57 protein-coding genes and 1 pseudogene (1 of these 58 cut by a window edge) are annotated in these 54,304 nt (G+C 70.9%); 31 read left to right on the forward strand and 27 right to left on the reverse strand.

Features of this window, described 5'->3' with window-relative positions; translation table 11 throughout:
* Window positions 1-489: 489 nt before the first annotated feature.
* The 3 genes from AB0D29_RS33530 to AB0D29_RS33540 all read left to right on the forward strand — a co-directional run bounded on the left by AB0D29_RS33530 (window position 490) and on the right by AB0D29_RS33540 (window position 2,469).
* Window positions 490-1,275 (forward strand): polysaccharide deacetylase family protein, encoded by a 786-nt coding sequence (locus AB0D29_RS33530; protein WP_362859443.1) that lies wholly within the window; start codon window positions 490-492, stop codon window positions 1,273-1,275.
* Window positions 1,276-1,373: 98 nt separating this feature from the next.
* Window positions 1,374-1,703 (forward strand): nuclear transport factor 2 family protein, encoded by a 330-nt coding sequence (locus AB0D29_RS33535; RefSeq protein WP_362859445.1) that lies wholly within the window; start codon window positions 1,374-1,376, stop codon window positions 1,701-1,703.
* 142 nt (window positions 1,704-1,845) lie between these two features.
* Complete coding sequence (locus AB0D29_RS33540) at window positions 1,846-2,469, forward strand: hypothetical protein (RefSeq protein ID WP_362859446.1); 624 nt, start codon at window positions 1,846-1,848, stop codon at window positions 2,467-2,469.
* A gap of 142 nt (window positions 2,470-2,611) precedes the next feature.
* On the opposite strand, the gene AB0D29_RS33545 is transcribed toward AB0D29_RS33540, so the two are convergent.
* The 3 genes from AB0D29_RS33545 to AB0D29_RS33555 form a co-directional block, all read right to left on the reverse strand.
* Window positions 2,612-3,844: an extracellular solute-binding protein gene (locus AB0D29_RS33545; protein ID WP_362859523.1), complete on the reverse strand. Its 1,233-nt coding sequence runs from the start codon at window positions 3,842-3,844 to the stop codon at window positions 2,612-2,614.
* 337 nt (window positions 3,845-4,181) lie between these two features.
* Window positions 4,182-4,799: an SMI1/KNR4 family protein gene (locus AB0D29_RS33550; protein WP_362797510.1), complete on the reverse strand. Its 618-nt coding sequence runs from the start codon at window positions 4,797-4,799 to the stop codon at window positions 4,182-4,184.
* A gap of 59 nt (window positions 4,800-4,858) precedes the next feature.
* The gene (locus AB0D29_RS33555) at window positions 4,859-5,227 is read right to left on the reverse strand and encodes a DUF192 domain-containing protein (RefSeq protein WP_362859448.1); all 369 of its coding nucleotides are present in this window, start codon (window positions 5,225-5,227) and stop codon (window positions 4,859-4,861) included.
* A gap of 164 nt (window positions 5,228-5,391) precedes the next feature.
* Here AB0D29_RS33555 and AB0D29_RS33560 point away from each other — a divergent pair, with 164 nt between their 5' ends.
* Window positions 5,392-6,165, forward strand: coding sequence for an A24 family peptidase (locus AB0D29_RS33560; RefSeq protein ID WP_362859449.1), 774 nt, complete (start codon window positions 5,392-5,394; stop codon window positions 6,163-6,165).
* Window positions 6,166-6,306: 141 nt separating this feature from the next.
* On the opposite strand, the gene mgrA is transcribed toward AB0D29_RS33560, so the two are convergent.
* Window positions 6,307-7,344, reverse strand: coding sequence for an L-glyceraldehyde 3-phosphate reductase (gene mgrA / locus AB0D29_RS33565; protein WP_362859451.1), 1,038 nt, complete (start codon window positions 7,342-7,344; stop codon window positions 6,307-6,309).
* Window positions 7,345-7,471: 127 nt separating this feature from the next.
* On the opposite strand from mgrA, the gene AB0D29_RS33570 reads away from it, so the two are divergent.
* The 6 genes from AB0D29_RS33570 to AB0D29_RS33595 all read left to right on the forward strand — a co-directional run bounded on the left by AB0D29_RS33570 (window position 7,472) and on the right by AB0D29_RS33595 (window position 13,977).
* Window positions 7,472-8,233: an isoprenyl transferase gene (locus tag AB0D29_RS33570; protein WP_030713982.1), complete on the forward strand. Its 762-nt coding sequence runs from the start codon at window positions 7,472-7,474 to the stop codon at window positions 8,231-8,233.
* A gap of 325 nt (window positions 8,234-8,558) precedes the next feature.
* Window positions 8,559-9,875: a PhoH family protein gene (locus tag AB0D29_RS33575; protein WP_362859453.1), complete on the forward strand. Its 1,317-nt coding sequence runs from the start codon at window positions 8,559-8,561 to the stop codon at window positions 9,873-9,875.
* A gap of 435 nt (window positions 9,876-10,310) precedes the next feature.
* On the forward strand, window positions 10,311-11,006 hold the full coding sequence (locus AB0D29_RS33580; protein ID WP_362859455.1) for a transglycosylase SLT domain-containing protein: 696 nt from the start codon (window positions 10,311-10,313) through the stop codon (window positions 11,004-11,006).
* Between the two features lie 106 nt (window positions 11,007-11,112).
* Window positions 11,113-12,492: an AI-2E family transporter gene (locus AB0D29_RS33585; protein ID WP_362859457.1), complete on the forward strand. Its 1,380-nt coding sequence runs from the start codon at window positions 11,113-11,115 to the stop codon at window positions 12,490-12,492.
* Window positions 12,493-12,577: 85 nt separating this feature from the next.
* On the forward strand, window positions 12,578-13,264 hold the full coding sequence (locus AB0D29_RS33590) for a hypothetical protein (RefSeq protein ID WP_362859459.1): 687 nt from the start codon (window positions 12,578-12,580) through the stop codon (window positions 13,262-13,264).
* Window positions 13,265-13,272: 8 nt separating this feature from the next.
* Complete coding sequence (locus AB0D29_RS33595; protein WP_362859460.1) at window positions 13,273-13,977, forward strand: hypothetical protein; 705 nt, start codon at window positions 13,273-13,275, stop codon at window positions 13,975-13,977.
* 58 nt (window positions 13,978-14,035) lie between these two features.
* Here the strand turns inward: AB0D29_RS33595 and AB0D29_RS33600 are convergent, their stop codons facing one another.
* Together AB0D29_RS33600 and AB0D29_RS33605 are read right to left on the reverse strand one after the other, a co-directional pair.
* Window positions 14,036-14,590, reverse strand: a complete 555-nt coding sequence (locus tag AB0D29_RS33600) for an alkyl hydroperoxide reductase (RefSeq protein WP_362859462.1) — start codon at window positions 14,588-14,590, stop codon at window positions 14,036-14,038.
* Between the two features lie 3 nt (window positions 14,591-14,593).
* On the reverse strand, window positions 14,594-15,148 hold the full coding sequence (locus AB0D29_RS33605) for a peroxiredoxin (protein WP_030713953.1): 555 nt from the start codon (window positions 15,146-15,148) through the stop codon (window positions 14,594-14,596).
* Window positions 15,149-15,284: 136 nt separating this feature from the next.
* Here AB0D29_RS33605 and AB0D29_RS33610 point away from each other — a divergent pair, with 136 nt between their 5' ends.
* The gene (locus tag AB0D29_RS33610) at window positions 15,285-16,232 is read left to right on the forward strand and encodes a hydrogen peroxide-inducible genes activator (protein ID WP_362859464.1); all 948 of its coding nucleotides are present in this window, start codon (window positions 15,285-15,287) and stop codon (window positions 16,230-16,232) included.
* A 68-nt stretch (window positions 16,233-16,300) separates the two neighbouring features.
* Here AB0D29_RS33610 and AB0D29_RS33615 read toward each other — a convergent pair whose 3' ends face one another.
* From AB0D29_RS33615 to AB0D29_RS33635, 5 genes are all read right to left on the reverse strand, one after another.
* Complete coding sequence (locus AB0D29_RS33615) at window positions 16,301-18,646, reverse strand: FtsX-like permease family protein (RefSeq protein ID WP_362859466.1); 2,346 nt, start codon at window positions 18,644-18,646, stop codon at window positions 16,301-16,303.
* Complete coding sequence (locus AB0D29_RS33620) at window positions 18,643-19,332, reverse strand: ABC transporter ATP-binding protein (RefSeq protein ID WP_362797484.1); 690 nt, start codon at window positions 19,330-19,332, stop codon at window positions 18,643-18,645. The genes AB0D29_RS33615 and AB0D29_RS33620 overlap by 4 nt, the downstream gene beginning before the upstream one ends.
* Entirely contained in the window at window positions 19,329-19,853 is a 525-nt protein-coding gene (locus tag AB0D29_RS33625; RefSeq protein WP_266380636.1) for a PadR family transcriptional regulator, read from the reverse strand. Before AB0D29_RS33625 ends, AB0D29_RS33620 begins: the two co-directional genes overlap by 4 nt.
* Window positions 19,854-19,949: 96 nt before the next feature.
* Window positions 19,950-20,183, reverse strand: a complete 234-nt coding sequence (locus AB0D29_RS33630; RefSeq protein WP_030713938.1) for a hypothetical protein — start codon at window positions 20,181-20,183, stop codon at window positions 19,950-19,952.
* Complete coding sequence (locus AB0D29_RS33635) at window positions 20,180-21,088, reverse strand: SPFH domain-containing protein (protein ID WP_362859468.1); 909 nt, start codon at window positions 21,086-21,088, stop codon at window positions 20,180-20,182. Before AB0D29_RS33635 ends, AB0D29_RS33630 begins: the two co-directional genes overlap by 4 nt.
* A gap of 232 nt (window positions 21,089-21,320) precedes the next feature.
* Here AB0D29_RS33635 and AB0D29_RS33640 point away from each other — a divergent pair, with 232 nt between their 5' ends.
* Entirely contained in the window at window positions 21,321-23,603 is a 2,283-nt protein-coding gene (locus tag AB0D29_RS33640; RefSeq protein WP_362859470.1) for a transglycosylase domain-containing protein, read from the forward strand.
* A gap of 78 nt (window positions 23,604-23,681) precedes the next feature.
* Here the strand turns inward: AB0D29_RS33640 and AB0D29_RS33645 are convergent, their stop codons facing one another.
* The 3 genes from AB0D29_RS33645 to AB0D29_RS33655 all read right to left on the reverse strand — a co-directional run bounded on the left by AB0D29_RS33645 (window position 23,682) and on the right by AB0D29_RS33655 (window position 28,523).
* A complete protein-coding gene (locus AB0D29_RS33645) occupies window positions 23,682-26,039 on the reverse strand; it encodes a SpoIIE family protein phosphatase (RefSeq protein ID WP_362859472.1) in 2,358 nt (785 codons plus the stop codon).
* 248 nt (window positions 26,040-26,287) lie between these two features.
* A complete protein-coding gene (locus AB0D29_RS33650; protein WP_362859473.1) occupies window positions 26,288-27,007 on the reverse strand; it encodes a DUF402 domain-containing protein in 720 nt (239 codons plus the stop codon).
* 112 nt (window positions 27,008-27,119) lie between these two features.
* Window positions 27,120-28,523 (reverse strand): class II fumarate hydratase, encoded by a 1,404-nt coding sequence (locus tag AB0D29_RS33655; RefSeq protein WP_362859475.1) that lies wholly within the window; start codon window positions 28,521-28,523, stop codon window positions 27,120-27,122.
* A 108-nt stretch (window positions 28,524-28,631) separates the two neighbouring features.
* Here AB0D29_RS33655 and AB0D29_RS33660 point away from each other — a divergent pair, with 108 nt between their 5' ends.
* The 4 genes from AB0D29_RS33660 (at window position 28,632) to AB0D29_RS33675 (ending at window position 32,295) form a co-directional block, all read left to right on the forward strand.
* Entirely contained in the window at window positions 28,632-30,158 is a 1,527-nt protein-coding gene (locus AB0D29_RS33660; RefSeq protein WP_362859477.1) for a ricin-type beta-trefoil lectin domain protein, read from the forward strand.
* 232 nt (window positions 30,159-30,390) lie between these two features.
* Window positions 30,391-30,807 (forward strand): hypothetical protein, encoded by a 417-nt coding sequence (locus tag AB0D29_RS33665; RefSeq protein WP_362859478.1) that lies wholly within the window; start codon window positions 30,391-30,393, stop codon window positions 30,805-30,807.
* A 14-nt stretch (window positions 30,808-30,821) separates the two neighbouring features.
* Window positions 30,822-31,799: a hypothetical protein gene (locus AB0D29_RS33670; protein ID WP_362859480.1), complete on the forward strand. Its 978-nt coding sequence runs from the start codon at window positions 30,822-30,824 to the stop codon at window positions 31,797-31,799.
* 85 nt (window positions 31,800-31,884) lie between these two features.
* Entirely contained in the window at window positions 31,885-32,295 is a 411-nt protein-coding gene (locus tag AB0D29_RS33675; protein WP_362859482.1) for a peptidase M23, read from the forward strand.
* Window positions 32,296-32,353: 58 nt separating this feature from the next.
* Here the strand turns inward: AB0D29_RS33675 and AB0D29_RS33680 are convergent, their stop codons facing one another.
* A complete protein-coding gene (locus AB0D29_RS33680) occupies window positions 32,354-33,127 on the reverse strand; it encodes a glycerophosphodiester phosphodiesterase family protein (protein WP_362859483.1) in 774 nt (257 codons plus the stop codon).
* Window positions 33,128-33,180: 53 nt separating this feature from the next.
* On the opposite strand from AB0D29_RS33680, the gene AB0D29_RS33685 reads away from it, so the two are divergent.
* Window positions 33,181-33,537, forward strand: coding sequence for a hypothetical protein (locus tag AB0D29_RS33685; RefSeq protein ID WP_362859484.1), 357 nt, complete (start codon window positions 33,181-33,183; stop codon window positions 33,535-33,537).
* Here the strand turns inward: AB0D29_RS33685 and AB0D29_RS33690 are convergent, their stop codons facing one another.
* Window positions 33,538-34,161, reverse strand: coding sequence for a hypothetical protein (locus AB0D29_RS33690; protein WP_362859486.1), 624 nt, complete (start codon window positions 34,159-34,161; stop codon window positions 33,538-33,540). It lies immediately after the preceding gene.
* A gap of 138 nt (window positions 34,162-34,299) precedes the next feature.
* The gene (locus tag AB0D29_RS33695) at window positions 34,300-35,964 is read right to left on the reverse strand and encodes a fumarate hydratase (RefSeq protein WP_362859488.1); all 1,665 of its coding nucleotides are present in this window, start codon (window positions 35,962-35,964) and stop codon (window positions 34,300-34,302) included.
* 146 nt (window positions 35,965-36,110) lie between these two features.
* Between AB0D29_RS33695 and AB0D29_RS33700 the strand changes: the two genes are divergently transcribed.
* Both AB0D29_RS33700 and AB0D29_RS33705 read left to right on the forward strand, forming a co-directional pair.
* On the forward strand, window positions 36,111-36,773 hold the full coding sequence (locus AB0D29_RS33700) for a DUF1707 domain-containing protein (RefSeq protein ID WP_362859490.1): 663 nt from the start codon (window positions 36,111-36,113) through the stop codon (window positions 36,771-36,773).
* Window positions 36,774-36,908: 135 nt separating this feature from the next.
* Entirely contained in the window at window positions 36,909-37,277 is a 369-nt protein-coding gene (locus tag AB0D29_RS33705) for a WhiB family transcriptional regulator (RefSeq protein ID WP_351299153.1), read from the forward strand.
* Between the two features lie 99 nt (window positions 37,278-37,376).
* On the opposite strand, the gene glpX is transcribed toward AB0D29_RS33705, so the two are convergent.
* A complete protein-coding gene (glpX, locus tag AB0D29_RS33710; protein WP_030159594.1) occupies window positions 37,377-38,408 on the reverse strand; it encodes a class II fructose-bisphosphatase in 1,032 nt (343 codons plus the stop codon).
* 238 nt (window positions 38,409-38,646) lie between these two features.
* Between glpX and AB0D29_RS33715 the strand changes: the two genes are divergently transcribed.
* Complete coding sequence (locus AB0D29_RS33715) at window positions 38,647-39,165, forward strand: DUF4245 domain-containing protein (protein WP_362859525.1); 519 nt, start codon at window positions 38,647-38,649, stop codon at window positions 39,163-39,165.
* 414 nt (window positions 39,166-39,579) lie between these two features.
* Here AB0D29_RS33715 and AB0D29_RS33720 read toward each other — a convergent pair whose 3' ends face one another.
* The 4 genes and pseudogenes from AB0D29_RS33720 to AB0D29_RS33735 form a co-directional block, all read right to left on the reverse strand.
* Window positions 39,580-40,170: a malonic semialdehyde reductase gene (locus AB0D29_RS33720; RefSeq protein WP_362859491.1), complete on the reverse strand. Its 591-nt coding sequence runs from the start codon at window positions 40,168-40,170 to the stop codon at window positions 39,580-39,582.
* 97 nt (window positions 40,171-40,267) lie between these two features.
* On the reverse strand, window positions 40,268-40,486 hold the full coding sequence (locus AB0D29_RS33725; protein WP_319723379.1) for an exodeoxyribonuclease VII small subunit: 219 nt from the start codon (window positions 40,484-40,486) through the stop codon (window positions 40,268-40,270).
* Between the two features lie 89 nt (window positions 40,487-40,575).
* Window positions 40,576-41,790 (reverse strand): exodeoxyribonuclease VII large subunit, encoded by a 1,215-nt coding sequence (gene xseA, locus AB0D29_RS33730; protein WP_362859493.1) that lies wholly within the window; start codon window positions 41,788-41,790, stop codon window positions 40,576-40,578.
* Window positions 41,791-41,823: 33 nt separating this feature from the next.
* Window positions 41,824-43,112 (reverse strand): annotated as a pseudogene (locus AB0D29_RS33735) (APC family permease).
* Between the two features lie 209 nt (window positions 43,113-43,321).
* On the opposite strand from AB0D29_RS33735, the gene AB0D29_RS33740 reads away from it, so the two are divergent.
* Complete coding sequence (locus tag AB0D29_RS33740) at window positions 43,322-44,314, forward strand: 4-hydroxy-3-methylbut-2-enyl diphosphate reductase (protein WP_327416100.1); 993 nt, start codon at window positions 43,322-43,324, stop codon at window positions 44,312-44,314.
* Between the two features lie 21 nt (window positions 44,315-44,335).
* A complete protein-coding gene (ppgK, locus tag AB0D29_RS33745) occupies window positions 44,336-45,076 on the forward strand; it encodes a polyphosphate--glucose phosphotransferase (RefSeq protein WP_362859495.1) in 741 nt (246 codons plus the stop codon).
* 65 nt (window positions 45,077-45,141) lie between these two features.
* Here ppgK and AB0D29_RS33750 read toward each other — a convergent pair whose 3' ends face one another.
* On the reverse strand, window positions 45,142-45,540 hold the full coding sequence (locus AB0D29_RS33750) for a DUF6542 domain-containing protein (protein WP_362859527.1): 399 nt from the start codon (window positions 45,538-45,540) through the stop codon (window positions 45,142-45,144).
* 255 nt (window positions 45,541-45,795) lie between these two features.
* On the opposite strand from AB0D29_RS33750, the gene ychF reads away from it, so the two are divergent.
* The 3 genes from ychF to AB0D29_RS33765 all read left to right on the forward strand — a co-directional run bounded on the left by ychF (window position 45,796) and on the right by AB0D29_RS33765 (window position 47,615).
* On the forward strand, window positions 45,796-46,884 hold the full coding sequence (gene ychF / locus AB0D29_RS33755) for a redox-regulated ATPase YchF (protein WP_351583980.1): 1,089 nt from the start codon (window positions 45,796-45,798) through the stop codon (window positions 46,882-46,884).
* Window positions 46,885-47,082: 198 nt separating this feature from the next.
* Entirely contained in the window at window positions 47,083-47,364 is a 282-nt protein-coding gene (locus AB0D29_RS33760; RefSeq protein ID WP_266443225.1) for a type II toxin-antitoxin system prevent-host-death family antitoxin, read from the forward strand.
* Window positions 47,361-47,615 (forward strand): Txe/YoeB family addiction module toxin, encoded by a 255-nt coding sequence (locus tag AB0D29_RS33765; protein ID WP_168530032.1) that lies wholly within the window; start codon window positions 47,361-47,363, stop codon window positions 47,613-47,615. The genes AB0D29_RS33760 and AB0D29_RS33765 overlap by 4 nt, the downstream gene beginning before the upstream one ends.
* 50 nt (window positions 47,616-47,665) lie before the next feature.
* Here the strand turns inward: AB0D29_RS33765 and AB0D29_RS33770 are convergent, their stop codons facing one another.
* Window positions 47,666-47,863, reverse strand: coding sequence for a type II toxin-antitoxin system RelE/ParE family toxin (locus AB0D29_RS33770; protein ID WP_362859497.1), 198 nt, complete (start codon window positions 47,861-47,863; stop codon window positions 47,666-47,668).
* A complete protein-coding gene (locus AB0D29_RS33775; RefSeq protein WP_362859499.1) occupies window positions 47,836-48,069 on the reverse strand; it encodes a type II toxin-antitoxin system Phd/YefM family antitoxin in 234 nt (77 codons plus the stop codon). Before AB0D29_RS33775 ends, AB0D29_RS33770 begins: the two co-directional genes overlap by 28 nt.
* Window positions 48,070-48,121: 52 nt before the next feature.
* Here AB0D29_RS33775 and AB0D29_RS33780 point away from each other — a divergent pair, with 52 nt between their 5' ends.
* Window positions 48,122-48,499: a PadR family transcriptional regulator gene (locus AB0D29_RS33780; RefSeq protein ID WP_362859501.1), complete on the forward strand. Its 378-nt coding sequence runs from the start codon at window positions 48,122-48,124 to the stop codon at window positions 48,497-48,499.
* Window positions 48,496-49,077, forward strand: a complete 582-nt coding sequence (locus tag AB0D29_RS33785) for a hypothetical protein (protein WP_362859502.1) — start codon at window positions 48,496-48,498, stop codon at window positions 49,075-49,077. Before AB0D29_RS33780 ends, AB0D29_RS33785 begins: the two co-directional genes overlap by 4 nt.
* A gap of 64 nt (window positions 49,078-49,141) precedes the next feature.
* Here AB0D29_RS33785 and AB0D29_RS33790 read toward each other — a convergent pair whose 3' ends face one another.
* Complete coding sequence (locus AB0D29_RS33790) at window positions 49,142-50,137, reverse strand: SMP-30/gluconolactonase/LRE family protein (RefSeq protein WP_362859504.1); 996 nt, start codon at window positions 50,135-50,137, stop codon at window positions 49,142-49,144.
* A gap of 80 nt (window positions 50,138-50,217) precedes the next feature.
* Here AB0D29_RS33790 and AB0D29_RS33795 point away from each other — a divergent pair, with 80 nt between their 5' ends.
* The 4 genes from AB0D29_RS33795 (at window position 50,218) to AB0D29_RS33810 (ending at window position 54,075) form a co-directional block, all read left to right on the forward strand.
* Window positions 50,218-50,655 (forward strand): MarR family transcriptional regulator, encoded by a 438-nt coding sequence (locus tag AB0D29_RS33795; RefSeq protein WP_362859505.1) that lies wholly within the window; start codon window positions 50,218-50,220, stop codon window positions 50,653-50,655.
* A 168-nt stretch (window positions 50,656-50,823) separates the two neighbouring features.
* A complete protein-coding gene (locus AB0D29_RS33800; RefSeq protein ID WP_362859507.1) occupies window positions 50,824-51,960 on the forward strand; it encodes an alpha/beta hydrolase-fold protein in 1,137 nt (378 codons plus the stop codon).
* Window positions 51,961-52,204: 244 nt separating this feature from the next.
* Window positions 52,205-53,287, forward strand: coding sequence for an alpha/beta hydrolase-fold protein (locus AB0D29_RS33805; RefSeq protein ID WP_362859508.1), 1,083 nt, complete (start codon window positions 52,205-52,207; stop codon window positions 53,285-53,287).
* A complete protein-coding gene (locus AB0D29_RS33810) occupies window positions 53,284-54,075 on the forward strand; it encodes a trypsin-like peptidase domain-containing protein (RefSeq protein ID WP_362859509.1) in 792 nt (263 codons plus the stop codon). Before AB0D29_RS33805 ends, AB0D29_RS33810 begins: the two co-directional genes overlap by 4 nt.
* 105 nt (window positions 54,076-54,180) lie before the next feature.
* Here the strand turns inward: AB0D29_RS33810 and AB0D29_RS33815 are convergent, their stop codons facing one another.
* Window positions 54,181-54,304, reverse strand: the 3' portion of a protein-coding gene (locus tag AB0D29_RS33815) for an EamA family transporter (RefSeq protein ID WP_362859510.1). 815 nt of this gene lie beyond the right edge of the window; only the last 124 of its 939 coding nucleotides appear in the window; its start codon lies beyond the right edge, outside the window — the gene reads right to left on this strand; its stop codon occupies window positions 54,181-54,183.

The following is a 54,304-nucleotide window of genomic DNA, read 5'->3' on the forward strand; positions in this document are numbered from 1 at the left end:
AACGTGTCGGGGGGTCGGAGCGTCTGGGCACCTTGCGTTCGACGCCCTGCGGGGATCACCCCGACACACACCCGACCCCGCCCCAACCGGCCCGGTCCGATCCCAGGCTCTGTGGCCATCCGGCTTCGCCGCACCAAAATCCAGCCTCGCCGGCGTTTGAGGCGCGGGGTCCGGGGCGGAGCCCCGATCTTTGACCCGCACCGTCCAACCCCGCCACACCACCTCTGGCTTCGCCGCACCAAAATCCAGCCTCGCCGGCGTTTGAGGCGCGGGGGCTGGGGCGGAGCCCCAGGAGTAGTGCCGCACCGCGGGCCCTCGGACTCACACTGCCCGTGGGCCCGGCTGGAGTTGGGGATCGGGACTAAAGTCCCATCAGTCACTTTGGTGTCATTACGTGGAATTTAAGGCCCAATTGACTGGAACTCCTCGGTGCTGGTGGACGTCCTGATCCACGGAACGCTCACAAAGCGGATGGGGAGTGGACACTTCATGAGCAAGAAGGGCATTCGGGCCGGTGTGGTCGTCGTCGCCTCGGCCGCCGCCGTCGCGGCGACCGTGTGGGGAGTGGCGACCCTGGTGGAGCCGGGCAAGGCCGCCACGCAGCAGAACGTATCCCGGCCGACGGACCCCGGCGGCGACGCCGGGTCGCGGCCGCAGGCGATACCCGAGGGCATAGCCCACGGGTCGGAGGCCGGGGAGAACGCCGTCAACATCACCATCGACGACGGCCCCGACCCCCGGTGGACCCCGAGGGTGCTGGAGGTCCTCCAACGGCACGACGTCAAGGCGACCTTCTGCATGGTCGGCCCGCAGGCCAAGGCCCACCCCGACCTCGTCAAGAAGGTGGTCGCGGCCGGTCACCGGCTCTGCGACCACACCATGAACCACGACACCGCCATGGACAAGAAGCCCGTCGCCTACCAGGAGCAGCAGATCCTGGACGCACAGAAGCTGATAGAGGAAGCCGCCGGCAGCGGGGCGAAGGTGGAGTACTACCGGGCCCCCGGCGGCGCGTTCACCCCCGACAGCCGGCGCATCGCCGCCGCGCACGGGATGCGGCCGCTCGGCTGGAACGTCGACACGAAGGACTTCGGCAAGCCCGGCACGGCCGCCATCGTCGACGCCGTGAAGCGCGAGATCGGCAACGGCCCGACGGTCCTCTTCCACGACGGCGGCGGCAACCGCGCGCAGACCGTCGACGCCCTCGACCAGGTGCTGGACTGGCTGGCGGAGCAGGGCCGCCCCACCGGTTTCCCGGTCCGCACCGCCCCCTGACACGCCGTCCGCCCGGCGAACGGGTGAGGGTCGGCCGTGCGGAGCCACCCGCGTTGTTCCCTGGTCGCAGCACCCGTACGCACCACCAGGAGGCTCCTGTGGCCATCGCCCCCGGCAAACTGTCCGACCCCTCCGTCGGCGCCCTCGTCGCCGCCGTCAACGCGCACGACAAGGACGCCTTCCTCGCGGTCCTCACCGCCGACGCGACCATGTCCGACGACGGCTCCGACCGTGACCTCCACGAGTGGATCGACCGGGAGATCTTCGACTCCGGCGGTCACATGGACGTCCAGTCCGAGTCCGACGGCGGCCGCACCCTGCTCGTCAACTACCGCAACGACACCTGGGGCGAGATGCGCACCACCTGGCGCTTCGTCATCGCCCCCGGCGGCGGCCGGATCAGCCGCTTCGAGACCGGTCAGGCCTGAGGCCGGGCCTGAGGCCAGGCCCGGGGTCAGGCCCGGGGTCAGGACGGCCGCCGCGTACGTCGACGGCGCCACGGCGCTCCCGTACGGGTGAAAGCGCGCCCGGCGTCGTTCCGGCCCGCCGGAGGGTCCCGTTGGGCCGGGCATGAAGCGCACCCGCATCGCAGCCCTCGTCCTCGCCACCGCCGCGGCGGCCCTCGCCCCCGTCCTCGGCCAGCCGGCCACCGCCGCGGAGGCGCCGTACCTCCAGGACCCGGCAGGCGGCGAGAAGGGCATGAAGTCGATGTGGACCAAGGACGAGATGCACAAGGTGGAGGGGCAGTTCCGGCTCTACCCGGGGGTCCAGTACAAGACGGTCACCCGCCCCGGTCACCCCGACGGGCCGGAGATCGAGCGCCAGGTCGCCGATCCGAAGACGCTGGCGTGGCTGCCCTCGTACGAGTTCGCCTGGTCGGTGTCGGACTCGACGGTGGTGAAGAAGGCGGTGACGGTCAAGGAGGGCACGCACCCGATCGTCGTGCGTGCCGTGCTGCGGACGGCCAAGGGGGTCGAGGTGGCGCAGGTGCGCAAGGAGCTGTCGGGGAAGCCCGCGACCGGGCGCGAGAAGGTCGCGGGCGGCAAGCGGATCGCCTGTGACACCGGCGAGTACGCGGTGGAGTGGTCGGTGACGCGCTCGGGCTACGGGACGCTCACGGGCACGCTGCGCTGGAACTCCAGCTGCGAGCAGTACCGGACGGCGTTCGACCCGAACCACGGACAGCAGCGCTGACGAGTGGGGGCCGGCCGCCCCGCGCACCTTGTGGGTGCTCGGCGGGCGACTGGGCCGCGGCCTTGGATCAAGTGCCGTAGTGGCCATGGTGCCGCACGGGGTGCTCTGCGGCAGGGGGCGAAAGTCCCGTGTCGAGGATCTTTCAGTTCTTCTTCGCGGCTTGGTTCGCCTGGGTGGCGATGTCCTCGAGGACGCCCTTCGGGTCGCCGTTCGGTTCCACGGCGCGGCCGATGTTGCGCTTGATGGTGTCGCTGACCGTCAGCCAGGCCGGGTCGTTCACCGGGTAGAGCTGGGCGCCGCGCAGCGCGTCCAGGAACTGCTGGTCGTTCTTGTCCAGGCCGCCGCCGGCCGGGGTGCGCGACGCGGTGACGGTGGAGGGCAGCAGGTGGTAGCGGTTGGCGAATTCCGTCAGGTTCTTGTCCTGGTAGAGGAAGTCCAGGAACTTGGCGATCTCCTCGCGCTTCCCGTTCTGCTTGAAGGCCATCATCCAGTCGGCCACGCCGACGGCCGGCGGGTTCTCCCCGACGCCGAGGTCGTCCGAGACGGGCATGGCGATGGTGCCGACGCCGATGCCCTTGCCGCGCGCCTCGTGGGCGAGCGACGGGTAGCCGTTGAGCATGCCGACCTCGCCGCGCAGGAAGGCGGCGAAGGCGTCGGCGCGGTTGAGCTTGGAGGGCGCGGTCGGTCCGGTGAGGCCGGGGGCGACCAGCTGCTCCTTGACCCAGCCCCACGTCTTGATGTTCTGGTCGGAGGCCAGGGCGTAGTTGCCGGCGCTGTCGGCGTAGCCGCCGCCGCCGCTCAGCTCCCAGATCATCGCCTCGGCGTGCGCCTCTTCCGGGCCGAGGGGCAGCGCGTACGGGTACGGCACGCCCTTGTCCTTGAGCGCCTTCGCGGCGGCCTTGAGCTCGGACCAGGTCTTCGGGGGCTCCTTGATGCCGGCCTTGGTGAAGAGCGCCTGGTTGTAGAAGAGGAGGCGGCTGCTCGCGACGAAGGGGAGGCCGTAGAGGGTGTTGCCGACGGAGCCGGCGTCGGCGAGCGGCTGGAGGAAATTCGCCTCGGCGGTGACCGAGAGGAGTTCGTCCGCGGGATAGAGCTGGCCCTGGGCCGCGAAGTCCGAGTAAGAGCCCATGAGCGCGACATCCGGCGCCTTGCCGGCCTTGACCATACGGGAGACCTCGCGGTCGATGTCGGCCCACGGAAGGAGCTTGACGTCGACCTTGATTCCGGAGTTGGCCTCGGTGAAATCGGCCGTCATCTTGTCCCAGTAGGGCTTGGAACTGGTGGCCGGGCTGTCTCCGTATTCGGCGGCGACCAGATGCAGCGTACCGCTGTCACCTGCACTGTCTCCGGAGCCACCACATCCGGACAGAGGCATCAACAGGCCGAGCACGACCGTGGTGGCCGTCGTGCCGAAGATTCTTCGTCGCACGGGTGTATTCCCCTGATTTTCTTTTGAATCCCATTGTTACTTATGAGTTGCTCCGGGCTGAGGTGTAACTGGATGTGCCCGTTGGCCGGAATTCTCTCCCGACGAAGGGGTGGTTGATTGCATTGGGGGCGCAGTTGTGGTCAATGCTCCAAGTGCGGCTTTTCCGGCTGGTGTTTTCCGATATGTGATCAACAAATCGGACGCGCGTAGACATGCCGAAAAGCCCGTTTCCGGTCACGGAAACGGGCTGGGGGTGGGCGAGGGCCTTGCGGGGCCCCGTGGCTCAGTCGGCGAACTCGCCGGCGTACGGGTCGGGCTCGCCCGTCTCCGGGTTGCGGCCCTCCTGCCAGCGCCGCTGGGCCTTGCGCCAGTGCACGAAGCTGAGGTGGCCGCCGTCCCAGAAGGTGATGCTGACGGGGCTCACGTCGAACTCGTCGGAGCAGAGCCGGTAGAGGAATTCGGCCATGCCGTACGGATACACCGCGAAGGAGTCGGCGGTGTGCCGCCCGCAGACCAGGACCGGCCACCGGTCCGGGTCGGGGTCGGAGGTGAGCCAGCACAGGATGTCCGAGCCGCCGGTGACCCCCCAGGCGATGATCGCCTCCGGGTCCACGTCGAAGGCGGCGCGGCCGCCCTCCGTCTCCCAGGCCTGCCGGGCGTTCTCGGTCTCCTCGGCCATCTCCGCCGGGTCCCACTGGAGTCCGGGCTTGGGCAGCGGCAGCAGGATGCTCGCCTCGCCGTTGATGGAACCCGCGCCGAAGCGGCCCATGAACGCGATGAAATCGGCCGGGAACCGGGTCCCCCAGACGGCCTCGGCCGCCGGCCAGTCGATGTCCTCGTCGGCGCCGTGCGTCGCCGGCATGATCTGCTCCAGCGCCTTGATCCGCGCGTTCTCCGTCATGCCGCTCCCCTGATGCCCCAGCTCAACCGCCCCAACCTACTGCCGCGAAGGGGTGCCGCCTAGCCGGGCGTGAGACGCCCCGGTACGTCCACCTTGACGGCGGTCCCGGGGTGCAGCCCCCAGCCGGCCATGGCTCCGGCCGCCGCCTCCAGGACGTGCCGGGAGCGCGGGCGGGGCAGCCCGAGGCGGCCCGGGGGCATGGTGACCACGGCGAGTACGCGCAGGTTCCGGTCGAGGTAGGCCACGTCGATCGCGAACCGCATCCGGAAGGTGTGCACGCTCGCGGCGGGGGTCAGCAGCAGCGCGCCCTCGATCCCGTCCCGGCCGAGCAGCCCCTTCGTGCGGGCCCCGTAGGAGGCGGCGACCTCCAGGGGGATGCGGGCTGCGTCGATGTGCAGGGTGCCGGTGCCGTCCTGCCAGTTCGCCATGCGGGCCAGCCTAGGGGGCGGGGTGCCGCTGCGCGGAGCTGCTCCCCGCCCCGCCCTTTCACCGTTTCTCCCCCAGCTACCGCTGGGAGGTGCCCCCAGGTCCTGCCCGGACCCGGTCCTCAAACGCCGGACGGGCTGAAATGCACGCCCCTAGGCTGGCCGGCATGGGTGCCGTCCTGATCGTCCTCGCCGCCGGCTACGGCGCCACCGCCGGATCGCTGCTGCCGCGTGCCGCGTACCGGCTCTCCGTCGAGTCGGGGGAGCCCTGGCGTGACCGCTGCCCGGAGCGGCACCGGGTGCGCGGCTGGCTCGGCCCCGCCCGCTGCCGGGTTGCCGCGGGGGTCGTCGCGCGGCGCTCGGACACCCCGCCGCCCGCGGCCACGGCCCCGCACGCCTACGGGAGGCGCGCCGCCCCCCTCGCCGCCCTCGTCGGGGCGCTCTGCGCCGTGCTCGGGGCGGCCGTCGGGGCGCGGCCCGAGGTCCTGGTCTACGTGGGGCTCGCCCCGGTGGTCGTGCTGCTCGCCCTCGTGGACCGCGCCGTGCACCGGCTGCCCGACGTACTGACCCTGCCGCTCGCGGCCGGGGCGGCGGCCCTGCTCGGTCTGGCCGCCCTCCTGCCCGGCGCCGCGGGCGACTGGCGGCTCGCGCTGCTCGGCGGCGGTGCGCTCGGAGCCGCGTACCTGGTGCTCCATCTGATCAACCCCGCCGGGATGGGCTTCGGCGACGTCAAGCTGGCGCTCTCGCTGGGCGTCGCTCTTGGGTGGTACGGGTGGGGGGTATGGGCGGCGGGGGCCTTCCTGGGGCTCCTCTACGGGGCCCTGTACGGCCTCACGCTGCTGCTGCGCGGCTCCGGGACCCGCGAGCAGGGCTTCGCCTTCGGCCCCTTCATGGCGGCCGGAGCACTCACCGGAGTGCTGCTGGGTGGTTTCGGAGCGTAATCGTGGCGCGCCAATGCACGCAGCATGCTTTACGAAGGGTTATGGTGGAACCCCCCCTCGGGCCGGTCCGTATCCCCCCCACGGACCGGCCCGTTTTTCGTTTCACCGCCCTTCAACCGGCCGGTGAGACGAATGCGCAGGTCAGCCGCGCTGGGCCCAGATGTTGGTGCCGGGGGTGGACACCGCGAAGGAGTCGATCTCCTTCAACTCGGCCTCGGAGAGCGGCGCGGACGCCAATGCGGCCACGTTCTCCTCCAGCTGCTTCACGCTGGAAGCACCGATCAGAGCCGACGTCATCCGCTCGTCGCGCAGCACCCACTTGAGCGCCAGCTGGGCCAGGGACTGGCCGCGGCGGGCCGCGATCTCGTTCAGGCCGACGAGCCGGCGCAGCACCTCGTCCGACAGCAGGTCCGGGTTGAGGGACTTGCCCTGCGCGGCGCGCGAGTCCGCCGGGATGCCCTTCAGGTACTTGGCCGTCAGCATCCCCTGTGCGAGCGGCGCGAAGGAGATGCAGCCCATGCCGGCGTCCTCCAGGGTGTCCAGCAGCCCGTCCTCCTCCGTCCAGCGGTTGATCATGGAGTACGAGGGCTGGTGGATCAGCGGGCGCACGCCCATGCCCTGCAGGATGCGCACGGCCTCGGCCGTCTGCTCCGCCGTGTACGAGGAGACGCCCACGTACAGCGCCTTGCCCTGCTGGACCGCGGACGCGAGGGCGCCCATGGTCTCCTCCAGCGGGGTCTGCGGGTCGAAGCGGTGCGAGTAGAAGATGTCGACGTAGTCCACGCCCATCCGCTTCAGCGACGCGTCGAGCGAGCTGAGCAGGTACTTCCGGCTGCCCCACTCGCCGTACGGCCCCTCGTGCATGAAGTAGCCGGCCTTGGTGGAGAGGATCAGCTGGTCGCGGTAGGACGCGAAGTCCTGCGCGAAGATCTTCCCGAAGTTGAGCTCGGCCGAGCCGGGCGGCGGTCCGTAGTTGTTCGCCAGGTCGAAGTGGGTGACGCCGAGGTCGAAGGCACGGCGCAGGATCGCCCGCTGGGACTCCAGGGACCTGTCGTCGCCGAAGTTGTGCCAGAGGCCGAGGGAGATCGTGGGGAGCTTGAGGCCGCTGTGGCCGGTGCGCCGGTACTCCATGGAGTCGTAGCGCGAGGGCTCTGCCCGATAGGGATTGGTATCAGTCACGTTGTCCTCCCTATCACGGACTTGTGACAGACCGAGTTGGGTACCCCATCCCACCGCGCAGTAATGTGGCCGCCTCGGGGGAGACCGCAAATGGCACGGGGGCATTGCACGGAGGGGCTGGAAGATCGTGAAGCTGCGCGACCTGGTGTACAGGCTCTACGCACGCCGGGTGGAAGGCCGCCTCGACCATGACGCGGCGCCCAAGCACATCGGCGTCATCCTGGACGGGAACCGTCGCTGGGCGAAGGCGTCCGGAGGTACGACGGAACAGGGCCACCAGGCCGGAGCCGACAAGATCTCCGAGATGCTCGGCTGGTGCACCGAGACGGACGTCGAGGTCGTCACCCTGTGGATGCTGTCCACGGACAACCTGGACCGGCCCGAGGTCGAGCTCCGACCGCTGCTCAACATCATCGAGAACACCGTCCGGGGCCTCGCCGCGGACGGCCGCTGGCGCGTCCACCACGTCGGCAACCTCGACATCCTGCCCGCCGGGACCCAGAGCGTCCTGAAGGAGGCCGAGGAGGCCACCCACGGCGTCGACGGGATACTCGTCAACGTCGCCGTCGGCTACGGCGGCCGACAGGAGATCGCCGACGCGGTGCGCTCGCTGCTCCTGGAGCACGCGCAGAAGGGCACCTCGTTCGAGGAGCTCGCCGAGATCCTCGACATCGACCACATCGCCGAGCACCTCTACACGCGCGGCCAGCCGGACCCGGACCTCGTGATCCGCACCAGCGGCGAACAGCGGCTGTCCGGATTCATGCTGTGGCAGAGCGCGCACTCCGAGTACTACTTCTGCGAAGTCTTCTGGCCGGCCTTCCGCAAGGTCGACTTCCTGCGGGCCCTGCGCGACTACGCGGCCCGCCACCGGCGCTACGGCACCTGATCGCGCGCGGGGCCCGGCAGGTCCCCCGCAGGTCCCCTCGGCCCCTCCCCTCGAACCCTTCACCAGGGATTCACCGAGCGTCCGTCATATGCCATGGCATGGCCTGGCCTGATCGGGGAATATCCCTTTCAGGTCGATGCCCGATCCACGGGTGTCGAGTCTCAGCGGACGGCATGGGGTCGTCCGCCCGGGAGGCCCTTTGCACCAGGACGCACGTGCGATGCGCACGGACGGAGTGGGAGGGCCGGAAATCGGCCCCGGCATGGGTGCCGATGACCGGTCCGGTCTTCATGGCCCGACCTCTTCCGAGGGGGTACGTCCTTCCGTGGTGACCAGCACGAAGCGCCGCCTGCCCGACAGGCGGACCTATGTCCTCGACACCAGCGTCCTGCTGGCAGACCCCAACGCGATCTCCCGCTTCGACGAGCACGAGGTCGTGCTCCCGATCGTGGTGATCACCGAGCTGGAGGCAAAGAGGCACCATCCCGAACTCGGCTACTTCGCGCGCCAGGCCCTGCGCCTGCTCGACGACTTCCGGGTTCGCAACGGTCGCCTCGACGCCCCCATCCCGCTGGGCGATCTGGGCGGCACCCTGCGCGTCGAGCTCAACCACTCCGACCCGGGTGTCCTGCCCGCCGGCTTCCGACTGGGGGACAACGACTCGAGGATCCTCGCCGTCGCCCGCAATCTGCAGGCCGAGGGCTACGACGTGACGGTGGTCTCGAAGGATCTTCCCCTGCGCATCAAAGCCTCCTCCGTGGGGCTGATCGCGGAGGAGTACCGGGCGGAGCTCGCGATCACCGATGCCGGCTGGACGGGCATGAGCGAGGTCGCCCTCTCCGGTGAGCAGGTGGACCTCCTCTACTCGGAGGAGCGCCTCTACGTGCCCGAGGCAGCCGAGCTGCCCGTGCACACCGGACTGGTCCTGCAGTCCGAGCGCGGCAAGGCGCTCGGCCGGGTCACCGCGGACGGCAACGTGAAGCTCGTACGGGGCGACCGCGAGGCCTTCGGGCTGCACGGCCGCAGCGCCGAGCAGCGCATCGCGCTGGACCTCCTCCTCGACCCCGAGATCGGGATCATCTCGATGGGCGGCCGGGCCGGCACCGGAAAGTCCGCGCTGGCGCTGTGCGCCGGCCTGGAGGCGGTGCTGGAGCGGAGGCAGCATCAGAAGGTGATGGTCTTCCGGCCGCTGTACGCGGTGGGCGGCCAGGACCTCGGCTACCTGCCCGGGGACGCCGCCGAGAAGATGAGCCCCTGGGCGCAGGCGGTCTTCGACACCCTCTCGGCGGTCGCCGGGCGGGAGGTCATCGAGGAGGTGCTGAACCGCGGGATGCTGGAGGTCCTGCCGCTCACCCACATCCGCGGCCGTTCGCTGCACGACGCCTTCGTGATCGTGGACGAGGCGCAGTCGCTGGAGCGGAACGTCCTGCTGACCGTTCTGTCCCGAATCGGCGCGAATTCACGGGTCGTTCTGACCCACGACGTGGCCCAGCGGGACAACCTGCGGGTCGGCCGGTACGACGGAGTCGTCGCCGTGGTCGAGAAGTTGAAGGGACATCCGCTCTTCGCGCACATCACGCTCACGCGGTCCGAGCGCTCTCCGATCGCCGCACTGGTCACCGAGATGCTCGAAACCCTCTGACCCCGACGGCCCCTTCCGGGAGGTCGAAACGGTCAAAAACCTCATAGCGGGAAGGTGAGTTGGCGCCGCCCGGCAAAGGCCCGAGAGCCTAGCCGGGCGGCGTCGTGCTGCACAGCCCTTTGGCGAAACAGACGGCGACATGCCAGGTGTGACCTTTCCCACGCAACGGAGAATTGCCTTGCGGTGTCGCGTTCCGGCAGAGTCTGGTTTCCGTCAGGCCCCGCATACGGCACTTCTGTATCTCCCGTGAGGTACGCGCAGCACCACAACTCCACAGTCGAATGCCGTATGCCGCCCGGAGTTTCACGGAGCAGCCCCCGCGAGGGAGTTGTCCACGGGCCCGCGCCTCCAGTGACCGTAGAACCACGGAGGCCAGAGTCGAGGGGCACTTTTGCGCCCGCGCGGTCACTGCGGACGCTGCTGGAAGGACACCGTGTGAGCCGGATCTCGGTCCGGGGGTTCGCCGTGGCTTCGGCCACCGCGGTCACCACCGTCGGCGCAGTCGTGGGCGTTGCCACTGGCGACCCCACGAACGATCTCGAGACGACCGCTTCCGGCGCGACTCTCCTTGCCGACATCCCGGTCGGCGACCAGGCGGAGGTCCAGAGCGCGTCCCTGACGCAGCAGGCCGACACCATCGCTCACGCCGCCGACGCCGATGCCAAGCGCTCGGCCGAGGAGAGCGCCCGCCTCCAGGCCGCCGAGGACGCCAAGGCCAAGAAGGCCGAAGCGCAGAAGGCGGCGGACGAGAAGGCGAAGAAGGAGCGCGAGGCGAAGGAAGAGGTCGCGAGCCGCTCCGCCGCCCGTGACGCCGGCGACTTCGCCCCCCAGAGCTCCTACACGGTCGCTCAGGTCAAGGCCATCGCCCAGCAGATGGTCCCGGCCGGCCAGTTCCAGTGCTTCTCGAACATCATCAACCAGGAATCCACCTGGAACTACAAGGCCGTGAACTCGTCCTCGGGCGCCTACGGTCTGGTCCAGGCGCTGCCCGGTTCGAAGATGGCCTCGGCCGGCGCGGACTGGCGCACCAACCCCGCCACGCAGATCAAGTGGGGCCTGAACTACATGAACGTCCGCTACGGCAGCCCCTGCGCCGCGTGGACCTACCACCAGGCCAACGGCTGGTACTAGAGCACGCTCAACCGCCCGGAGCCCCGCACCGTCCTACGGTGCGGGGCTCCTCGCGTGTACGGTCTTCGAGGCGTGCCCGAACACGGGGGCGGGGGAAGGAAGCGACATGGCGAAGCGGGAAGGCTGGCTCGGCCGGCTCGGGAACAGGCTGAACCGGATGGAGGCGCGGCTCAACGAGCGGCGCGCCGAGGTCGAGGCCGAGACCGGTGGGGACCTACGGGATCCCGCCGCGGGCGCGCCCGCGCCGAAGGCTGCCGAGCCGCCCGCCGCAGCGCCCGTACCGAGCGTTGCCGCTCCGCCGGCCCCCGCACCGCACCCGGCCGCGCCGGCCGTTCCCGAGCGCCCCGACCCGGCGAGCGTCGTCCCGTGGGGGATGCGCGTCGCCGCCGAGGCCAGCTGGCGGCTGCTGCTGCTCGCCGGGATGCTCTGGGTGCTGATGAAGGTGATCAGCGAAGTCCGCCTGGTCGTCCTCGCCTTCGCCGCCGCCATGCTCGTCACCGCGATGCTCCAGCCCTTCGTCGTGCGGCTGCGCAGGCTGGGCCTGCCGCGGGGGCTGGCCACGGCCGTCACGGCGATCCTCGGCTTCGTGGTCATCGGGCTCGTCGGCTGGTTCGTGGTCTGGCAGGTCATGGAGAACCTCGACGACCTGTCCGACCGGGTCCGCGACGGCATCAACGAGCTCAAGCTCTGGGCACTGGACAGTCCGTTCCACGTGACCGAGAAGCAGATCAACGACATCGCGAAGAACCTCAGCGAGACCATCGGCACGAACACCGAGCAGATCACCTCCGCCGGCCTGCAGGGCGTGACGGTCCTCGTCGAGGTCCTCACGGGCATACTGCTGGCGATGTTCTCGACGCTCTTCCTGCTCTACGACGGCAAGCGCATCTGGAACTGGGCCCTGGGCCTCGTCCCGAACGCCGCCCGGGCCGGTGTCGCCGGGGCCGGTCCGCGGGCCTGGCGCACGCTGACCGCGTACGTGCGCGGCACGGTCATCGTCGCCCTCATCGACGCCATCTTCATCGGCCTCGGCATCTACTTCCTGGACGTGCCGATGGCGGTGCCGCTGGCCGTCTTCATCTTCCTCTTCGCCTTCATCCCGCTGGTCGGCGCGGTGGTCTCGGGTGCCCTCGCGGTGGTCGTGGCGCTCGTGACCCAGGGCGTGTGGACCGCCCTGATGGTGCTGCTGGTGGTGCTGGCGGTGCAGCAGATCGAGGGGCACGTGCTGCAGCCCTTCATCCTCGGCCGTGCGGTACGGGTGCACCCGCTCGCGGTGGTGCTGTCGGTGGCCGCCGGCGGCATGGTCGCCGGCATCGGCGGTGCGGTGGTCGCGGTTCCCCTGGTGGCGGTCACCAACACGGTGGTGGGATACCTGAGGGCGTACTCGCGCGAGCAGCGCCACCACGGAGCCGGCATGGTCGGTCCGGCCCCGCACGGCTCGACGGCCCTGGGCGTCGTACCCGACAACGAGGACCTCAGGTCCTAGCCCAGTCCGCTCGCACACTGCGATGATCAAGGACGGGCGCATGCCGATGCGGCGCTCGGGACTTGGCACTGCGGGGGGGACGGACATGATCACCGATCCGGAGCTGGACGGGGAATGGGACACGGCGGAGCGGGCGGAGCCGGCCGAGCCGCTCGCGCCGCGCGAGCGGGCGGCGGCCGCCGCCGCGCGGCCGTGGCTGTGGGCGCTGGGCGGGGTGGTGGTGGCGTCGGCGGTGTGGGCCGGCGGGCTGTACGCCCTCGGGGACCGGCTGGCGGCGCCCACGGTCGCGTACCGGGCGACGAAGAACCTGTGCGCGGACTTCAAGGCCCAGTCGCTGAGCGGCATCACCGGAGACCTGCGCAAGAGACCGGTGAACAAGGAGGTCAGCCACCCGGCCGTGGACGCGGCGGCGTGCGTCATGAACAACGTCCCCGACTCTCCCGGGGACTTCTACGTGTACGTGAACACCGAGCTGCACAAGAAGGCCGACCCCGCGACGGAGTTCGACGTACCGTCGGTCGACGACCTCGCCAACGTCGGCGACCTGCGGACGGAAGAGGTGCCGGACCTCGGTGAGCGTGCCGTGATGACGTCGTGGGCCGGTGAGCAGGGGCTGAACCTCAAGGTGCTGGACGGCGGTGCGGTGTTCAACCTCCGCGTGTTCGCGACCACCTTCTCGGAGAAGGGCGGCCGGCCCGCCACGGACTCCAACGCGGTCCAGGCGGCCATGGTCCAGGACGTGCGCGAGCTCATGGCGGCGCTGAGGAAATAGGGGGCGGGATGATCACCGAGCCCGAGCTGGACGGGGCGTGGGAGTCGGGGCGGCCGGCCGAGGTCGCGCAGGACACGGTGGTGCGCGAGGCGCGGGGGCCGCGCCGGCCGTGGTGGTGGGTGGCGGCGACGGTCGTGGCCACTTCCGCGCTGTGGGCGGGCGGACTGTACGCCTACGGGGACCGGCTGAACGAGCCGGAGATCCGCTACCGGGTCACGGAGAACCTGTGCGACCAGTTCAAGGCGCCGGCCCTGGCCGGGGCGCTGGGCGCTTTCGCGGACTCAGACCCGGAGCAGGGCGGCCGGCATCCGGCCATGGACTGGGCGTCCTGCAGTCGCAACGGTGACCGTTCGGCCGCCGTCGGGGGGTTCTTCGTGTCCGCCGTGGTCGAGCTGCACAAGAAGACCGATCCGACGCCCGAGTTCGAGCTCGGCTCCCGTTACGACCGGAGCGGTCCCGACGGCACCGGCCAGTGGGAGTCGCTCGCCGGTCTGGGGGAACAGGCGCTCGTCAGTACCCCCGGCGGCGGCGAGGGGGTCCGGCTGAGGGTCCGCGACGGCGGCGCGGTGTTCCTGTTCGAGGTGATGTTCTTCGACCGGTTCGAAGGCGGCCCCGATCCGGAGGCGACGCTCTCCGCGCGGCCCGAACGGGAGCCCCTGGTGGCCGCTGCGGTCGAGGACGCGCGGGCGCTGATGGCGGCGCTGAAGAAGTGAACGCGCAGGGCCCCCGCGGCCGGAGACGGCTGCGGGGGCCCTGACGGTCGTACGGGTGCTACTCGGCGGCGAGGGCGGCCTCGAGGTCGAGTGCGGCCTCGGCGTCGAGGGTGACCGCGACGGCCTGGATCACCGAGGCGATCTTGAAGGCCTCCTGGATCGTCTCGCGGTCGACGCCGGCCTTGCGCAGGACCTGCTCGTGCGAGTCCAGGCACTGGCCGCAGCCGTTGATCGCGGAGACGGCGAGCGACCACAGCTCGAAGTCGACCTTCTCCACGCCCGGGTTGCCGATGACGTTCATCCGCAGGCCCGCGCGCAGCGTGCCGTACTCCGGGTCGGAGAGCAGGTGCCGCGTGCGGTAGAAGACGTTGTTCATCGCCATGATCGCGGCGGCGGACTTGGCGGCGGTGTACGCCTCCGGCGAGAGGTTCGCCTTCGCCTCGGGCTCCAGCTCACGCAGGACGCGCGGGGAGCGGGCGGCGATCGCGCAGGACAGGACGGTGCCCCACAGCTGCTGCTGCGGGAGGTCGCTGTTGCCGATGACCGAACCGAGGTTCAGCTTCAGGTCCTTGGCGAAGTCCGGTACGGCCGACTTCAGGGAGTCCAGGGACATCCGTCACTCACCGGCCAGCAGCGCGCCGGCGTCGATGGTGGCCTCGCCCTTGTTCCAGTTGCAGGGGCACAGCTCGTCGGTCTGCAGGGCGTCGAGGACCCGCAGGACCTCCTTGGGGTTACGGCCCACGGAACCGGCGGTCACCATCGAGAACTGGATCTCGTTGTTCGGGTCCACGATGAAGACGGCGCGCATCGGGAGGCCGTCCTCGCCGAGGATGCCCAGCTCGGCCGACAGCTCGCGCTTGATGTCGGACATCATCGGGAAGGGCAGGTCACGCAGGTCGGCGTGGTCCTTGCGCCAGGCGTGGTGCACGTACTCGGAGTCCAGCGAGAAGCCGAGGACCTGGGCGTCGCGGTCGGCGAACTCGTCGTTCAGCTTGCCGAAGGCGGCGATCTCGGTCGGGCACACGAAGGTGAAGTCCAGCGGCCAGGCGAAGACGACCTTCCACTTGCCCTCGTAGGTCTTGTGGTCGATCTGCGCGAACTCGGCTCCGGCCTCGAGCGAGACGCAGGCGGTCAGGTCGAAGGCGGGGAACTTGTCACCAACAGTGAGCACGCGCTCTCCTTGAGAAATGGAAAATAGCCCCTTTTGGGGGTTTTCCGCTGGGGTTGGACGTATCTCACATGCTGACACACCTGCATTGATTGCGGAAATAGCTAGTCTTGTGGCGGGTGATCGGAGGTACCTATCAGTGGCCGTGGGTAACAGGGGGGCGAAGCAGCCGACCCTCGCACAGTTGCGCGCCTTCGCGGCGGTCGCCGAACACCTGCATTTCCGGGACGCCGCCGCGGCCATCGGGATGAGCCAGCCGGCGCTCTCCGGAGCCGTCTCCGCGCTGGAGGAGGCCCTCGGCGTGCAGCTGCTGGAGCGCACCACCCGCAAGGTGCTGCTCTCCCCGGCCGGCGAACGGATCGCGGCCCGGGCGCAGCTGGTGCTCGACGCGATGGGCGGGCTGCTGGAGGAGGCCGAGGCGGTACGGGCCCCCTTCACCGGGATCCTGCGGTTCGGGGTGATCCCCACCGTGGCCCCGTACCTGCTGCCGACCGTGCTCGGGCTCTTCCACCGGCGCTACCCCCGGATGGACCTCCAGGTGCACGAGGAGCAGACCGCCACCCTGCTGGAGGGGCTGGCCACCGGACGGCTGGACCTGCTCCTGCTGGCGGTGCCGCTCGGGGTCCCCGGGGTCACCGAACTGCCCGTTTTCGACGAGGACTTCGTGCTGCTCGCCCCCAGGGAGCACGCACTGGCCGGGCGCCGGGACATCCCGCTGGAGGAACTGCGGGGACTGCAGCTGCTGTTGCTCGACGAAGGGCACTGCCTGCGCGACCAGGCCCTCGACATCTGCAGGGAGGCGGGGCGCACCACCGGGGCGGACGTCACGACGACCGCCGCGGGGCTCTCCACCCTCGTCCAGCTGGTCGCCGGCGGGCTGGGGGTGACGCTGTTGCCGCGCACCGCGCTGCGGCTGGAGACCGCCCGCAACGAGTACCTGTCCACCGGGTACTTCGCCGAGCCCGCCCCCTCGCGGCGGATCGCGCTGGCCATGCGCACCGGGACGGCCCGCCAGGAGGAGTTCCGGGCGATCGCCGCCGCACTGCGCGAAGCCGTACGCCCGCTCCCGGTGTGGGCCACCGACTAGAGGTTCGGCGGGGGCCGCGGGGAACGGGCGTACGGGTCAGGGGCGTACGGGTCGGGGGCGCGCGGCGGTCACTCCGTGCGCAGGCCGTCCGGGCGCATCAGCCGCAGCAGCGGCGGCAGGCTGAGCAGGGTCACCACGACCACCACACCCGCGCCGGCCGCCGTCATCCCGAGCACCGACGGCCAGTCGATCCGGACGGGCGTGGCGGCCATGCTCATCAGGACGGCGCCCAGCCCCACGCCCGCCCCGGCCGCCAGCACCAGGCCCAGCACGATCGGCACGGCCGTCTGCCACAGCACCGACAGGCTCAGCGTGGAGCGCTTGGTGCCGAAGGCGACCAGGGAGGAGAGCAGCCGCCGGCGCTCGCGCAGCTGCTCCAGCTGGGAGACGAGCAGGCTTCCGCCGATCAGCACCAGCACGGCGATGGCGCCGAAGAACAGCCCCGTGCGGATCGAGGAGTAGCCGGCGGCCTGCTTTGTATCCCGTAGCGTCATCGCCGTGACGAACGGGTCCGTCTTGAAGACGGCGTTGCGCGCCCGGTCCAGGGCGTCCGGACCGGACTCGTCGACCTGGACGAAGATCCGCGCGTCCGGGAACGAGCCGATCTCCTTCGGCGCGGCCGACGGGGTCACCAGCAGGCCGGTGCGCAGCTGCCCGGTGGGGTCCTCGCGGCTGGGGACCGTACGGGCGCCCGCGGGGACCTGCCACTTCGCCGGGGTCCCGGGTTCGGACCCGGCCCCGTACCCCCGGACGTTGCCGACGAACAGCTCGTCACCGGGCTTCGCCGTGCCCCCGTAGAGGTCCTCCGAGGGGGAGCCGGTCAGGACGAAGGAGTCGCCCTCCTCGCAGGAGTCGAGCGTGGCGACCTCGCCGAGCGCGTCGCAGGTGCCGATGGTCACCTGGACCGTCTCCTCCGCGGGCACCTGGTGGGCGGCCTGCGTGGAGGTCAGGGGTACGGCGCGGGTGACGCCCGGCACGGCGGAGATCCGCTGCGCGAGGTCGTCCATGCGCGTCTCCGCGTCGCGGGTCAGCATGACCGCGACGGCGGCCCTGCCGGGATCCTGGCCGGTCGACTTGGTGTAGTCGCCCTCCACGCCCGCGAAGAGCATCTGGAGGGCGATGGCGCCCGCGACGGCCACGGCGATGCCGTTGACGAGGCGGGCGGCGGCGCCACTGTTGACCTGGAGCCGGCGCACGGCCAGCTGCCAGGAGACCGGGCCGGCGGACATCTTCGCGACGAAACGTTCCAGCAGCCAGGGGAGCAGCACGGTGATCCCGACCAGCAGGAGCACCACGCCTCCGGAGACCTGCCACTGGTTGAACCGGCCGTGGTCGTTGCCGCGGCCGCCCATCGGCACCAGCAGTCCGAGCCCGACGAGCGGGAGCAGCAGCCGCCACCAGATGCGGCGCCGGGAGGGTTTGGCCGTACGGACGACGCCCAGCGGCTCGATGACCACACCGCGCAGCGCGAACAGGGTCACGGCCACCGCCGCGGCGGGCACCGCGAGGGCGACCAGGACGGCGAGCCAGGGCGCCGGGTCGAGGTCGGCGGGGAAGACGCTGCGCTGCTGGAGGCTGATGCTGCCGACCAGGGAACGGCCGACGGCGAAGAAGCCGGTGCCCAGCACCAGTCCGACCAGAGAGCCGGCCAGCGCCTCGCCGGCCGCGATCCGGCGCACCATCCTGCTGTCGGCGCCGACCAGCCGCAGCGCGGCGAGCCGCCGGTCGCGCCGCTCCCCGCCGAAGCGGACGGCGGTGGCGATGAACACGGCGACGGGCATCAGCAGGGCGACGAACGTCAGCACGACCATCAGCATGAGCACGGGGTCGAGGCCCTCGCGCTCCGCGTCGTAGCCGAAGCCGGTGACGCGCTGGACGCGGTAGTCCTCGGCGCCGTTCTTCTGGAGGGTGTCGCTGCCCAGGTAGAAGAGGAGTTCGCCGGGGCCGACCAGCCCCGGGTCGCCGACGATCTCACTGACCCGCGCGTCGAGCCGCTCGCGCAGCAGGGCGCCGTCGGAGGACTTCAGCAACGCGTCGAGGGCGGGGGAGAGGGCCATCTCGCCCGGGCCGGGGATCCGCTTCAGGCCGGGCGGCAGCGGGGCGTCCGGGCCCTCGGCCCGGAGCATGTGCCCCTCGATGTCCTTGTGGTGGTACGTCTGGCCGATGCGGGTGATCAGCAGGGTGCCGGGCCCGGGGGCGTCGGCCCGCTGGGAGTTCAGCGTCGACCGTGCGTCGCCGCGTTCGTACCGCGCGGCGAGGGCGCCGGGGATCGCGGTGCTGATCAGCAGCAGGGCGACGCCGAGACCGACGCCGACACCGGTGAGCAGGGTGCGGATCCATCCCTCGCGGCCGCCGCCGAAGGCGAAGCGGGTGCCCATGCCGAGATCGCGGGCCCAGACCCGCAGCCGGCTCATACGATCCGCTCCATGTCGCGGGACTTCCCGTCGCGCACGACGATCTCACGGTCGGAGTACGCGGCCACGCGGGTCTCGTGCGTGACCAGCACGACGGCGGCGTTCGCGGACCGGGCGGCCTCCGTGAGCAGCTGCATGACGAGTTCGCCGTTGAGGGAGTCGAGGGCTCCGGTGGGCTCGTCGGCGAAGATCACCCGGGGGCGGGTGACCAGGGCGCGGGCGACGGCCACGCGCTGCCCCTGGCCGCCGGATATCTCGCCGGGCCGCTTGGCCCCGAGGTCCTCGACCTGGAGCTGCTCCATCCAGTGCAGGGCGGTGCGTTCGGCCTCCTTGCGCTTGACGCCGGTCAGGCGCAGCGGGAGGGCGACGTTCTCCACGCAGGTCAACTCCGGTACGAGCTGGCCGAACTGGAAGACGAAGCCGAACTCGGTGCGGCGCAGCTCGCTGCGCTCGGCGTCGCTCATGGAGGTCAGCTCGCGGCCGGCGTAGGTGATGGAGCCGGAGTCGGGAGGGACGATGCCCGCGAGGCAGTGCAGCAGCGTCGACTTGCCGGAGCCCGAGGGGCCCATGACGGCGACGACCTCGCCGGGGTGGATGGAGAACTCGGCGCCGTCGAGGGCCTTGGTGGTTCCGAACGCCTTGCGCAGGTCCGTCGCGGCGAGGAGGGAACCGGCCGGGGTCATCATCGGCGGACCTCCCGCGCGAGCTGGTCCAGGCGGGCCGCCGTGAGCTCCAGCCACCGCAGGTCCGCCTCCAGGTGGAAGAGGGCGTGGTCGCAGACGAGCTGGTCGGCTATGTCGCCCTTGCGCTTGCGCTGGGTGAGGATGCGCATGAGGCGCAGGTGCTCGGCGCGCTGGGTGTCCAGCAGCTCGTCGGCGCGGCGGCCGGTGAGCAGGGCCAGGACGACCTTGGTGTAGAGGGTCGAGTGGAGGTACGGCTCGGGCTTCTCGGGTTGGGAGAGCCAGGCCTCGACGTCGGTGATGCCGGCGTCGGTGATGGCGTACCGCTTGCGTTCGGGACCGCCGCCGCTCTCCACGCCGTCGACCTCGACGAGGCCGTTCTTCAGGAGGCGGGACATGGTCGAGTAGACCTGCCCGTAGGCGAGGGGACGATCGTGGCCGAACTTCTCGTCGAAGGTGCGCTTGAGGTCGTAGCCGTGGCGCGGGCCGGCCTCGAGGAGGCCCAGGAGCGTGTGACCGATGGACATGCCCGCGACTCTACACCGTGTGTATACGCGCAGTGTATAGAGGGCGGAGAAGCGGGGGCCGGACCGCGCGGAGCACGGTCCGACCCCCGGACGTGGTCAGTCCGTGGACTTCGGGGGGCGCCCGCGGCGGGGGATGGGGCCGGGGCTGGACGGGAGGCGGCCGGCCTCGGCGAGCGCGCGGCGGAGCAGGAACTCGATCTGCGCGTTCGCGCTGCGCAGCTCCTCGCCGGCCCAGCGCGCCAGCGCCTCGTACACCTGCGGATCGAGCCGCAGCAGCACCTGCTTGCGTGCCTGCCGGCCCGCCGGGCTCTGCTCGCCGCCGGGGGTCACTGGTAGAGGGTTCCCGCGTTGACCACCGGCTGGACCGCGCGGTCGCCGCAGAGGACGACCATCAGGTTCGAGACCATGGCGGCCTTGCGCTCCGGGTCCAGGTCCACGATGTCCTCCTCCGCCAGGCGGGTCAGGGCGAGCTCGACCATGCCCACCGCGCCCTCCACGATCTGCTTGCGGGCCGCCACGACGGCGCCCGCCTGCTGGCGCTGGAGCATCGCGGAGGCGATCTCCGGAGCGTACGCGAGATGCGTGAAGCGGGACTCGATGATGTGCACGCCGGCCGCCTCGACCCGGGCGTGCAGTTCGACCGCCAGCTTCTCGGTGATCTCCTCGGCGTTCCCGCGCAGCGACAGACCGCCCTCGTCGTGCGCGTCGTAGGGGTACTCGATCGCGATGTGCCGGACCGCCGCCTCGGTCTGGGTCTCGACGAACTCCGTGAAGTCGTCGACCTCGAAGGTGGCCCGCGCGGTGTCCTCGACCCGCCACACGACGACCGCCGCCAGCTCGATCGGGTTGCCGTAGGCGTCGTTGACCTTCAGGACGGCCGTCTCGTGGTTGCGCACCCGGGTGGAGATCACCTTGCGCGAGGTGAACGGGTTGACCCAGCGCAGTCCGTCGGTGCGGATCGTGCCCCGGTAGCGGCCGAACAGCTGCACGACCCGGGCCTCGCCCGGCGCCACCGTGTTCAGGCCGCTCATCGCTATCACGGAGCCGAGGATCGTGAGCACGCCGCCGGCGATGAGCGCCGCCTTGGCAGCGGCGGCCGTCGCCACCGCGCCCGCCGCGATGAGGCCGCCGCCCGCCAACAGGCCTGCCAGACCGAGGAGTAGGGCCAGACCGCCGCCCACGCTGCGCGCGGTGAACTCCCGTGCCCCGTCCGGTGTGGCGATTTGGTTCGTCATCTTTTGCCCCGTTTCTCTGGTCGCGGCCGCTCGGACCGTCTAGCAAAGTGATATCACTTTTTTGCGTTGCGGCAACCCTTCGGCTTAGGTGAGCGTCGGTTCCAGTGATGTGGGTGCTGATTCTCACGTCCGAATTGACCGGTATTGGTCACGGTTGACCATCCTTTGTCACAGCCTGCGGTGTTAGCTTTCTGAGCTGACGTCGGGGGGGTAATCGAGCGGAGCGGGAGCGATGGGCCGAGCAGAAGTGCGTAAGGCGCAGCAGCGCGGTGCGGGGCGTGCGCCGAGCAGACGCGCCAACGGCGCGAAGGGCAAGGGCGGCGCCGGCAAACGCAGCGGCATACGTCGCTTCTTCACGTGGAAGAAGATCCTCGGGACGTTCCTCGGCGGGATCCTCCTCCTCATGGCCGCGGCGATCATCCTGTACTTCTCGGTGGACGAACCCACCGACCCCAACAAGCAGGCCACGCTCCAGAGCAACACCTACCGGTACTCCGACGGCTCGATCATGGCCCGCACCGGTGACACGAACCGCGAGATCGTCCCGATCGACAAGATCCCCGAGGACGTCCGCACCGCCTTCATCGCCATCGAGAACAAGTCGTTCTACAGCGACCGCGGCATCGACGTGATGGGTGTGGCCCGGGGCCTGTTCAACACGGCCACCGGCAAGGGCAAGGCCGGTGGCTCGACGATCACCCAGCAGTACGTCAAGAACTACTACCTGACGCAGGACCAGTCGGCGACCCGCAAGCTCCGCGAGCTGGTGATCTCCCTCAAGGTCGACCAGCGCATGGAGAAGGACGACGTTCTCGTCGGCTACCTGAACACGAACTTCTACGGCCGCAACGCGTACGGGATCCAGGCCGCGGCCCAGGCCTTCTACGGGGTCGACGTCGACAAGCTCACCCTGGAGCAGGGCGCCTACCTCGCCGCCGTCATCCAGGCCCCCAGCCAGTACGACCTGGCGACGGCCGGCCCGAACGGCACGCGACTGGTCAACATCCGCTTCAACGCCGTCCTCGACAACATGGTCGAGATGGGCAAGCTGGACCCGGTCAAGCGCAAGACCATGACCCTCCCGCCGCCGATCAAGCCCAAGCCCCGCCCGGGCATGGACGGCCAGAAGGGCTACCTGGTCCAGGCCGCCAACGACGAGCTGAACAAGCAGAACATCACCGACGCCCAGATCGCGGCAGGCGGCTGGAGCATCACGCTCAACGTCGACAAGGCGAAGCAGGCGGCGCTGGAGAAGGCCGTCGAAGACGAGCTGGAGTCGAAGCTCGACCGCAAGGACACCAAGGGCCGCCCCCAGGACCAGAGCGTCCAGGCCGGCGCGACCTCCGTGGACGCGAAGACCGGTGCGATCGTCGCCATGTACGGCGGCCAGGGCCTGACGGAGAAGTCCGAGAGCAACGCCCTGCGCAAGGACTACCAGCCGGGCTCGACCTTCAAGCCGATCGTGCTCGCCTCCGCCCTGGAGAACGGGTCGAAGACCCAGGACGGCAAGCCGATCACGCCGAACTCGCTCTACGACGGCACCAGCAAGCGGCAGGTCCTCGGCAGCAAGATCCCGTTCAACCCGCAGAACCAGGACAACCTGAACTACGGCACCCCCCTGATGACGGTCCAGGAGGCGACCGACCACTCGGTGAACTCCGTCTACGCGCAGATGATCGTGGACGTGAAGCCGCAGAACGCGAAGAAGACGGCCCTCGCCCTCGGCATGGTCGACCGCGAGGGCTGGCCCGAGGACAGGCCGGCCATGGCGCTCGGCACGATGACCGCGAGCACCGTGGAGATGGCCGGCGTCTACGCCGGCTTCGACAACCACGGCAAGAAGGTCACGCCGACGATCGTCAAGAGCGCCGAGCACAAGGAGCGCGAGTTCACGCCCCAGCAGGCCATCGGCAGCCAGGCCATCAGCCGCAAGACCGCCGACACCGTCACCAAGGTGCTCCAGGGCGTGGTCAACAACGAGGGGGGCTCGGGCAACAAGGTCAGGAGCAGCGCCTACGAGGCGGCCGGCAAGACGGGTACCAGTGAGTCGAACTTCTCCGCCTGGTTCACCGGGTACACGCCGGAGCTGGTCACCGTCGTCGCGATGTTCGGCGAGGAACCGGGCAGCCACACCCAGGTCACCCTGACCGGCACCGCCGGCCTGGGACGCGCGGGCGGCTCCAGCTTCCCCGCCTCGATCTGGAAGGCGTACACGCTCGCCGCGCTCAAGGGCGTGGACACCGGCGAGTTCGACGTGTCGGACGCGGACATGGGCCCCAAGCAGGTGCCGTCCCGCAGCGCCTCGCCGACGCCCACGACGAGCCCGTCCTCCAGCCCGCCGGCCTCCCCCAGCAGCCCGGCGCAGTCCCCGACGACGCCGGTGACGCCCACGACGCAGCCCACGCCGACGAAGACCGGCCCGACACCGACGACGACGCCCACGACGACGCCGACCAAGACCGGCGGCCCCAAGCCGCCGGACCCGCCGCTGTTCGGCGGGAACGAGGGACGCTGACACGCCGCCGCCCCGCAGCCTTCAGGCTGCGGGGCGGCGGTTTTTCGTCGGGCGGGGAGGCGGTGGTTCGCCGACCCTTCAGTGCCGGTCGGTCGGCCCCGGCAACGGGAGCTCGAACCAGACCACCTTTCCGCTGCTCAGGCGGGTCGCACCCCAGCGGCGGGCCATCCGGTTGACCAGGAACAGGCCGCGGCCGCCCTCGTCGGTGTCCCGCGCCCGGCGCTGGCGGGGCAGCTGCGGGGAGTCGTCGCCGACCTCGCAGCGCAGGACGTCCGTACGCAGCAGGCGCAGGGTCACGGGCCGCTCCGCGTACCGGACGGCGTTCGTGACCACCTCGCTCACCAGCAGCTCCAGCGAGTCGCTCAGCTCCTCCAGGCCCCAACGGGTCAGGGCGCGGCGGGCGAACCGCCGGGCCCGGCCCGGTGCGGTCTCCTCCGGGTCCAGGAACCAGTACGCGACGTCACTGGGCGCGATCCCGTCGAACCGGGCCGCGAGCAGCGCGATGTCGTCGTCCCGGTCACCCGGGCCGAGCATGTCCAGCACGTCGTCGCACAGGGCCTCCAGCGGCGGCGGGTGGTCCAGGCCGGTCAGCTGGGCGGTGGTGGCGAGGCGCTCGCGCAGCTGCTCGATGCCGGTCCACACGTCCCGCAGGCGCGACTCCACCAGACCGTCCGTGTAGAGCAGCAGGGTGGCCCCTGCGGGCGCGTCCAGCTCCACGGCCTCGAAGTCCACGCCGCCGACGCCGATGGGCGCGCCGGGCGGTACGCGCAGCACCTCGGCGCGGCCGCCCAGGTGCAGCAGCACCGGCGGCGGGTGGCCGGCGTTGGCGATGGTGATCCGGTGCGCGACCGGGTCGTAGACCGCGTACAGGCAGGTGGCCATGCGGTCGGAGCCCAGGCGCTGCGCCTGCTCGTCCAGGTGGTGCAGGACCTCGGCGGGCGGCAGGTCCAGCTGCGCCAGGGTCTGCGCCGTGGTGCGGAGCTGGCCCATGATCGCGGCGGAGGTCATGGAGTGGCCCATGACGTCGCCGACGACGAGCGCGACCCGGCTGCCGGGCAGCGGTATGGCGTCGTACCAGTCGCCGCCCACCCGGGCCGTCTCGGCGGCGGGCAGGTAGCGGGAGGCCAGCCGTACCCCGGTGGGCTGCGGGAGGCTGTCGGGCAGCATGGTGCGCTGCAACTCGTCGGCGATGTACGCCTCACGGCCGTACAGGACGGCCTTGTCGATGCCGAGCGCCGTGTGGGTGGCCAGTTGGGCGGCGACCAGGAGGTCGTTCTGCTCGAAGGCGGGACGCTCCGGGCTGCGCAGGAAGACGGCGGCGCCGATCACCCGGCGGCGGCCGCGCAGCGGCGCGAGGACGGCCCGGTTGCCGCGCGGCAGCGGATGGTCCACGCCGAGCAGCTCGGGCAGCGCGGCCCGGGCGGCGGCGGAGGACCCGAAGACGGGCCGTACGCCGCGCAGCACCTCGGCGAGCGCGCCGCCGGGCCGGATCTCGCACAGCTCTGCCGCGGGCAGGTCACCCTGCGGTCCGACCAGCGGCAGCTGGCTGAAGTCGAGCTCGCCGGTGGCCCCCGCGGCCCCGGCGAGGTCCATCCCCGCGCCGATGGTGCTGCTGATGTCCGTCAGGTCGTCGATCGGCCGGAGCCGGTCGGTGCGCCGGAGCCTTAAAACGACCGGGCCGACGGGCCGCTCGTCACCGACGGGCAGCGGATCGCGCAGGTAGACGAGGATGGCGTCGGAGAAGGTGGGCACGGTGGCCCGGCACAGGCCGAGCACGATCTCGTCGAGGTCGATGCCGCGGGCGATCCGCCGGGTGGCGGCGCCGACGAAGCGCAGCCGGTCCCCTTCGCGGCGCGCGGCGGTGGCCTCTCCGGTGCCTGCGCCCGGTATGCCGCTCCCGCCGCCGTGGCGCTCGCCCCCGGCGCGGTAGCCGCTGTTCTGCCCGGCGCTCCCGTCCCCACCGGGCGCGGCGTCGGCTCCCGGCGAGGCCGGCTGCCGGGCGCTCTCGCCGCCCGCGGCGGCGGGGTCGAGGCCGTCGCCGCGCGGGCGGGGCGGCTCGGAGGGCTCGCCGAGCCCGGTGGCGCCCGCGGCGTTGCGGGCGGCCGCACCGTCCCGCAGCCGGACGCCGTCCTGGCCCTGGCCCTGGACCGGGTCCGAGGCGGCCGGGCCGCCGGACTCGCCCGGCGCGGGAGCCTTGCGCCGGGGCCGGGGGAGTCCTGCGGCCCCGCCCGCCGCCGAGCGGGCCGAGCGCGCGTCGGAAGCCGCCGCGGCCGCGCCGCCGCCCGGCTCCGCGGCATGGCCGGCGCCGGCGCTCGGCGCATGCGTGCGTACGGCCTCGGCGGCGGCGATGGGCGCCTTGCCGTGGCCGGCCTCGTCCGTTCCTCCGCCGGAGGCGACGGGCTGCGGGCCCTCCTGGGAGGTGGGGTACTCCGTCACGCGTGGAATTCCGTCCGTTTGCGCTCGATGTGCGCTGCACTCAACTCGGTCAGTCGCGGTATACCCGCTCAGCGGCCCGGGCACCATCGCCCCGAGGTTCCTCTTTGCCTCTCGCCCCGCGCCGACCTCCCGTCAGCTTCCGCGTGCGGTACGACACTTGTGGATGCGCGGTCCGAACGCACCGGCCCGCGCGCGCGACCTCGCGGAGCACGATCCTACGTTTGAACCCCGGGGGCGCATCAAGGGTCTCATGAGGTCATATGCGCCGGGGTGCGGTCCCAGTCCTCCGGAAGGGCCGGAATCCTCCAGGCGGGATCCGGCCTCCAGTCCTGCCAGCCGGCGGAGAACGGAGCCCCCCATTCCTTGATCACCCCGACCGCCGCGCGCCCGGCCCGGCGGACCCGCAGCGCCTGCTCCCGGTCCATCAGGCCGGACCGCTGCGCCTGGGCGAACTCGTCCTCGTCCAGCCACTTCCAGCTGCGGTCCGGGTAGACGGCGATGTCGAGGAAGTGGTCCACGGAATCCACCCCTCCGGCCCACCGCGACCGCGGCTCCTCCAGGTTCACGTACCAGTTCTTGAACCGCCAGCCGTGCCCCCAGAACAGCCACACCGACCACGGGTCGCCGGGCCGGGCCAGCTTCAGCACCCCGCCGCCGAACCAGCGCGACCGTACGGTCGTCCGCGGGGCGGTGTAGCGGGTGGCGAGCGGTTCCTCGTGGACGGGGGTGCCGTCGGCCAGCACCGGCTTGACGCACTCGGTGCCCGGGGCCATCCAGACGGCCAGCAGCTCGTCGGTGTCCTGAACCACCGTCACCGGGCGGCAGATGTGCACCGAACCCTTCAGGCCCGGGGCGTGGTCGCGGTAGCGCCAGAGGATCTGTTCCCCGGGCGCCCAGCGCGTGCCCCGCGCGGGATCCTGCGGCGCTTCCCGCGCCGAACCGCTCCCCGGCTTGAAGGTACCTGTCATGCGCAGATCTTAGGGTGGAGGCCCGCGCCCCCGCTGCGGTGCAGGTCACTGGGGGGTTGGCGGACGGGAATCGACCGGATCCGGTCCCCGCCCGGGGGCCGGATCCGGCCTCTCACGGATGCGTCATGCGCAGCACGTCCAGGGCCTCGTCGAGCTGCTCCAGGGTGAGGTCGCCGCGCTCCACGTAGCCGGACTCCAGGACGACCTCCCGGATCGTCTTGCGCTCGGCGAGGGACCTCTTGGCCACCTTGGCGGCCTCCTCGTAGCCGATGTAGCGGTTGAGCGGGGTCACCACGGAGGGCGAGGACTCGGCGTATTCCCTGGCCCGCGCCTCGTTGGCGGTGATCCCGTCGACCGTACGGTCGGCCAGCAGGCGGCTCGCGCTGCCGAGCAGCCGGATCGACTCGAGGAGGTTCCTGGCCATCACCGGGAGCATCACGTTGAGCTCGAAGTTGCCCGCCGCGCCCGCCACCGCGACGGTGGCGTCGTTCCCCATGACCTGTGCGGCGACCATCAGGACGGCCTCCGGGACCACCGGATTGACCTTCCCGGGCATGATCGAGGAGCCCGGCTGGAGGTCGGGCAGATTGATTTCGGCCAAACCGGTGCGCGGCCCGGAGGCCATCCAGCGCAGGTCGTTGGAGATCTTGGTGAGCGAGACGGCGACCGTACGGAGCATCCCGGAGGTCTCGACCAGCGCGTCCCGCGCCCCCTGGGCCTCGAAGTGGTCGCGGGCCTCGGTCAGCGGCAGCCCGGTTGCGGCGGCCACCTCGGCGATCACGGCGGCGGAGAACCCGGGCGGGGTGTTGATGCCGGTGCCCACCGCGGTGCCGCCCAGCGGCAGCTCGGCCAGGCGGGGGAGGCAGGCGCGCAGCCGCTCGACGCCGTAGCGGATCTGGGCCGCGTACCCGCCGAACTCCTGGCCCAGGGTGACCGGGGTGGCGTCCATCAGGTGGGTCCGGCCGGCCTTGACCACCTGCGCGAACTCGGCCGCCTTGCGCTCCAGCGCGGCGGCGAGGTGCTCCAGGGCGGGGATCAGCTCGCCGGTGACGGCGGCGGTGGCGGCGATGTGGATGGACGACGGGAAGACGTCGTTGGAGCTCTGCGAGGCGTTGACGTGGTCGTTGGGGTGCACCTCGCGGCCGAGGCGCTCGGTGGCGAGCGTGGCGATCACCTCGTTGGTGTTCATGTTGGACGAGGTCCCGGAGCCCGTCTGGAAGACGTCCACGGGGAAGTGGTCGTCCCAACGGCCGTCCGCGACCTCGGCGGCGGCGGACCGGATCGCGTCGGCGACGTCCTGGTCCACCACGCCGAGCTTCGCGTTCACCGCGGCGGCGGCGGCCTTGATGCGCGCGAGCGCCTCGATGTGGGCGCGTTCCAGCCGCTGCCCGGACACGGGGAAGTTCTCCACCGCGCGCTGGGTCTGGGCGCGCCACTTGGCGTGCCGGGGCACCCGTACGTCGCCCATGGAGTCGTGCTCGATCCGGAACGCATCGGCCTGCTGATCTTCGGTCATTTTCCTGGCCTCCTCAAAAACTTGAGCAATTGTCTTGTTCGAAGTGTTCCCAACTCCCCTACTGACCAGTAAATACCGTGGGTAACACTGACATCCGGGGAGGCGTTCATGGCACGTGCACGTACGAAACCCATGCTCAGATCTACCTTCGCCGCCGTCGCGGCGATCGCGGCCGCCCTGGGGGGCGTCACCGCCGTCACCCCCATGGCCCAGGCGGCGACCGCCGCCGGGGCCGTCACCCCCCTCTCGCCCGAGCTGGAGGCCATCCGCGCCGCGGAGGCCACAAGGATCTACGGCGACGCCGCCATCCGCCCGCTGAACGAGCGCAAGACCGGCCTGATCTCACTGGGCGACAGCGAGATCTCGGGCGAGGGCGTGGGCAACTACGACCCCGCGACCAACACGCCGAACAACCAGTGCCACCGTTCGCCCGACTCGGCGATCCACCGCACCGGCATCCCGGCCGACCTCACCTTCAACGTCGCCTGCTCCGGCGGCTACACCGGCAACATCAGGATCGGCGGCAGCAAGCAGTACGCCGACGAACTGGTGCAGAGCGACAGCCTGGCCATCAAGGCCCGCAACACGAAGATCAAGATGGTCCTGCTGGTCGCCGGCGCCAACGACGACCTGCAGTTCGGCCCGGTCATGACCGACTGCGTGACCCGCTGGGTGCTCAGCCAGGGCACCTGCGAGCCCAAGTACGGCCCCGGCTGGCAGGCGCGCGTCGACGGCCTCAAGCCCAAGGTGGAGAGCACGGTCGCGGACCTCAAGACGGTCATGCGCGACGCCGGTTACGCCGACTCCGACTACAAGCTCGTCGTGATGGGCTACCCCAGCCCCATCGGCCCCGACTTCAACGACAACCCGAACTTCCCCGGCAAGCTGCCCGGCGGCTGCGCCGGCTACGACTCCGACGCCACCTGGGGCCGCAACTACGCGGTGCCCACCTTCGAGAAGGGCATGCGCGCGGCGGCCCTCGCCTCCGGCGCCACCTACCTCGACAACTCGCGGCTCTTCCACGGGCACGAGGTGTGCATGGAGGACACCTGGGCCCGCGGCCTCTACCTGGACCTCGGGGACCACTTCCCGTGGGACGAGAACACCGCCCGCCAGTCCTTCCACCCCAACTACCGGGGCCACGGCGCCTTCGCGTCCTGTCTGACCCAGCTCTACAACTCGGGCCTGCGCGAGGCCTCCTGCGCCGACCCCGCGAGCACCGGGACGCCCGTCCTGCAGGCCGGGGCCTGGGACGACAAGTTCAAGCCCCTGAAGAACGAGGCGACCGGAAACTGCCTCGACTCCTTCGGCGGCTCCAGCGCCAACGAGACGAAGATCGTGGGCTGGGACTGCCACGGCGGCCGCAACCAGGGCTGGTGGTACGACGCCACCCGCAAGTCCGTCCACATCGAGCTGACCCAGGACCGCTGCCTCGACGCCCCCGGCGCCCACTACGGCTCCGGCACCGGCCTCATCATCTGGAACTGCCACGGCGGCGCGAACCAGCAGTTCGTCCGCGACGGCGCCACCCTGCGCCCCGCCGCCGCCCAGGGCATGTGCCTGACGGTGGCCGCCGCGCACGAGCCGCTGCGCCTGCAGACCTGCAACGGATCTGCGAACCAGCGCTTCGCATAAACCGCCCCGCTTCACCCGATCCCCCCACGCCCGGCCGGCGCACCCCGGCCGGGTGTATTTATGCGCGGCTTTAGCGTCGGCTTATGCGTGACTTTAGCCATGGCTGAAAACCGGCTCGTCGGCAACTTATCGGGGTGCCCGATCCTGCATTCCGTGCATACGATCCCGTGGTTGTTGCGCTTTCGGGGATCGGCCGTCCCCGAGGAGCGCCATTCAAGGGGGGATTGTTTTCATGAAGACGAAGTCCATGCGTGCCGCCGTCGCGGCGCTCGCGGCATCCGGAGCGCTGGTTCTCGCGCTGCCGTCCGCAGCCCAGGCGTCGCCCACCACCCGGTGCTATCCGGACATGGCCTGCCTGTACTACAACTCGAACCAGGCGGGCGCTCTGGCGCAGATGTACCACATCGAGAACTACCCGGCGTACATGTTCACGGGGACGTTCAACCGCGGCACCGGAAACGGGGACACGGAGCAGCTCAAGAACAATGCCGCCTCGGCGGACAGCCGCTACACGAACCAGGCGGTTCGCGTTCATTTCAACAGCTGGTACAAGGGCCCCTACGACGTGGTCGAGCCCCAGACGAGGCGGAATCTCAGCGCGACGTACAACAACAACGCGTCCTGGAACTACCACCCGAACGGCGTCTGAGAACCATGGGAAACATGAGCGAAATGAACAAGAAGCGCACCCGTATTTCCCTCCTCGCGATGGCCGTGGCTTCCGGAACCGTGCTGGCGGGCTACGCCGCCTCCGCCGGTACGGACGCCGGCGCCACCGCCGGTGCCGACGCGACGGCGATCGCCGGTTCCGCCAAGGTCCGCACCCTGCCCATCGAGCAGTACCTGCCGACGCCGGCCGAGTTCGCGAAGTTGAGCCAGGCCGGCGGGCAGCTCCAGCAGAAGTGCATGCAGGGCCTCGGCTTCGCCTCCTTCCAGGCGCCCGAGCAGGCCCCGGCCGACCCGCGCGAGACCTTCACCGACCTTCGCTACGGCACCGTGGACGCCGCCCAGGCCGCCCGCTCCGGCTACAAGCCCGAGTTCGCGAACTCCGCGCGCACCGCCAAGGCGGGCGGCGCGTCCGCGGCCGCAGCCGACGGCCCGGCCCCGTCCGGGGCGGTCGAGCCCGTGCTGAGCGACGCGGAGTGGCTCGCGATGACCGGCACCACGAAGGACGTCGGCGACACCGCCAAGGCCAAGCAGGCGGCGCCGAGCCAGGTCCAGGGCAAGGACCTCCCGCCGGGCGGCTGCATCGCCGAGTCCGCGCGCACCCTGACCGGCGGCGGCGAGAAGCTGTACGCGGACCTCGCCCAGGACATCAACGGCCAGTCCTACAAGGAGTCCCTCAAGGACCCCCGCGTCACCAAGGTCTTCGCCTCCTGGTCCGCCTGCATGAAGGGCAAGGGGTACTCCTACAAGGACCCGATGCAGGCCAACGACGACCCGAAGTTCGCCGTGCCGACGGTCTCCGCCGAGGAGATCGCCGTCGCCAGCGCGGACGTGGCCTGCAAGAACAAGACGAAGCTGGTCGACGTCTGGCACGCGGCCGAGGCGGAGATCCAGCAGAAGATGATCGACGCCAAGGCGAACGAGATGGGCCCGATCAAGAAGGCGAAGCAGACCGCCCTGGCCAACGTCCGGTAGGAGGCCGCCCGCCGACACCCGCGCCGACCCCGCCCGGCTCCGCCACCCGGAGCCGGGCACCCACCATCCAAGGGGGATCACTTCCATGAAGTCCATGCGTGCCGCCGTCGCGGCGGTCGCGGCCTCCGGAGCCCTGGTCGTGGCACTGCCGTCCGCGGCGGAGGCGGCGCCCACGCAGCGCTGTTACCCGGGCCTCGCCTGCGTCTACTTCAACTCCAACCAGGCCGGCGCCGTCGCCACGATGAACCACATCGACGGCATGCCGTCCTGGGACTTCGCCGGCGTGTTCAGCCCGGGCACCGGCAACGGGGAGGGCAAGCAGGTCAAGAACAACGCGGCCTCGGCGGACAGCCGGTACGCCACCCAGGCCGTCCGGGTCCACTTCAACAGCTGGTACAAGGGCCCCTACGACGTGGTCACCGCCCAGTCGAAGCGGAACCTCTCCGCGACGTACAACAACAACGCGTCCTGGAACTACCACCCCAACCCGAGCTGAGCGGGACGAGGGGATCCGGCCCGGCTCCGCACCACGGAGCCGGGCCGCCGGACAGGGCCTAGAGCGCGTCCAGCTGTGCGCGCACCTCGCGCGGCCGGTTGGTGATCAGCGTGTCCACGCCGAGCCGCAGGCACAGCTCCACGTCCTCGGGCTCGTCCACGGTCCACACCCGCACCGCCAGCCCCTTGGCCTTCAGCCGGGCCACCAGCCCCGGATCCCGGCGTACGAGGTCGATGCCCGGGCCCGCGTGCGTCGCGTACGGGGGCCGCACCGGGCGCAGCCGCCGCTCGATCAGGTAGACCGCGGGCAGGCCGGGCGCGAGCCGGTGCATCCGGGTCAGCGCGTTGCGGGAGAAGCTCATCACCTCGACCAGCCCGGCGGACCCGTCGGCCAGCCCGTACTCCCGGAGCATCCGCACCAGCTCGGCCTCCAGCCGACCGCCCGCGCGGGTCGGGTGCTTGGTCTCGACGGCCAGCCCGACGGGCCGCGGCGCGGCCAGCGCCTCCCGGAGCAGGTCCTCGAAGAGCAGCACCCGGGCCCCGCGGTGCTCCTCGCCCTTCCACCCGCCGAAGTCGAGGGCGCACAGCTCCTCGTGCGTCATCTCGGAGACGACCCCCCGCCCGTCGGAGGTCCGCTCGACGCGCCGGTCGTGCACGCACACCAGCCGCTGGTCCGCGGTGAGCCGCACATCGCACTCCAGCGCGTCGGCCCCGTCGGCGATGGCCTGCCGGTACGCGGCGAGGGTGTGCTCGGGGTGCTCGTGGGAGGCCCCGCGATGGGCGACCACGCGGACGGCGCGGTCGGTGGCGGGGAGCATGGACTGCCGGTTCATGGAACAGACGTTATCCGGATGCGTGGAACGCCCCGGTACCGCATCCTGCCCGGATGGCCGAACAGCAGATGTACCTGACCTTGCACTGCGAGCCGTGCGAGGACTGCGTCCAGGAGGACTGGCAGCTCATCCGTGACGGCGAGCTGCGCTGGGAGGGGTACGAGCACTGTCCGCGGTACGAGGTCTACGCCTGCGACGACGGCCGGGGCGTACCGCCGCCGCGGGTCAGGGAGCGCATCGTGGCCCGCGAGGGCACGGTCCACCTGCCGGTCGGCGGCCCTGACGGGGTGCCGCTCGCACTGCTGCGCCGGGTGTACGGGCTGAGCATCGCCGAGGTGGCCGCCGCGCGGAAGACGGGGTACCGGGCCACCCCCGTTGAGGCCCGGTACCTGTCGGGTCCGACGCCGTGACTACGGCTTCGGTTGCGGGGACAGCGGGGCGGGAGTGACCTTGAAGCCGCCCTTGGTGACCTCCGTGAAGGGGGCCGGGGCCATGCAGGTGCCCACGCGGGGCTCGGACACCGAGCCGTCGGGCTGGACGTCGACGTTGGCGATGCCCCACGAGAAGCCCACCCGGTCGGGACCGCCGCGTTCGCCGTCCTGGACGCTGATGCCGATCCGCTTGCCGTCCCAGCCGACGTTCGAGGTCTTGACCACGGCGGTGAGGGTGGCGGTCTTGCCGCCCGTGACCAGGCAGTCCACCTCCGCCTCGGCCGTCGCGGTGATGCCGGACTCCGTGTAGTGGTGGGAGATGGTCACGCGGCCCCGTGCGTCCGTCGGCAGGCCCTTCTCGCCTCCCGGGGCCGGGAACGGCCTGGTCCACGGGGTCGACTCGGCGTCCACCGTGAAGCGGATGTCGTCCTTGGCGGAGTAGGGGAAGAAGATCGCGCCGCCCCCGTGCACGGAGGCGGGCTTCGGCGCGGCCGGCGCGGCCGGCGCGGCCGGCGCGGCCGGCGCGGGGCCCGCCGCGACCAGGGTGGCCACGAGTGCGGCGGCGGTTCCGGCGAGGATGAGGGCGCGCTTACGGTTCTTCATGGCGAACTCCCGTGTTCCAAGGGCTGTTTGGGTACGGGAACAGCCTCGCCGGGAGCCCGCGGGCCTGCCATCTGCCGATGGGCGGACATGACCGAGGGCCTCTCCCCCGAACGGGGGAGAGGCCCTCGGACCGTCGCGCTACAGACCCGGTCCGCGCACCGGGATGTGGGTGAACGTCGGCTCCGGGGCCGGGTTCTGGAAGAAGTCGTTGCCCTTGTCGTCGACCACGATGAAGGCCGGGAAGTCCTCCACCTCGATCTTCCAGACCGCCTCCATGCCGAGCTCCTCGTACTCCAGGACCTCGACCTTCTTGATGCAGTCCTGGGCCAGCCGCGCCGCCGGGCCGCCGATCGAGCCCAGGTAGAAGCCGCCGTGCGCACCGCACGCGTCCGTCACCTGCTGGGAGCGGTTGCCCTTGGCCAGCATGACCTTGGAGCCGCCCGCCGCCTGGAACTGCTCCACGTAGGAGTCCATGCGGCCGGCCGTGGTCGGGCCGAAGGAGCCGGAGGCGTAGCCCTCGGGGGTCTTCGCGGGACCGGCGTAGTAGACCGGGTGGTCCTTCAGGTACTGCGGCATCGGGGCGCCCGAGTCCAGCAGCTCCTTGATCTTGGCGTGCGCGATGTCGCGCGCCACGACCAGCGGGCCGGTCAGCGACAGCCGGGTCTTGACCGGGTGCTTGGTCAGCGTCGCCAGGATGTCGTCCATCGGCTGGTTCAGGTCGATGGAGACCACGTCCGCGGACTCGGCCAGGTGCGCGTCGGTCGTGTCCGGCAGGAAGCGCGCCGGGTCCGTCTCCAGCTGCTCCAGGAAGACGCCCTCGGCGGTGATCTTCGCGGTGGCCTGACGGTCGGCCGAGCAGGACACGGCGATCGCGACGGGCAGCGAGGCGCCGTGGCGCGGGAGGCGGACCACGCGGACGTCGTGGCAGAAGTACTTGCCGCCGAACTGCGCGCCGATGCCGATCTTCTGGGTGAGCTCGAAGACCTTCTCCTCCAGGCCGAGGTCACGGAAGCCGTGGCCCGTGGCGGAGCCCTCGGTGGGCAGCTCGTCCAGGTAGTGCGCCGAGGCGTACTTCGCGGTCTTCAGCGCGTGCTCGGCGGAGGTGCCGCCGACCACGATCGCCAGGTGGTAGGGCGGGCAGGCCGCCGTACCGAGCGAGCGGATCTTCTCCTCCAGGAACTTCATCATGGAGGCCTCGTTGAGGACCGCCTTGGTCTCCTGGTAGAGGAAGGACTTGTTGGCCGAGCCGCCGCCCTTGGCCATGAAGAGGAACTTGTACGCGCCGCCGTCGGTCGCGTACAGCTCGATCTGCGCGGGCAGGTTCGAGCCGGTGTTCTTCTCCTCCCACATGGTGAGCGGGGCCATCTGCGAGTAGCGCAGGTTCAGGCGGGTGTACGCGTCGTAGATGCCGCGCGACAGCGCCGCCTCGTCGCCGCCTTCGGTCAGCACGTTCTGGCCGCGCTTGCCCATCACGATCGCCGTGCCCGTGTCCTGGCACATCGGCAGGACGCCGGCCGCCGCGATGTTCGCGTTCTTCAGCAGGTCCAGGGCCACGAACTTGTCGTTCGAGGAGGCCTCGGGGTCGTCGATGATCCGGCGCAGCTGTGCGAGGTGCGCGGGACGCAGGAAGTGCTGGATGTCGTGGATTGCCTCTTCGGCGAGCTTGCGCAGCGCCTCGGGCTCGACCTTGAGGAACGTACGGCCGTCCGCCTCGAAGGTGGACACGCCCTCGGCGGTCACCAGCCGGTACGGGGTGGTGTCCTCGCCCAGGGGCAGCAGGTCGGTGTACGCGAACTCCGGCATTGGGGGCATTCCTCACTCGGCAGACAGCGCTGGCGACCAATTGGCAGCGCAGTCCTCCAGCGTAGAACCTCCCGCCGGGGGAGTGTCTGTGAGGTAAGGCTCACTCGGTAGTATCGCGATCTATCGTGTCTCGCTATGCTGGGCCCGTGGACCTGGAAAAGCACCCCGCCGCCCCCGCAGCCGCAGCCCCTGCCGCCGAGCTGCGCGCCTCCGACGCCGACCGGGACCGGATCGCGCAGATCCTCGGCGATGCCCTCGCCGAAGGCCGGCTGACCTCCGACGAGCACTCCGAGCGCCTGGACTCCCTGTACGCCTTCAAGACGGTCGGCGAGCTGGAAGCCCTCGTACGGGATCTGCCCGCGCCCGGCGGCTCCCATGCCCCGTTCGGGCAGGCGGGCTCCACGCCGCCGGCCGGGCCCGCCGACACGATCGTCGCCGTGTGCAGCAGCTCCGCCCGCAAGGGCCGCTGGCGGCCGGGCGCGCACACCCGCGCGGTCTCGGTAATGGGCGACATCACCCTCGACCTCACCGAAGCCGTCTTCGAGCAGCAGGTCACCGAGATCAACGTGACGTGCGTCCTCGGCAACGTCGAGGTCCTGGTCCCGGAGAACGTCACCCTGCGCGGCTACGGCAGCGGGGTCCTCGGCAACTTCGAGGTGCGCGGCGAGGGCCGCGGGGAGAGCGACCCGCAGGCGCCGGTGGTGATCGTCCGGGGCTTCGCCCTGCTCGGCAACATCGAGGCACGGCCCAAACCGGGGGCCCGCCTGGTCGATCTGGCCCGCAAACTCCGCCGGCGCCTGGACGGCTGAAAGCCGCTCACGGCCGAGGGTCGCGTTTCGGACGAACCCCCGGCGCCCGGTGGCACGCGGTGCATAGGGGCGCGTGCAGCGGGTAGGGACAGGTGCATCGTCTCTCGCTCGCGTACCCGTCGTCAGGAGTAGACCGTGCCGCATCCGCCGCATCAGTCCCTGAAGGTTGCCGCCGTGCCGAACCCGCGGGTGCCGGCGAGGGCTGAGGACGGCCCATGGCACGCGGAGGCGGTGTGCCGCCGGGACGAGGCGGGACTGTTCTTCGCGCCATCCAAGGAGCCCACGGCCGCGCGGCTCTCCCGCGAGGAGGCCGCCAAGCGCGTCTGTGCCCGCTGCCCGGTCATGGTCGCCTGCCGTGAGCACGCACTCCTGCAGCCCGAGCCGTACGGGGTCTGGGGCGGGCTCACCGCCGCCGAGCGCCGGGTGGTCCTGGCCCGCATGCGCCGCAGGTCGGCCGAGCTGCGCCAGGCCCCGGCCGCCGGACCCGTCGCGGCCGCGGGCTAGCCGCGGGCCAGGCCGTCCCGTAGGAGCCGGCACGGCGAGAGGGGCGGTCACCGCCGCACACGGTGACCGCCCCTCTCGCTGTGGACGCGCGCTGCCGTCCTACTGCGCGCGGTCGAAGTCGATCGCGCTGTACGCGCGCAGCTTCGACAGGCGGTGCGTGGAGTCGATCTGCCGGATCGTGCCCGACTTCGAGCGCATGACCAGCGAGGACGTCGTCGCGGTCTCCGAGCGGTAGTGGACGCCGCGCAGCAGCTCGCCGTCCGTGATGCCGGTGGCGACGAAGAAGACGTTGTCGCCGGACACCAGGTCGTTCGTGTGCAGGACGCGGTCCAGGTCGTGGCCCGCGTCGATCGCCTTCTGGCGCTCGGCCTCGTCCTTCGGCCACAGCTTGCCCTGGATCGTGCCGCCGAGGCACTTTATGGCGCAGGCCGAGATGATGCCCTCGGGGGTGCCGCCGATGCCGAGCAGCAGGTCCACGCCGGTGCCCTCGCGCACCGCCATGACCGAGCCCGCGACGTCACCGTCGGAGATGAACTTGATGCGCGCGCCGGTCTCGCGGATCTCCTTGACGATGCCCTCGTGGCGGGGGCGGTCCAGGATGATCACGGTGACGTCCTCGACGGCCATGTTCTTGGCCTTCGCGACGCGGCGGATGTTCACCGAGACGGGCGCGTTGATGTCGACGAAGTCGGCGGCCTCGGGGCCGGTGACCAGCTTCTCCATGTAGAAGACCGCGGACGGGTCGAACATGGTGCCGCGGTCGGCGGCGGCGAGCACCGCGATGGCGTTCGGCATGCCCTTGGCGTTCAGGGTGGTGCCGTCGATCGGGTCCACGGCGATGTCGACCTCGGCACCGGTGCCGTCGCCGACGCGCTCGCCGTTGAAGAGCATCGGGGCTTCGTCCTTCTCGCCCTCGCCGATGACGACCACGCCGTTCATCGAGACGGTGGAGATCAGCGTCCGCATCGCGTTGACCGCGGCGCCGTCGGCGCCGAGCTTGTCGCCGCGCCCGACCCAACGGCCCGCGGCCATTGCGGCGGCCTCGGTGACCCGGACGAGTTCCAGGGCGAGGTTACGGTCGGGGGCCTCCGGAGAGACTTCGAGCTGGGGCGGCAGGTTGTGCTCGGTCATCGGAGCGCACCTTTCTGTACGGCGACGGCCGGGAAGTGAGGGTGCTGGAACTCTATCGGTACGTCGACATATTGAGCAGGGCGGGTCACGTATGAGCGGAATATCGGTCAGGCGTTTGGCCTGAGCGGACATCTTGCGGTTCCCCGGTGCAATCTCAAGCGTCCGTCGCCCGGCGCGCCCGCGCTACCCCGGCGGTGATCGCCGCCCCGCGATGCGGGACGATGGTGCCGTGGCAGGTATGAAAGGCAAGCAGACGGTCTGGGACATGGTCCGGTCGCTGAGCGTGATCGGCATCGTCGTCGCCGGGATCTACCTCTTCGTCCCCCATGACGACGAGGCCGATCCGACGCACGCGGTCGACTACCGGGTGGAGACGATCACGGCCCGGCGCGCGGCCCCGTATCCGGTGGCGGCCCCCGTGGGGCTCCCGGAGCAGTGGCGGGCGACGTCGGTGACGTACGAGCGCAAGAACTCCAATGCCTGGCACCTGGGCTTCCTCGACCCGGAGCAGCAGTACGTGGCGGTGGAGCAGTCCTCGGACACCTCGCCCAAGTACCTCGCCAGGGTCACCCAGGGGGCGACGACCACCGGCCAGACCCAGCAGGTCGGCGACGCGGCCTGGGAACGCTGGGACGGCGAGAAGTACGACGCCCTCGTCCGCCGGGAGCAGGGCCATGTCACGGTGGTGACCGGAACGGCCTCCTTCGAACAGCTCGGCGCGATGGCGGCGACCTTGGAGTTCAAGCAGGGCGCGTGAGGCTGCGCCGCTTGGGCGGGGTGCGGTGGGCGCCGGTTGACTGCGCCGCTTGGGCGTGCGGCGGGGGCCGGTTGGGACGGGGCCGGGCGCGCGCCGGGGTGTCTCCTCGGACGTCGAACGTGTCGGGAGGTCGGAGAGCTCGGTGGCAGTGCGTTCGACGCCCTGCGGGGATCACCCCGACACACACCCGACCCCGTCCCAACCGGCCAACTCCAGCCCCGCCGGCGTTTGAGGCGCGGGGTCCGGGGCGGAGCCCCGATTTTTGAGCCGCGCCACCTCCGGCTTCGCCGCACCACGTTCAGTCCCTCCGGCGTTTGGGGAGCGGGGTGTGGGGCGAGCCCCGGTTGGATGTGCGAGAAGGGCCGTGCCCCCGGGATTCCGGGGGCGCGGCCCTTCTCGTGTGCTGGGGCTTGCTCAGATCGTGGTGACGACCTCGTCGAACGCCAGGCGCGGCGAACGCGGGAACGCGGCGTCCTCGCCCGGCTTGCCGATGTTGACCACCATCAGCGGGGTGTGGTCGCCGTCCAGGAACTCCTTCTGGATGCCACCGAAGTCGGCGCCGGTCATCGGGCCCGCGGCCAGACCGGCGGCGCGGACGCCGACGATGAAGTACGCGGCCTGCAGGGCGGCGTTCAGCAGCGCGGACTGCTCGCGCGCCGGGCGCTCGGCGAAGAAGAGGTCCTTGGCCTGCGGGAAGTGCGGCAGCAGCTGCGGGAGCTCCTCGTGGAACTCGTTGTCCGCGGAGAGGATCGCGACCAGCGGCGCGGTGGCGGTCTTCGCCGCGTTGCCCTCGGCCATGTGCTTCACGAGGCGCTCGCGGGCCTCGGGGGAGCGGACCAGCGTGATGCGCAGCGGCGTCTGGTTGAACGCGGTGGGGCCGAACTTCACCAGGTCGTAGATCGCCTGGACCTGCTCCTCGGTGACCGGCTCGTCCGAGAACGAGTTGGCCGTGCGGGCCTCGCGGAACAGCAGGTCCTGCGCGGCGGAGTCAAGAACGAGAGACATCGGAAAGCCTTCTTCCATACGGAGGTGAAGCGATGTCCCAGACACTACGGCCGAAGTAGATGAACTTTCAACTAAATGCCCCTGGTGGTGACCGGGATCACTCCTCCTCGGCCGGCTCGCGCGCCGCCAGCGCCGAGTCCAGCCGGGCCCGGGCGCCCTCCAGCCAGTGCCGGCAGACCTTCGCCAGCTCCTCGCCGCGCTCCCAGAGCGCCAGCGAGTCCTCCAGCGAGGTCCCGCCCGCCTCCAGCTTGCGGACGACCTCGATGAGCTCGTCGCGGGCCTGCTCGTATCCCAGCGCCGTCTCGGCCTCTGCCATTCCCTTTTCCACCCTATGTGTGTAGTGCAATCAGTTCGTTGCGGCCGTGTGTCGTGTTTTCCGGTGCCGCCGCCCGCCGCATCCGCCCGCTACTCCGGCGGGGCGACCCGTACCGAGAAGGTGCCCTCCGCCACCCGCGCGCGCAGCACCTCGTCCGCCGCGAGCTCCTGCGGCGAGCGCACGACATGGCCGTCGGCCCGCTGCAGTACGGCGTACCCGCGCTCCAGCGTCGCGGCCGGGGACAGTGCCACCACCCGGGCAAGGGTGTGGGCGAGCTCCGAGTCGGCCCGGTCCAGCAGGTGCCCGAGCGTGCGCCGGCCGCGTGCCAGCAGCGCGTCCAGCTCGTCCTCCCGGAGCTCCACCATCCGCTGCGGGTGGACGAAGACCGGCCGGGCGAGGGCGTGCGCGAGCCCCCGCTCCTCCCGGTCGAGCAGCCCGGTCACCGCGCGCAGCCCCCGGCCCTGCAGCTGGCGTACGCGCTCCAGCTCCTCGCCCACGTCCGGGACCACCTTCTTCGCCGCGTCCGTGGGCGTGGAGGCCCGTACGTCCGCGACCAGGTCCAGCAGCGGCGAGTCCGGCTCGTGGCCGATCGCCGAGACCACCGGCGTGCGGGCCGCCGCGACCGTGCGCACGACCTCCTCGTCGGAGAAGGGCAGCAGGTCCTCCACGCTGCCGCCGCCGCGCGCCACGATGATCACGTCGACCTCGTCCAGGGCGTCGAGCTCCTTGACCGCCTGGACCACCTGCGGCACCGCGTGCACGCCCTGGACGGCCACGTTCCGCACCTCGAACCGGACCGCCGGCCAGCGGCGGCGGGCGTTCTCCAGTACGTCGCGCTCGGCGGCCGAGGCCCGCCCGACCACCAGCCCGATCAGCTGCGGCAGGAACGGCAGCGGCTTCTTGCGCTCCAGCGCGAAGAGCCCCTCGGAGGCCAGCGACCGCTTGAGCCGCTCCAGCCGGGCGAGGAGCTCCCCGATGCCGACGGGCCGTATCTCCGTGGCCCGCAGGGACAGCTGCCCGCGCGGGGCGTACCACTCGGGCTTGGCCAGCAGGACGACCCGCGCACCCTCCGAGACCACGTCCGCGACCTCGTCGAAGACCTGGCGGAAGCAGGTCACGCTGACCGAGATGTCGTGCGAGGGGTCGCGCAGCGTCAGGAAGACCACCCCCGCTCCCGGCCGCCGCGAGAGCTGCGTGATCTGCCCCTCCACCCACACCTGACCGAGCCGCTCGATCCAGCCCCCGATGAGCCGCGACACCTGGCCTACCGGCAGCGGCGCCTCGGCCGACGTATTCAGACCCATGCACGCAGGCTAACGGGCTCCGCTGACAGCGTCTCAGGCTCCGGGTCGGGTGTCGGGTCCCGGCGCCGCGGAATCCGCGGATCCGCCGCGCCGGCCGTGCTGGGCGAGGAGCACGCCCAGGCCCACCGCCAGCCACACCGCGCCCACCACCTGCGCCGTCCAGGAAGCCTCCACGATCACCGCGACGGTCACCACCGCGCCGAGCACCGGCATCACCAGGTGCTTCCACCAGACCGGCGGGCCCTCCCGCCGCTTCACCACGAACCACCCCACCACCGACGCGTGCAGCAGGGTGAAGGCCACCAGCGCCCCGACGTCCACGACGGACACCAGGTGGTCCAGCCCGTCGTCGCGCCGGGCCGCCCACACGGCGGCGACCATCGTGACGGTGGCCGCCACCAGCAGGGCGAGCCGCGGGGTGCCGTCCGAGGTCCGCGCGAGCACCCGGGGCAGCCGCCGTTCCCGGGCCATCGCGAACACCAGCCGCCCGGCCGCCGCCTGCCCCGCCAGCGCCGCGAAGGCCGCCCCGATCGCCTTGCTGGCCGCCACCAGGTCGTGCAGCCAGGTGCCGACCGAGGACTCCACCGCGTTGTAGAAGGCCGGGCCCTGCTGTCCCGGATCGGCCGCGAGCTCCGCCGCGGACACGGGCATGAGCAGCGCCGCCAGATAGCTCTGCGCGACGAACAGCAGCCCGGCCAGCGCCAGGCAGAAGAGCACCGCCCGCGCCACGCGCTCCGAGCCCCCCGTCACCTCCTCGGCGAAGGAGGCGATGGCGTCGAAGCCGAGGTAGGACAGGACCGCCACCGACACCGCGCCCAGCACCGCGGCCGTGCTGAAGCCGAGCGAGCCGTCACCGGTCAGCGGGGACAGCCAGCCGCGCCGGGCCCCGCCCTGGGCCAGTACGGTCACCGCGGCGACCAGGAAGACGAGCAGGACGAGGATTTCCAGGGCCAGCACGGCGAAGCCCACGCGCGCGGCCGCCCGTACGCCCCACAGGTTGAGCAGGGTGGTCACCACGACGGCCAGGGCCGTCCACACCCACCGGGAGACCTCCGGCACCAGCGCGTTCATCGCGATCGGTACGCGACCGCCGGGATCAGCAGGTAGTCGAGCATCGCCATCCACCCGGCGATCAGCCCCGCCCCCTCGCCCAGGCCCTTGCGGGCGTAGGTGAAGACCGAGCCGGCCTGCGGGGCCACCCGCACCATCTGGGCGTACGAGAAGGCCGTGAAGGCCATCGCGACGGTCGCGGCGAGGTAGACGAGGGCGACGGCGCCGTGCGACTTGGCGTCCAGGGTGCCGAAGACCCCGACGGGGGCCATCGGGGCGATGAAGAGCAGCCCGTAGACGACCAGGTCCCGGAAGCCGAGGCTCCGCCGCAGCGGCCCGCCGGGGGCCCGCTCCGGTACCGGCGGCGCCGTACTGGGATCCGTACCCGACACCATCGGCCCTCCGGGGGATGCTGTGAACGCGCTTGCGATCAAGTGTGGGGCGGACGGGGGACGAACGGCCTGCTGGGGACCCCCGTACGATGGAGGGCATGACTGCTGCCGCTTCCCGCCGTGTCCTGCTCGCCGCCCCGCGCGGCTACTGCGCGGGCGTCGACCGAGCCGTGATCGCTGTCGAGAAGGCTCTCGAGCAGTACGGCGCGCCGGTCTACGTCCGCCACGAGATCGTGCACAACAAGTACGTCGTCCAGACGCTGGAGAAGAAGGGCGCCATCTTCGTCGAGCGGACGGAGGAGGTGCCCGAGGGCTCCATCGTGATGTTCTCCGCGCACGGCGTGGCCCCGGTGGTGCACGAGGAGGCGGCGCGCGGCAAGCTCGCGACGATCGACGCCACCTGCCCGCTGGTCACCAAGGTGCACAAGGAAGCCATCCGGTACGCGAACGAGGACTTCGACATCCTCCTCATCGGCCACGAGGGCCACGAGGAGGTCATCGGCACCTCCGGCGAGGCCCCGGACCACATCACGATCGTCGACGGTCCGGACGACGTCGCCAACGTCGAGGTGCGGGACGAGTCGAAGGTCGTCTGGCTCTCGCAGACCACCCTCTCGGTCGACGAGACGATGGAGACGGTCGACGCGCTGAAGACCAAGTTCCCGCTGCTCGTCTCGCCGCCCAGCGACGACATCTGCTACGCCACCTCGAACCGGCAGGCCGCCGTCAAGGTGATGGGTGCCGACTCCGACCTGGTCATCGTGGTCGGCTCGAAGAACTCCTCGAACTCCATCCGGCTGGTCGAGGTCGCGCTCGACGCGGGCGCGGGCGCCGCGTACCTCGTCGACTTCGCGAGCGAGATCGACGAGGCCTGGCTGGAGGGCGTCACCACCGTCGGCCTCACCTCGGGCGCCTCGGTGCCGGAGGTCCTGGTCGAGGAGGTCCTGGAGTGGCTGGCGGCGCGCGGTTACGCGGACGTGGAGATCGTCAAGACCGCCGAGGAGTCGATCGTCTTCTCGCTGCCCAAGGAACTGCGCCGCGACCTGCGTGCCGAGGCCGCCGAACTGGTCGCCGACAAGTAACTCCTTTCGTACGGTATGTCCATGCAGATCTTCGGCGTGGACATCGGCGGATCCGGGATCAAGGGCGCTCCCGTGGACCTGGACCGTGGCGACCTGGCGCAAGAGCGCCACAAAGTACTGACACCGCAGCCGGCCACCCCCGACGGGGTGGCCGGCTGCGTCGTCGAGGTGGTGCGCCACTTCGACTGGGACGGCCCGGTGGGGGTCACCTTCCCGGGGGTGGTCACGGGCGGTCTCATCCGCACGGCGGCCAACATGGACAAGGCGTGGGTCGGTGTCGAGGCGGCGGACCTGCTCTCGCGACGCCTGGACGGCAGGCCCGTCACGGTCCTCAACGACGCGGACGCGGCGGGGATCGCGGAGATGGCGTACGGGGCCGGGAAGGGGCGGGACGGCACGGTCATCCTGCTCACGCTGGGCACGGGCATCGGGAGCGCCTTGTTCCGGGACGGGCGGCTGGTGCCGAACACGGAGCTCGGCCACCTGGAGCTGAAGGGCCACGACGCGGAGACGCGGGCGTCGGTGAAGGCCAAGGAGGACCACGAGCTCACCTGGGAGCGCTGGGCGCACCGGGTGCAGAGGTACCTGGAGCACGTGGAGATGCTCTTCTCCCCCGACCTGTTCATCATCGGCGGCGGCGTCAGCCGCAAGCCGGAGAAGTTCCTTCCGCTGATCGAGGACGTCCGGGCCGAGATCGTGCCGGCGAAGCTGCAGAACAATGCGGGGATCGTGGGCGCGGCGATGGCGGCGAAGGGCCGGTAGCCGGACCTGGTCGGATCTGGTCGGACCTGGTCGGATCTGGCCGGGCTGGATCGGGCTGGATCGGGCTAGGAGGTGGAGGCGGTCCGGCGGGGGAGCCGCCTCTTCCCGATCAGCACGGCCTTGCGCACGACGACGATCAGCGCGGCGACCAGCGTGCCCGCGTACAGCCAGCCGGCGTGCAGGGACAGGGCGGACACCAGCCCCATCAGCTGCCCGCCGAGGCCGCCGGAGCCGCCGGAGATGGGCCACACCCCGGCGGCGAAAGCGATGGGGGCGCTGATCGGCGCGGTGATCAGGTCGGCGGGCCGCACCCAGAGCGCGGCGGCGGCCGCGACGGGCACGAAGAGCAGCCCGTAGACGAAGAGCGAGGAGCCGAAGAGCAGCCAGCAGATCCCGGCGACGAGCACCATGGCGGCGCACGCGAACAGCCCGCCGCCGAGCCCGGTCAGCCGGGGCCGGGGCATCCGCCGTACGGCCGCGGGTCGCGGGTCGCCGCCCTGGGCGGGCACGCCCGTCGGCGGCCGCCGGCGCTGGGCCGGGGGTCGCTGCGGGTGAGGGGCCGGTCGCGTCCTGTATTGCTCCACCCCACCAAATTAGGCGGGGAGGGCGCCGGATCGGCTCCCGGACACGCGTACATCCACCGCCACTCATCGGAAAGTAAACTGTCCGGTGGCCCACCTCCGGGCCGCCGCCCCCTCCAGCTACGGGAAGTCGCCAACGTGTCGCTCACGATCGGAATCGTCGGCCTGCCGAATGTCGGCAAGTCGACCCTGTTCAACGCCCTGACCAAGAACGACGTGCTGGCGGCCAACTACCCGTTCGCCACGATCGAGCCGAACGTCGGCGTCGTCGGCGTCCCGGACCAGCGCCTCGGCGTCCTGGCCGGCATCTTCGGCTCGCAGCGGATCCTCCCGGCGACGGTCGACTTCGTCGACATCGCGGGCATCGTCCGCGGCGCCTCGGAGGGCGAGGGCCTGGGCAACAAGTTCCTCGCGAACATCCGCGAGTCGGACGCCATCTGCCAGGTCATCCGCGCCTTCAAGGACGAGAACGTCGTCCACGTCGACGGCAAGGTCTCGCCGAAGGACGACATCGAGACGATCAACACCGAGCTGATCCTCGCCGACCTCCAGTCCATCGAGAAGGCGGTGCCGCGCCTGACGAAGGAGTCCCGCCTCCAGAAGGAGAAGGTCGCGGTCCTGGCCGCCGTCGAGAAGGCCCAGAAGATCCTGGAGGAGGGCCACACCCTCTTCTCCCGCGGCATCACCAAGGGCACGGAGCAGGGCGACCTCCTCCACGAGCTCCACCTCCTCACCACGAAGCCCTTCCTCTACGTCTTCAACGTGGACGAGGACGAGCTGACGGACGACGCGTTCAAGGCGGAGCAGTCCGCGCTGGTCGCCCCGGCGGAGGCGATCTTCCTGAACGCCAAGCTGGAGGCGGACCTGGTCGAGCTGGACGACGAGGAAGCCCTCGAACTCCTCCAGTCGGTCGGCCAGGACGAGCCCGGCATGGCCACCCTCGGCCGCGTCGGCTTCGCCACCCTGGGCCTGCAGACCTACCTGACGGCCGGCCCGAAGGAAACCCGCGCCTGGACCATCAAGCAGGGCGCCACCGCCCCCGAGGCCGCCGGCGTGATCCACACGGACTTCCAGCGCGGCTTCATCAAGGCCGAGGTCATCTCCTTCGCGGACCTGGTCGCCTGCGGCTCGGTCGCCGAAGCCCGCTCCAAGGGCAAGGCCCGCATGGAGGGCAAGGACTACGTCATGCAGGACGGCGACGTGGTCGAATTCCGCTTCAACGTCTGAGCGGATGAAGTAACACCACGTCACTGACGCGGCAAACACGCAGGTCAGAAGGGGCCCACCTCTCCGGAGGTGGGCCCCTGGCCTTTCCCCGTGCTGGATGGGTGCTGGATCAGCTGAGCGACCATCAGTCGTTTCCCCTCTCGGATGACACCAAGAGTGGTACGTTATTGAGTACCACTTGATGGGAGGGGTGACGTCATGTCCATAACCGCGAGTGAAGCCCGCAAGGAACTGTTTCCGTTGATCAAAAAGGTCAACGAGAACCATGAGGCCATCGAGATCGTCTCCAAGCACGGCAACGCGGTGCTTGTCTCGGCCGAGGACTACGCGGCGCTGCGCGAGGGCTCCTACCTGCTGCGCTCGCCGGCGAACGCGCGGCGGCTGCTCAAGGCGTACGAGAACGCCCTGTCGCACATCAACGTGTCGGAGCGTGAGCTGATCGATCCCGAGGCACCGGACGCAGGTGCGGGTGCCGCGTGAGGCTCGTCTTCGAGGATCAGGGCTGGGAGGACTACACGTCCTGGCTCAAGAACGACCGCAAGATGCTCGCCCGGATCAACAAGCTCATCGAGGACGTCAGGCGTGACCCGTTTTCGGGGATCGGCAAGCCCGAGCCTTTGAAGTACCACCTGCCTGGCGCGTGGTCGCGGCGGATCGACGACGAGCACCGCCTCGTCTACCTGGTGACCGACAAGGAGATCGTCATTCTCGCGGCCCGGTACCACTACTGACCGACCGTGTTGGACGGGTGCTGGAGATTCTGACGCGGGGTCAGTGGCAATCAGGTCTCGTCAACGGTGGACCGGCGCCCCACGTGAACGACCCAGACCACCAGCGCCCCGTTGTCGATCGTGTAGACGACGCGGTAGTCGCCGACGCGCAGGCGGCGCCGTTCGGGCTGGGACACGAGTGCGGTGGTGTTGAAGCCGAGGGGGTCGGTCTCCAGCTCGGTCAGCTTGGCCAGGATGCGCAGCGCCATGGCGCGGGGTTGGCCATGCGCTCGTCGATGATCCGGTTGATCTCGCGCTCTTCCCACTCCTGGTACTTGCGCAGCACCTCGATGGAGACGACGGCGGCGACCTGCTTGCCCCGGCGCGTGATCACCGTGGGTACGTCGTCGCGGTCGGCGCGCTCCACGACCTCCGCCAGGTGGACGCGTACGTCGCGGATGGACTCTATGGGCATGGTGGGGGTTGGTTTCTTGTGGTGCAAGGTAGTTGGGACTATCTTGTGGTGCATGACAAAGGGACTGCTCGGCGCCGGTGACCAGCGGCGCAGTCAGCTCCTGCGCGGGGTGCTCGACCTGTGTCTGCTCTCGTTGATCGCCGAACGGCCCAGGTACGGCTTCGAGTTCGCCGAGGCGCTCGCCGGCAGTGGGATGGAGCTCGTCAGCGACGGCAGTATCTATCCGCTGCTCGCGCGGATGGAGCGGGCGGGGCTCGTCTCCTCGTACCGGGCGCCGTCGCCCAGTGGTGGCGCCCCGCGCAAGTACTACCGCCTGACCGAGGCGGGGCGTGCCGAGCTGAGCGGGGGCCGGGCCGACTGGCAGGCCTTCGCCGGCGCGGTGGGCCGGATCCTGACCGGTACGGAGTCCACGGGGGACAGCACACCATGACGAACGCGCAGATACTCGCCGCCTGCCGCAGCAACTGGGAGTACCGGGGGATCGACGGGGCCTCCCTGCGCGAGATGCTCGACGAGCTCTCCGCGCACCTCGAGGACGCGGAGGCCGCCGGCCGCACCGCGCAGGACGTCGTCGGCCGGGACGTCCGGGCCTTCGCTGCCTCCTGGGCGCGGGCGCGCGCCCCGCTCTCCCGGCGGGCGCCGCGCACGGTGGCCATGGCCTGCTTCGTGGCCGGCTGGCTCCTGCTGGGCGCGTACCTGATCCGGTGGACCACCGCGGTGGACGTGACCGCCGCTTTCCTCGCGTTCTGGCTGGCCACCGGCACCGCCACCGTCGTCTGGGAGCTACGGCGGGGCAGCATCGGCCTGCGCAAGAGCTGGCTGGTCGGTTTCGCCGTCGGGCTGCCCGCGGCGGTGCTCGCCCTGCGGCTGGTCGGTGACGGGGTGCTGTTCACGCTGCCGCTGTGGGCCGCGCCGCTGCTGCTGGTGCCCGGACTGCCGTACGCCGTCGCCGACGCGCGCGCCGCGAGGCGCGGCCGCCGCAAGACCGAAGCCCCCGAGTTGAGCTGAGCAGCCCCCGCGGACCGGCTCGTGGCCGAGGCCGGCGAGCCGGTCCACAAGGGCGCCGGCGTGCTCAGAGGCCGCGGACCGAGGCGATCGTGAACGTGGTGGGGGTGCCCTCGCCCGGGGACATGGGGCCGCCCTTGTCGAACTGCGAGCGGACCACCAGGGTGCGGCCCGGGGTGTGGGCGAGGGTGGTCGGGATCTGCAGCGACGGGTCCGTGATCGTACGGGTCAGCCGGGCGCGGGTGCCGTTCGCGGAGAGCTGCCAGCGGCTCAGGGTGTTGGTGGTGTTGTGCGCCACGCGCAGGGTGCCGTCGGGGGAGAGGTCCAGGCCGTCGGCGGCCTTCAGGTCGCCGCCGGTGAGGGCGACCCGGCTGAGGGTGCCCGTGCGCAGGTCGATGCGGAAGAGCTCGCCCTCGACCATGTCGACGGTGAGCAGGTAGCGGCCCGCGCGGTCGGAGACGATGCCGTTGAGGCTGAAGCCGCCCGCCGGCCGGGGGCGCAGCACCGGGGTGAGGTCGTAGGCCTCGGTCAGGACGCCGCTGCCGGCGGCCAGCTGGGCCGGGGTCACGCGGTAGACCACCCCGCGCACGCTGTCGGTCAGGTACGCGGTGCCGTCCGGGGTGAGCGTCAGGTCGTTGACGAAGCGGGCGGGAGCCCCCGCGGCCACCTCGAAGTGGGCGAGGCGCGCGCCGGTGGCGGTGTCGTAGACCGATACGCCCGCGGTGGAGTCCGTCACCCAGAGGCGGCCGCGGGCGTCGACCCGCAGGCCGTTCGCCGTGTGCCGGCCGTCGGTGCCGGAGGGCAGGAACACCTCCGCCTCGGGTCGGCCGGGGCGGGCCCGGTAGACGGTGCCGTCCGCGTACGAGCCGACGTAGACCGTGCGGGTGCGCGGGTCCGTGGCTATGCCCTCGGGGTAGACCTTCGCGCCGGGCAGGACGAAGGCCGTGGATATCCGGCCGTCGGTCGCCTGCGCGGGTGCCGCGCCCACGGTGAGGGCCGCGGCCAGGGCCGTGGTGAGGGCCAGGACCGTGGTGGGCAGGAACTTCTTCTGCGGTGCGCGCATGAGCAGGTGTCCTCTTCTCGATGTGTGAGGACGAAGATAAATTAGAGCTCTAATGCATGCAAGGGTCGTAGGATGCGGGAATGACCTCCATGCCCCCCGAGGAGCGCATCGGTGCGCACATCAAGCGCGCCGAGCAGGCACTTCTCGCGGCGAAGAACGTTGCGTGCAAGCCGGCCGCAGTAACGGTTCCGCAGTACGCCGCGCTGCTCTGGCTGGCCGAGAAGCCCGGCATCTCCGCGGCCGCGCTCGCCCGGCTGTGCGGGGTGACGCCGCCGACCATGAACACCGTCCTGAAGAACCTCCAGGAGCGCGGCCTCATCGAGCGGACCCCGCACGAATGGCACCGCAACGTGCTGGAGACCCGGCTCACCGACGAGGGGCGGGCGGTGATGGAGCTGGCGGACACCGGGGCGGTACGGGTGGAGCGGGCGCTCGCGGCCGCGTTCAGCGCGGAGGAAAGGGAGTTGCTCATCGAGTTGCTCGGGCGGTGCGCGGAAGTGCTCGACGCCCAGCGCTGAGAGCCGCCCGTTCCACCGAGATCCCCAAAGATCCCCACCGATCCCAGTCGATCCCCGCCGTGATTTTGCTTGGATTTGGAACTGTCCGGGGGTTTTCGCGCATCAGCACTAGGGGATGCCCAGCCGTTCTGCCCTCGGGGGCAGTCAAGACCGTTCGGAGCGAAGTTCGTGCACCAGTACCCGCAGCACCAGGGCTACCAGGAGCAGCAGGCGCAGGAGGAGCATCAGCAGCAGGCGCCCGCGCAGCCCAAGCGCTCCCGGCGCCGAATATGGATCAGCGGGGTGGTCGCCCTCGCGCTCCTGCTCGGCGGCGGGTTCGCCGCCTGGAAGCTCGACTGGTTCTCCGGCAACGGCGAGGCGGTGAGCTTCGGCAAGAACCCGCCGCCGGCCGCGGAGAAGTCCGAGCCGGGCGCGCCCGCCACCCCGGCCAAGCCCTCCGGCGACCCGGACGTGCTCATGCCGGCCGGCCCGAAGTCCGACTTCAAGCAGACGACCAAGCTCGACGACGGCACGATCATCGCCAAGACCCGCCTCGCGGGCGCGAAGTCCGGCTTCGAGGGCGACGTATGGGTGTGGGCGCCCAAGGAGTACGACGACCCCAAGTACGCCAAGAGCGGCTTCCCGGTGCTCATCGCGCTCCCCGGCGGCAACGGCTTCCCGGCCAACTACTGGTCCGACCGCAGCCTCGGCCTCCAGAAGGCCATCAGCGACGGCGTCCAGGCCGGTACCAGCCTGCCGTTCATCGTGATCATGCCCGTGCTCAACCCGGACGCCAAGTACTACTACGACGGCTCCGACATCCCCGGCCAGGCCAAGATGGGCACCTGGATGGCCGAGGACGTCCCGGACTTCGCCAAGGCCAACTTCCGTACGTACAAGTCCCGCGACGGCTGGGCCTTCATGGGCTCCTCCTCCGGTGCCTTCGTCGGCATGAAGACGGTCCTCCAGCACCCGGACCGGTTCAAGGCCGTGATCGCCAGCGGCGGCGAGATCGTTCCCGATTCCCCGCTGTGGAAGGGCCACCAGGCGGAGATGGACGCGAACAACCCCGAGAAGCTCGCGAAGAAGCTGATCGACACCAACGGCCCCGAGGTCTACATCAACTTCCAGATCGGCACGAAGGAGAGCGGGAAGGAGCGGATGACGAAGTTCCAGCAGCAGTACGGCAAGGGACCCGTCAAGATCACCATCCGCGACATCCAGAACGGCGAGCACAACGGCTGGCACTACGTCCGGGGCATGAAGGAAGGCTCCCTGGAATGGGTCAGCAAGGTGCTGAAGGGCCCGAAGCCCGAAGCCGGCTGACCCCTGCGCCGACCCTTGCGTCGACCCCCGCGCCGACCCCTGCGTCGACCCCTCCGCGGGCACCGCGTGGCCGCCGTTCGGCCGTTGTTCGGTCGCCGTTCGGCCGCCACGTGGTGCTCACCACGTCCCGCCCGTCCCAGGCAACCCATCCTGTCGTTCATACCTCTGTAAAGGGTGTAAGGGGGACCGATCGGTCCGACCCGCGCTCCGAGGTGAGCGCCGGAGAAGGAACGGGACAACAACCGTGCAGCATGACCAGCAAGGCGACGGCAGCCCCATGACCAAGGGCAGCAGCCGTCGCCCCCACCGCCTGCGCCTGATTCTGATCAGCAGCGGACTCGCCCTCACCCTCGCCGGGGGCGCGGCCGCGTACAAGCTCGGCGTCTTCTCCGACATAGGGGATCCGGTCTCCTTCGGGAAGGTCCAGGAGAAGGCCGTCGCCGCCTCCGACGTTCCGCCGGAAGTGCTCATGCCCACCGGGCCGGCGGCCCACTTCGTCCGCACCTACCGGCTGCCCGACGGCACACAGATCGGCCGGACCACCCTCACCGGCAAGAAGTCCGGCTTCACCGGCGACGTGTGGGTGTGGGTGCCCAAGGAGTACGACGACCCGAGGTACGCCAAGAGCGGCTTCCCGGTCCTGATCTCCCTGCCCGGCGGCCGCGGCTACCCCACGAACTACTGGGGGACCGGCCCCGGCCTCGGCCTGCAGAAGGCCGTGAGCGACGGGGCCAAGGCCGGTACCAGCCTGCCGTTCATCCTCGTCATGCCGGTGCACAACGCGGACACCAAGCACCACTTCGACGCCTCGGACATCCCCGGAGAGCCCAAGATGGGCACCTGGATGGTCGAAGACGTCCCCGATTTCACGAAGGCCAATTTCCGGACCTTCACCTCCCGCGACGGGTGGGCCTTCATGGGCTCCTCCGCCGGCGGGTTCGGCGCCTTCAAGCACGTCCTGAAGTACCCCGACCGGTTCAAGGCCGCCATCGCGAGCGGGGTCGACATCGTCCCCGATTCCCCGCTGTGGAAGGGGAACACGCAGGCCATGGACGAGAACAACCCCGAGAAGCTCGCCGAGAAGCTGATCAAGGCGGGTGGTCCGGACGTCTACATCAACTTCCAGATCGGCACCGCGGAGAGCGGCCGCGACAAGGCCGAGAAGTTCATGAGCGACTACGGGAGGGGCCCCGTGCACACCCAGCTCCAGGTGATCCAGGATGGTGAGCACAACGGGAAGTCGTACGTGCGCGGTATGAGGGAGGGCGCTCTGGAGTGGATCAGCAAGGTGATGAAGGGACCGACACCCGAGCCCGCCGTGCCATGAGCACGGTGGTGAGGGGGGCCTACGCGGCCGCCGCCGCGGGAATCGCGGCGGTGTGCGCCGTCGCGTTCCTCAAGGCGCCCGGGGACCGGCCCGTGCTGCCCTTCCCCACCGTCGGGGTCCTCATGGCGGGCGGCGAGCACTGGTGCACGGCGAGCGTCGTCGACAGCCCGAAGGGCAACGTCGTCGCCACCGCCGCCCACTGCGTGGCCCCCGCCGGCGAGGACGGCCGGCCGGGCGAGGTGGCCCACGACGGCCTCGCCATCGGCGAGCTCTCCTTCGCCCCCGCCTTCTCCGGCGAGGGCGCCGGCAGCCAGCCCCTCGGGGTGTGGAAGGTCCGCTCGATCCACGTGGACGACCGCTGGACGAAGTGGGGCGAGGACACCGCCGACTTCGCCTTCCTCACCATCGCGCCGGACGACGACGGGCGCAGCGTCCAGGACGCCGTCGGCGGCCGCGCCGAGGCCCCGAAGCCGGAATGGACCTCCGGGTACGAACGGGACGTGACCGTCGTCGGCTATCCGGAGTCGGAGCACAACCCGCAGAACAAGCCCGTCTCCTGCACCACGCAGACCCGCCACGACGACGACGATCCCGACATGCTCTACATGAGCTGCGCCGGGTTCTGGACTGGGACCAGCGGCAGCCCCTGGATCGCCGACCGGGGCGGGGCGGAGCACGCCGGGCGGCTGATCGGGGTGCTGAGCGGCGGGGACACGGACGTGGACTCCACGGCCGCGCTGTTCGACGAGCACGCGAAGGCCCTCTACGAGAAGGCCGCGCGGGGCTAGGCCGTCTCTTCCCGATCTTGCTCCCCCGGCTACCGCTGGGAGGTGCCCCCAGGCCCGCGCCGCTCCCCCGGCTACCGCTGGGAGGTGCCCCCAGACCCGGGCTCGCTACTTCTTGCGCTCCGTGCTGACGATCACGCCCACCGCCGCCACGACGATCGCGCCGCCGACCACGATCGGCCAGGTCAGGGCCTCGCCGAGGATCAGCGCGCCGAGCGCGACGGCCACGACC

It is taken from the genome of Streptomyces sp. NPDC048424, from assembly GCF_040651555.1.
Classification (GTDB): Bacteria; Actinomycetota; Actinomycetes; order Streptomycetales; family Streptomycetaceae; genus Streptomyces.

Bases quoted from the DNA above. Each gene is read 5' to 3' on its own strand.
- AB0D29_RS33530 (WP_362859443.1), top strand. From the start codon at position 490: ATGAGCAAGAAGGGCATTCGGGCCGGTGTGGTCGTCGTCGCCTCGGCC.
- AB0D29_RS33540 (WP_362859446.1), top strand. From the start codon at position 1,846: ATGAAGCGCACCCGCATCGCAGCCCTCGTCCTCGCCACCGCCGCGGCG.
- AB0D29_RS33545 (WP_362859523.1), bottom strand. From the start codon at position 3,844: ATGCCTCTGTCCGGATGTGGTGGCTCCGGAGACAGTGCAGGTGACAGC.
- AB0D29_RS33550 (WP_362797510.1), bottom strand. From the start codon at position 4,799: ATGACGGAGAACGCGCGGATCAAGGCGCTGGAGCAGATCATGCCGGCG.
- AB0D29_RS33555 (WP_362859448.1), bottom strand. From the start codon at position 5,227: ATGGCGAACTGGCAGGACGGCACCGGCACCCTGCACATCGACGCAGCC.
- AB0D29_RS33560 (WP_362859449.1), top strand. From the start codon at position 5,392: ATGGGTGCCGTCCTGATCGTCCTCGCCGCCGGCTACGGCGCCACCGCC.
- AB0D29_RS33585 (WP_362859457.1), top strand. From the start codon at position 11,113: ATGGCGAAGCGGGAAGGCTGGCTCGGCCGGCTCGGGAACAGGCTGAAC.
- AB0D29_RS33590 (WP_362859459.1), top strand. From the start codon at position 12,578: ATGATCACCGATCCGGAGCTGGACGGGGAATGGGACACGGCGGAGCGG.
- AB0D29_RS33595 (WP_362859460.1), top strand. From the start codon at position 13,273: ATGATCACCGAGCCCGAGCTGGACGGGGCGTGGGAGTCGGGGCGGCCG.
- AB0D29_RS33600 (WP_362859462.1), bottom strand. From the start codon at position 14,590: ATGTCCCTGGACTCCCTGAAGTCGGCCGTACCGGACTTCGCCAAGGAC.
- AB0D29_RS33615 (WP_362859466.1), bottom strand. From the start codon at position 18,646: ATGAGCCGGCTGCGGGTCTGGGCCCGCGATCTCGGCATGGGCACCCGC.
- AB0D29_RS33620 (WP_362797484.1), bottom strand. From the start codon at position 19,332: ATGATGACCCCGGCCGGTTCCCTCCTCGCCGCGACGGACCTGCGCAAG.
- AB0D29_RS33625 (WP_266380636.1), bottom strand. From the start codon at position 19,853: ATGTCCATCGGTCACACGCTCCTGGGCCTCCTCGAGGCCGGCCCGCGC.
- AB0D29_RS33635 (WP_362859468.1), bottom strand. From the start codon at position 21,088: ATGACGAACCAAATCGCCACACCGGACGGGGCACGGGAGTTCACCGCG.
- AB0D29_RS33640 (WP_362859470.1), top strand. From the start codon at position 21,321: ATGGGCCGAGCAGAAGTGCGTAAGGCGCAGCAGCGCGGTGCGGGGCGT.
- AB0D29_RS33650 (WP_362859473.1), bottom strand. From the start codon at position 27,007: ATGACAGGTACCTTCAAGCCGGGGAGCGGTTCGGCGCGGGAAGCGCCG.
- AB0D29_RS33655 (WP_362859475.1), bottom strand. From the start codon at position 28,523: ATGACCGAAGATCAGCAGGCCGATGCGTTCCGGATCGAGCACGACTCC.
- AB0D29_RS33660 (WP_362859477.1), top strand. From the start codon at position 28,632: ATGGCACGTGCACGTACGAAACCCATGCTCAGATCTACCTTCGCCGCC.
- AB0D29_RS33665 (WP_362859478.1), top strand. From the start codon at position 30,391: ATGAAGACGAAGTCCATGCGTGCCGCCGTCGCGGCGCTCGCGGCATCC.
- AB0D29_RS33670 (WP_362859480.1), top strand. From the start codon at position 30,822: ATGAGCGAAATGAACAAGAAGCGCACCCGTATTTCCCTCCTCGCGATG.
- AB0D29_RS33675 (WP_362859482.1), top strand. From the start codon at position 31,885: ATGAAGTCCATGCGTGCCGCCGTCGCGGCGGTCGCGGCCTCCGGAGCC.
- AB0D29_RS33680 (WP_362859483.1), bottom strand. From the start codon at position 33,127: ATGAACCGGCAGTCCATGCTCCCCGCCACCGACCGCGCCGTCCGCGTG.
- AB0D29_RS33685 (WP_362859484.1), top strand. From the start codon at position 33,181: ATGGCCGAACAGCAGATGTACCTGACCTTGCACTGCGAGCCGTGCGAG.
- AB0D29_RS33690 (WP_362859486.1), bottom strand. From the start codon at position 34,161: ATGAAGAACCGTAAGCGCGCCCTCATCCTCGCCGGAACCGCCGCCGCA.
- AB0D29_RS33695 (WP_362859488.1), bottom strand. From the start codon at position 35,964: ATGCCGGAGTTCGCGTACACCGACCTGCTGCCCCTGGGCGAGGACACC.
- glpX (WP_030159594.1), bottom strand. From the start codon at position 38,408: ATGACCGAGCACAACCTGCCGCCCCAGCTCGAAGTCTCTCCGGAGGCC.
- AB0D29_RS33715 (WP_362859525.1), top strand. From the start codon at position 38,647: ATGAAAGGCAAGCAGACGGTCTGGGACATGGTCCGGTCGCTGAGCGTG.
- AB0D29_RS33720 (WP_362859491.1), bottom strand. From the start codon at position 40,170: ATGTCTCTCGTTCTTGACTCCGCCGCGCAGGACCTGCTGTTCCGCGAG.
- AB0D29_RS33725 (WP_319723379.1), bottom strand. From the start codon at position 40,486: ATGGCAGAGGCCGAGACGGCGCTGGGATACGAGCAGGCCCGCGACGAG.
- xseA (WP_362859493.1), bottom strand. From the start codon at position 41,790: ATGGGTCTGAATACGTCGGCCGAGGCGCCGCTGCCGGTAGGCCAGGTG.
- AB0D29_RS33740 (WP_327416100.1), top strand. From the start codon at position 43,322: ATGGAGGGCATGACTGCTGCCGCTTCCCGCCGTGTCCTGCTCGCCGCC.
- ppgK (WP_362859495.1), top strand. From the start codon at position 44,336: ATGCAGATCTTCGGCGTGGACATCGGCGGATCCGGGATCAAGGGCGCT.
- AB0D29_RS33750 (WP_362859527.1), bottom strand. From the start codon at position 45,540: ATGCCCCGGCCCCGGCTGACCGGGCTCGGCGGCGGGCTGTTCGCGTGC.
- AB0D29_RS33760 (WP_266443225.1), top strand. From the start codon at position 47,083: ATGTCCATAACCGCGAGTGAAGCCCGCAAGGAACTGTTTCCGTTGATC.
- AB0D29_RS33770 (WP_362859497.1), bottom strand. From the start codon at position 47,863: ATGGCGCTGCGCATCCTGGCCAAGCTGACCGAGCTGGAGACCGACCCC.
- AB0D29_RS33775 (WP_362859499.1), bottom strand. From the start codon at position 48,069: ATGCCCATAGAGTCCATCCGCGACGTACGCGTCCACCTGGCGGAGGTC.
- AB0D29_RS33780 (WP_362859501.1), top strand. From the start codon at position 48,122: ATGACAAAGGGACTGCTCGGCGCCGGTGACCAGCGGCGCAGTCAGCTC.
- AB0D29_RS33785 (WP_362859502.1), top strand. From the start codon at position 48,496: ATGACGAACGCGCAGATACTCGCCGCCTGCCGCAGCAACTGGGAGTAC.
- AB0D29_RS33790 (WP_362859504.1), bottom strand. From the start codon at position 50,137: ATGCGCGCACCGCAGAAGAAGTTCCTGCCCACCACGGTCCTGGCCCTC.
- AB0D29_RS33795 (WP_362859505.1), top strand. From the start codon at position 50,218: ATGACCTCCATGCCCCCCGAGGAGCGCATCGGTGCGCACATCAAGCGC.
- AB0D29_RS33810 (WP_362859509.1), top strand. From the start codon at position 53,284: ATGAGCACGGTGGTGAGGGGGGCCTACGCGGCCGCCGCCGCGGGAATC.